The sequence below is a fragment of the Pseudomonas sp. S2_B10 genome (assembly GCF_054668425.1).
In genome coordinates this window covers 2171887-2228471 of sequence record NZ_CP162768.1, presented here as the reverse complement: position 1 = coordinate 2228471, position 56585 = coordinate 2171887, and the positions used below count along the sequence as shown (strand labels likewise).

The 56585-nt window shown below is 61.6% G+C and carries 53 protein-coding genes and 1 pseudogene (1 of these 54 running past the window's edge); 25 read left to right on the top strand and 29 right to left on the bottom strand.

Features of this window, described 5'->3' with window-relative positions; genetic code table 11:
• Positions 1-35: 35 nt before the first annotated feature.
• Positions 36-4322, bottom strand: coding sequence for a DEAD/DEAH box helicase (locus AB4O45_RS09940; RefSeq protein WP_460161360.1), 4287 nt, complete (start codon positions 4320-4322; stop codon positions 36-38).
• Between the two features lie 276 nt (positions 4323-4598).
• On the opposite strand from AB4O45_RS09940, the gene AB4O45_RS09935 reads away from it, so the two are divergent.
• The gene (locus tag AB4O45_RS09935) at positions 4599-5483 is read left to right on the top strand and encodes a sugar nucleotide-binding protein (protein ID WP_041477681.1); all 885 of its coding nucleotides are present in this window, start codon (positions 4599-4601) and stop codon (positions 5481-5483) included.
• The gene (locus AB4O45_RS09930; protein WP_252868365.1) at positions 5476-6408 is read left to right on the top strand and encodes an NAD-dependent epimerase/dehydratase family protein; all 933 of its coding nucleotides are present in this window, start codon (positions 5476-5478) and stop codon (positions 6406-6408) included. Before AB4O45_RS09935 ends, AB4O45_RS09930 begins: the two co-directional genes overlap by 8 nt.
• A 357-nt stretch (positions 6409-6765) precedes the next feature.
• On the opposite strand, the gene AB4O45_RS09925 is transcribed toward AB4O45_RS09930, so the two are convergent.
• The 9 genes and pseudogenes from AB4O45_RS09925 to AB4O45_RS09885 all read right to left on the bottom strand — a co-directional run.
• Positions 6766-7464, bottom strand: coding sequence for an OmpW/AlkL family protein (locus AB4O45_RS09925; protein ID WP_042610632.1), 699 nt, complete (start codon positions 7462-7464; stop codon positions 6766-6768).
• A 220-nt stretch (positions 7465-7684) separates the two neighbouring features.
• The gene (locus AB4O45_RS09920; protein ID WP_024014502.1) at positions 7685-8203 is read right to left on the bottom strand and encodes a DUF3299 domain-containing protein; all 519 of its coding nucleotides are present in this window, start codon (positions 8201-8203) and stop codon (positions 7685-7687) included.
• 11 nt (positions 8204-8214) lie between these two features.
• Positions 8215-9480, bottom strand: a complete 1266-nt coding sequence (locus tag AB4O45_RS09915) for an ABC transporter permease (protein ID WP_071173729.1) — start codon at positions 9478-9480, stop codon at positions 8215-8217.
• A gap of 1 nt (position 9481) precedes the next feature.
• On the bottom strand, positions 9482-10192 hold the full coding sequence (locus AB4O45_RS09910) for an ABC transporter ATP-binding protein (RefSeq protein WP_076567723.1): 711 nt from the start codon (positions 10190-10192) through the stop codon (positions 9482-9484).
• A gap of 139 nt (positions 10193-10331) precedes the next feature.
• Positions 10332-10925 (bottom strand): DUF2796 domain-containing protein, encoded by a 594-nt coding sequence (locus tag AB4O45_RS09905; protein ID WP_150742337.1) that lies wholly within the window; start codon positions 10923-10925, stop codon positions 10332-10334.
• Between the two features lie 155 nt (positions 10926-11080).
• The gene (locus tag AB4O45_RS09900) at positions 11081-11647 is read right to left on the bottom strand and encodes a hypothetical protein (RefSeq protein ID WP_024014498.1); all 567 of its coding nucleotides are present in this window, start codon (positions 11645-11647) and stop codon (positions 11081-11083) included.
• A complete protein-coding gene (locus AB4O45_RS09895; RefSeq protein ID WP_460161359.1) occupies positions 11644-12591 on the bottom strand; it encodes a CHAP domain-containing protein in 948 nt (315 codons plus the stop codon). Before AB4O45_RS09895 ends, AB4O45_RS09900 begins: the two co-directional genes overlap by 4 nt.
• On the bottom strand, positions 12588-12926 hold the full coding sequence (locus tag AB4O45_RS09890; RefSeq protein WP_460161358.1) for a hypothetical protein: 339 nt from the start codon (positions 12924-12926) through the stop codon (positions 12588-12590). The genes AB4O45_RS09895 and AB4O45_RS09890 overlap by 4 nt, the downstream gene beginning before the upstream one ends.
• A 15-nt stretch (positions 12927-12941) precedes the next feature.
• A pseudogene (locus AB4O45_RS09885) lies at positions 12942-13151 on the bottom strand (PAAR domain-containing protein); the annotation flags it as partial.
• 153 nt (positions 13152-13304) lie between these two features.
• Here AB4O45_RS09885 and AB4O45_RS09880 point away from each other — a divergent pair.
• A complete protein-coding gene (locus tag AB4O45_RS09880) occupies positions 13305-13664 on the top strand; it encodes a hypothetical protein (RefSeq protein ID WP_095181932.1) in 360 nt (119 codons plus the stop codon).
• A gap of 4 nt (positions 13665-13668) precedes the next feature.
• Here AB4O45_RS09880 and trxA read toward each other — a convergent pair whose 3' ends face one another.
• The 3 genes from trxA to AB4O45_RS09865 all read right to left on the bottom strand — a co-directional run bounded on the left by trxA (position 13669) and on the right by AB4O45_RS09865 (position 15838).
• Complete coding sequence (gene trxA / locus AB4O45_RS09875) at positions 13669-14541, bottom strand: thioredoxin (protein ID WP_323621173.1); 873 nt, start codon at positions 14539-14541, stop codon at positions 13669-13671.
• Between the two features lie 182 nt (positions 14542-14723).
• Positions 14724-15377 carry a class I SAM-dependent methyltransferase gene (locus AB4O45_RS09870; protein ID WP_056790733.1) on the bottom strand — a complete coding sequence of 218 codons (654 nt, stop codon included), beginning with the start codon at positions 15375-15377 and terminating at the stop codon, positions 14724-14726.
• Positions 15374-15838 (bottom strand): YbaY family lipoprotein, encoded by a 465-nt coding sequence (locus AB4O45_RS09865; RefSeq protein ID WP_024014493.1) that lies wholly within the window; start codon positions 15836-15838, stop codon positions 15374-15376. The genes AB4O45_RS09870 and AB4O45_RS09865 overlap by 4 nt, the downstream gene beginning before the upstream one ends.
• A gap of 128 nt (positions 15839-15966) precedes the next feature.
• On the opposite strand from AB4O45_RS09865, the gene nrdR reads away from it, so the two are divergent.
• The 12 genes from nrdR (at position 15967) to AB4O45_RS09805 (ending at position 24782) form a co-directional block, all read left to right on the top strand.
• A complete protein-coding gene (gene nrdR, locus AB4O45_RS09860; RefSeq protein WP_007910946.1) occupies positions 15967-16431 on the top strand; it encodes a transcriptional regulator NrdR in 465 nt (154 codons plus the stop codon).
• Positions 16428-17561, top strand: a complete 1134-nt coding sequence (gene ribD, locus AB4O45_RS09855; protein ID WP_252886870.1) for a bifunctional diaminohydroxyphosphoribosylaminopyrimidine deaminase/5-amino-6-(5-phosphoribosylamino)uracil reductase RibD — start codon at positions 16428-16430, stop codon at positions 17559-17561. Before nrdR ends, ribD begins: the two co-directional genes overlap by 4 nt.
• A gap of 47 nt (positions 17562-17608) precedes the next feature.
• Complete coding sequence (locus AB4O45_RS09850) at positions 17609-18271, top strand: riboflavin synthase (RefSeq protein ID WP_016772981.1); 663 nt, start codon at positions 17609-17611, stop codon at positions 18269-18271.
• 21 nt (positions 18272-18292) lie between these two features.
• Positions 18293-19384, top strand: coding sequence for a bifunctional 3,4-dihydroxy-2-butanone-4-phosphate synthase/GTP cyclohydrolase II (ribBA, locus tag AB4O45_RS09845; protein ID WP_039761895.1), 1092 nt, complete (start codon positions 18293-18295; stop codon positions 19382-19384).
• Between the two features lie 90 nt (positions 19385-19474).
• Positions 19475-19951 carry a 6,7-dimethyl-8-ribityllumazine synthase gene (ribH, locus tag AB4O45_RS09840; protein WP_003228649.1) on the top strand — a complete coding sequence of 159 codons (477 nt, stop codon included), beginning with the start codon at positions 19475-19477 and terminating at the stop codon, positions 19949-19951.
• On the top strand, positions 19948-20448 hold the full coding sequence (nusB, locus tag AB4O45_RS09835; RefSeq protein ID WP_024014489.1) for a transcription antitermination factor NusB: 501 nt from the start codon (positions 19948-19950) through the stop codon (positions 20446-20448). Before ribH ends, nusB begins: the two co-directional genes overlap by 4 nt.
• 27 nt (positions 20449-20475) lie before the next feature.
• Positions 20476-21441: a thiamine-phosphate kinase gene (thiL, locus tag AB4O45_RS09830; RefSeq protein ID WP_460161357.1), complete on the top strand. Its 966-nt coding sequence runs from the start codon at positions 20476-20478 to the stop codon at positions 21439-21441.
• Positions 21438-21941 carry a phosphatidylglycerophosphatase A family protein gene (locus tag AB4O45_RS09825; RefSeq protein WP_039761886.1) on the top strand — a complete coding sequence of 168 codons (504 nt, stop codon included), beginning with the start codon at positions 21438-21440 and terminating at the stop codon, positions 21939-21941. Before thiL ends, AB4O45_RS09825 begins: the two co-directional genes overlap by 4 nt.
• A 25-nt stretch (positions 21942-21966) precedes the next feature.
• Positions 21967-22704, top strand: a complete 738-nt coding sequence (locus tag AB4O45_RS09820) for a substrate-binding periplasmic protein (protein ID WP_460161356.1) — start codon at positions 21967-21969, stop codon at positions 22702-22704.
• Between the two features lie 244 nt (positions 22705-22948).
• The gene (gene ribA, locus AB4O45_RS09815) at positions 22949-23566 is read left to right on the top strand and encodes a GTP cyclohydrolase II (protein ID WP_041477692.1); all 618 of its coding nucleotides are present in this window, start codon (positions 22949-22951) and stop codon (positions 23564-23566) included.
• A complete protein-coding gene (locus AB4O45_RS09810; protein WP_041477693.1) occupies positions 23563-23982 on the top strand; it encodes a hypothetical protein in 420 nt (139 codons plus the stop codon). Before ribA ends, AB4O45_RS09810 begins: the two co-directional genes overlap by 4 nt.
• The gene (locus AB4O45_RS09805) at positions 23982-24782 is read left to right on the top strand and encodes a cobalamin-binding protein (RefSeq protein ID WP_460161355.1); all 801 of its coding nucleotides are present in this window, start codon (positions 23982-23984) and stop codon (positions 24780-24782) included. The genes AB4O45_RS09810 and AB4O45_RS09805 overlap by 1 nt, the downstream gene beginning before the upstream one ends.
• Before the next feature lie 137 nt (positions 24783-24919).
• Here the strand turns inward: AB4O45_RS09805 and AB4O45_RS09800 are convergent, their stop codons facing one another.
• From AB4O45_RS09800 to AB4O45_RS09785, 4 genes are all read right to left on the bottom strand, one after another.
• Positions 24920-26803, bottom strand: a complete 1884-nt coding sequence (locus AB4O45_RS09800; RefSeq protein ID WP_460161354.1) for a TonB-dependent receptor domain-containing protein — start codon at positions 26801-26803, stop codon at positions 24920-24922.
• Between the two features lie 140 nt (positions 26804-26943).
• Positions 26944-28842 carry a 1-deoxy-D-xylulose-5-phosphate synthase gene (gene dxs, locus AB4O45_RS09795; RefSeq protein ID WP_460161353.1) on the bottom strand — a complete coding sequence of 633 codons (1899 nt, stop codon included), beginning with the start codon at positions 28840-28842 and terminating at the stop codon, positions 26944-26946.
• A 91-nt stretch (positions 28843-28933) separates the two neighbouring features.
• Positions 28934-29821, bottom strand: coding sequence for a (2E,6E)-farnesyl diphosphate synthase (gene ispA / locus AB4O45_RS09790; RefSeq protein ID WP_150742327.1), 888 nt, complete (start codon positions 29819-29821; stop codon positions 28934-28936).
• Positions 29818-30060: an exodeoxyribonuclease VII small subunit gene (locus AB4O45_RS09785; RefSeq protein WP_016772991.1), complete on the bottom strand. Its 243-nt coding sequence runs from the start codon at positions 30058-30060 to the stop codon at positions 29818-29820. The genes ispA and AB4O45_RS09785 overlap by 4 nt, the downstream gene beginning before the upstream one ends.
• A gap of 494 nt (positions 30061-30554) precedes the next feature.
• On the opposite strand from AB4O45_RS09785, the gene AB4O45_RS09780 reads away from it, so the two are divergent.
• The 6 genes from AB4O45_RS09780 to AB4O45_RS09755 are packed head-to-tail and all read left to right on the top strand — an operon-like array spanning position 30555 to position 40737.
• Positions 30555-31346, top strand: a complete 792-nt coding sequence (locus tag AB4O45_RS09780) for a YfaP family protein (RefSeq protein WP_375122744.1) — start codon at positions 30555-30557, stop codon at positions 31344-31346.
• A 35-nt stretch (positions 31347-31381) separates the two neighbouring features.
• Positions 31382-33094 carry a DUF2138 domain-containing protein gene (locus AB4O45_RS09775; protein ID WP_460161352.1) on the top strand — a complete coding sequence of 571 codons (1713 nt, stop codon included), beginning with the start codon at positions 31382-31384 and terminating at the stop codon, positions 33092-33094.
• Complete coding sequence (locus AB4O45_RS09770; RefSeq protein WP_041477701.1) at positions 33079-33729, top strand: DUF1175 domain-containing protein; 651 nt, start codon at positions 33079-33081, stop codon at positions 33727-33729. The genes AB4O45_RS09775 and AB4O45_RS09770 overlap by 16 nt, the downstream gene beginning before the upstream one ends.
• The gene (locus AB4O45_RS09765) at positions 33726-38300 is read left to right on the top strand and encodes an alpha-2-macroglobulin family protein (protein WP_460161351.1); all 4575 of its coding nucleotides are present in this window, start codon (positions 33726-33728) and stop codon (positions 38298-38300) included. The genes AB4O45_RS09770 and AB4O45_RS09765 overlap by 4 nt, the downstream gene beginning before the upstream one ends.
• Position 38301: 1 nt before the next feature.
• Positions 38302-39921 (top strand): DUF2300 domain-containing protein, encoded by a 1620-nt coding sequence (locus AB4O45_RS09760; protein ID WP_460161350.1) that lies wholly within the window; start codon positions 38302-38304, stop codon positions 39919-39921.
• A gap of 3 nt (positions 39922-39924) precedes the next feature.
• The gene (locus AB4O45_RS09755) at positions 39925-40737 is read left to right on the top strand and encodes a YfaP family protein (protein WP_460161349.1); all 813 of its coding nucleotides are present in this window, start codon (positions 39925-39927) and stop codon (positions 40735-40737) included.
• Positions 40738-40799: 62 nt separating this feature from the next.
• On the opposite strand, the gene AB4O45_RS09750 is transcribed toward AB4O45_RS09755, so the two are convergent.
• The 10 genes from AB4O45_RS09750 to exaC all read right to left on the bottom strand — a co-directional run bounded on the left by AB4O45_RS09750 (position 40800) and on the right by exaC (position 50810).
• Entirely contained in the window at positions 40800-40970 is a 171-nt protein-coding gene (locus AB4O45_RS09750) for a hypothetical protein (protein ID WP_016772997.1), read from the bottom strand.
• 418 nt (positions 40971-41388) lie between these two features.
• Positions 41389-42135 (bottom strand): S24 family peptidase, encoded by a 747-nt coding sequence (locus AB4O45_RS09745; RefSeq protein ID WP_041477707.1) that lies wholly within the window; start codon positions 42133-42135, stop codon positions 41389-41391.
• A gap of 320 nt (positions 42136-42455) precedes the next feature.
• A complete protein-coding gene (gene ppa, locus AB4O45_RS09740) occupies positions 42456-42983 on the bottom strand; it encodes an inorganic diphosphatase (RefSeq protein WP_003205933.1) in 528 nt (175 codons plus the stop codon).
• A 112-nt stretch (positions 42984-43095) separates the two neighbouring features.
• Positions 43096-43908: a M90 family metallopeptidase gene (locus tag AB4O45_RS09735; protein ID WP_137215674.1), complete on the bottom strand. Its 813-nt coding sequence runs from the start codon at positions 43906-43908 to the stop codon at positions 43096-43098.
• Between the two features lie 4 nt (positions 43909-43912).
• Positions 43913-44563, bottom strand: coding sequence for a DedA family protein (locus tag AB4O45_RS09730; RefSeq protein WP_016773001.1), 651 nt, complete (start codon positions 44561-44563; stop codon positions 43913-43915).
• A 228-nt stretch (positions 44564-44791) separates the two neighbouring features.
• A complete protein-coding gene (locus AB4O45_RS09725; protein ID WP_016773002.1) occupies positions 44792-45253 on the bottom strand; it encodes a GNAT family N-acetyltransferase in 462 nt (153 codons plus the stop codon).
• 115 nt (positions 45254-45368) lie between these two features.
• Positions 45369-46193, bottom strand: a complete 825-nt coding sequence (gene eutC / locus AB4O45_RS09720; RefSeq protein ID WP_130929126.1) for an ethanolamine ammonia-lyase subunit EutC — start codon at positions 46191-46193, stop codon at positions 45369-45371.
• A 5-nt stretch (positions 46194-46198) separates the two neighbouring features.
• Positions 46199-47593 (bottom strand): ethanolamine ammonia-lyase subunit EutB, encoded by a 1395-nt coding sequence (locus AB4O45_RS09715; RefSeq protein ID WP_236168745.1) that lies wholly within the window; start codon positions 47591-47593, stop codon positions 46199-46201.
• A gap of 52 nt (positions 47594-47645) precedes the next feature.
• The gene (gene eat / locus AB4O45_RS09710) at positions 47646-49097 is read right to left on the bottom strand and encodes an ethanolamine permease (RefSeq protein WP_460161348.1); all 1452 of its coding nucleotides are present in this window, start codon (positions 49095-49097) and stop codon (positions 47646-47648) included.
• A 192-nt stretch (positions 49098-49289) separates the two neighbouring features.
• Complete coding sequence (gene exaC / locus AB4O45_RS09705) at positions 49290-50810, bottom strand: acetaldehyde dehydrogenase ExaC (protein WP_024014465.1); 1521 nt, start codon at positions 50808-50810, stop codon at positions 49290-49292.
• 389 nt (positions 50811-51199) lie between these two features.
• Here exaC and AB4O45_RS09700 point away from each other — a divergent pair, with 389 nt between their 5' ends.
• The 4 genes from AB4O45_RS09700 (at position 51200) to AB4O45_RS09685 (ending at position 55652) form a co-directional block, all read left to right on the top strand.
• Positions 51200-53113: a sigma-54-dependent Fis family transcriptional regulator gene (locus tag AB4O45_RS09700; protein WP_460161347.1), complete on the top strand. Its 1914-nt coding sequence runs from the start codon at positions 51200-51202 to the stop codon at positions 53111-53113.
• A 268-nt stretch (positions 53114-53381) separates the two neighbouring features.
• Entirely contained in the window at positions 53382-54731 is a 1350-nt protein-coding gene (gene mpl, locus AB4O45_RS09695; RefSeq protein ID WP_095181910.1) for a UDP-N-acetylmuramate:L-alanyl-gamma-D-glutamyl-meso-diaminopimelate ligase, read from the top strand.
• Positions 54728-55375 carry a flavin prenyltransferase UbiX gene (gene ubiX / locus AB4O45_RS09690; RefSeq protein ID WP_041477713.1) on the top strand — a complete coding sequence of 216 codons (648 nt, stop codon included), beginning with the start codon at positions 54728-54730 and terminating at the stop codon, positions 55373-55375. Before mpl ends, ubiX begins: the two co-directional genes overlap by 4 nt.
• Positions 55368-55652 carry a YceK/YidQ family lipoprotein gene (locus AB4O45_RS09685; RefSeq protein WP_095181909.1) on the top strand — a complete coding sequence of 95 codons (285 nt, stop codon included), beginning with the start codon at positions 55368-55370 and terminating at the stop codon, positions 55650-55652. Before ubiX ends, AB4O45_RS09685 begins: the two co-directional genes overlap by 8 nt.
• A 100-nt stretch (positions 55653-55752) precedes the next feature.
• On the opposite strand, the gene AB4O45_RS09680 is transcribed toward AB4O45_RS09685, so the two are convergent.
• A complete protein-coding gene (locus AB4O45_RS09680; RefSeq protein WP_016773010.1) occupies positions 55753-56394 on the bottom strand; it encodes an oxidoreductase in 642 nt (213 codons plus the stop codon).
• 27 nt (positions 56395-56421) lie between these two features.
• Positions 56422-56585, bottom strand: partial view of a C13 family peptidase gene (locus tag AB4O45_RS09675; RefSeq protein WP_056790669.1) — the end only. It continues 1564 nt past the right edge of the window; the window shows 164 of its 1728 coding nt (coding positions 1565-1728); the start codon falls outside the window, past its right edge; its stop codon occupies positions 56422-56424.

The following is a 56585-nucleotide window of genomic DNA, read 5'->3' as shown; positions in this document are numbered from 1 at the left end:
CGAGCCTGCTCGCGAAGACGCCGGTGCGAACACTCTCAATGCCGGATCAGCTTGGCATGCAGTTGTCCCATGGCTATCGGATCCAGCTCTACCCAAACCTGCTGCTTGCCGGCAATCACCGCGGCCACCGGCACCCCATCGCGATACACCAGCCGATTGCTCACCAGCGCCGGCACTTTCACCCCGGGCAATAACGTTCCGGCCAGATTCAATGGATCAACCCCACACACCGCCACCAGGCTGCCGTCCTGCGGGCGGCGGCGTACTTCGCGCAGCAAGGGAATGGCTTCGGGCAAGGCAAACTGCTCGCCAGCCAGACCACTGACAAACCGCCCGCCACGAATCTCGCCCCGCGCCTCCAGACGATGAAAGGTGCGCAGCAATTCCCGCCAGCTCGGCAGCCAGTCCGCTTCGCGTTCGAGCAAGCGCCAGAACACCACGCCGTAGCGGCGCAGCAGGGTCATGGCGACGTGTTCGAGTGTCTCGGCGGCATCGGCTGACGAACCCCGGCGCAGCAATGCCCAGCGCCCGGCATCGTCCATGCCGCCGATAAACGCGCCGCGCCCGCGTCGGCTACTGCGCTGCTGGCGCTTGCTTGCCGGCGTGATCAGCGCGCGCAGGCCGGCGAAGCTGTCGGCGTTCACCAAACCTGCGGCGACCAGTTCCTGCAAGGCGATTTCCAGTTCGCTGCGCAGCAGGCGCGCTTCATGAATCAACTCATCGAAAAACAGCGCGCCATGCTGACTCAGCGCCTCAAAGACTTTCTGTGTTTTCGGCGATAACTCGCTCACTGGCGTCTGCTCAGCCAACGCACTCCACAAACCCACCTGACTGCGCGGCAGCAGCACAATCGGTGTACTGCGCAATGCCGAGCCGCTGACTTTCTGCCGCGCGCTGATGCGCGTCCACACCAGTTTGCCGTTGCGGCACAGTTCATCCAGCCAGCTCGGCGAATAGTCCTTGAGGCGTGCCGGCAGGATGTCGCTGTCCCACGCCGAAGCTGCCGCCGGGTAGCCTTCGAACTGGCCGACAATCGCCGGCAGCACCGCACTGCCCTGACCTTGGGTGGCCGGCGTCAGATGCTGCCAGTCGAACAGAAAACGCATGAAGTCCTGCAATGCCACCGGTTCGATTTCCCGGCGCAGGCGCTTGACCGTGTAGCGATGGATGCGCGCCAGCAGATGGCGTTCGCACCATTCTTCAATCGCGCTGTTCGGCGTGAACTGGCCGCGCAAGACGTAGCCTTCACGCTCCAGTCGGGCGAGGGCCTGACTCACTTGCGCGGCGGGCAGGGCCAGCGGCTCGGCGATGGCCGGCAACGGGATCGGCCCAAAGGCACCGAGGCGGGCGCGGATCACTTCGACCAGCGCCTCATCGAATGTCCATGCTTCGTCGAACCCGGGCAGCGCGACTGCTTCAGTCAGCAGCGTGGCTTGTGGATAAAGTGCCTGCAGGCAACTCAAGCGTTCGCGAGCCAGCCACAACTGATGCTCGGCGTCGATCTGCAACCGGCAGGCGCGGCCGCTGGCCATCAGCGTTTGCAGCCAGTCCGGCCAACCCGCGTTGGCGCGCGCTTCGGCGTCACTGATGCAGGCAAGGCTCATCAGCGCTTCGTGCATTTCATCCATGGAATTGGGCGACGGCCAGGCTTCTTCGCGCACTGCGGTGATCGCATCGGCATCGAGCGCGCCGAGATCATCGGTCGATTGCGGATCGCTCCAGCGTCGATTAATCACCGCTTGCGTGCGGCGTTCCTCCAGCGGCGCGTCGTCGAGAAACGTGTAGGGTCGGGCGCTGAGAATTTCTGCCGCCAGCGGCGACGGCGCAGGTAAATCCCGGGCGATCAGGCGCACCTCGCCACGCTCCATGCGCCGCAGCAGGGTCAGCCAGCCTTCGCTGTCCATCGCTTCGTGCAGGCAATCGTCGAGGGTCTGTTCCACCAGCGGATGTTCGGGGACTTCACGCTCGCCGGCGAGGTTTTCCAGGCAGGCGATCTGGTCGGGAAACACACTGGCGATCAGGTCTTCGCTTTTCATCCGTTGCAGTTGCGGAGCGACTTTGCGCCCGCCGGTGAAGCGCGGCAACGCCAGCGCCACCCCGGCATTCCAGCGCCAGCGCACGCCAAACAAGGGCGCATCGAGCACGGCTTGAATAAGGGTGTGTTCGGCGCTGTTGCTGTGCAGGTAACGCCAGACTTCGTCGAGCTCGAAGCTGTGACTGGTGGACAGCGACAGCACGATCGCGTCTTCGCTGGCGGCGGCCTGCAACTCGAAGTTGAAGGTGCGGCAGAAACGCTTGCGCAGGGCCAGGCCCCAGGCGCGGTTGATGCGGCTGCCGAACGGCGTGTGAATGATCAGTTGGGTGCCGCCGGACTCGTCGAAAAACCGTTCCATCAACAGCGTGTCCTGCGAGGGCAGGGCGCCGAGGGTTTGCCGTGCGCGCGCCAGATATTCGACCAGTTGCTCGGCGCTGGCGAGGTTGAGGCCGAGTGTGGCGGTCAGCCAATCGAGCGCCGGTTGCAGAATCCCGGGGCTGGCGCTGAGCAATTCGTCCAACTGCGCTTGCAGGCGCGCGACGGCCGCCGACAGTTCATCACTGCGCCCCGGCGCTTCGCCGAGCCAGAACGGAATGGTCGGCGGCATGCCCTGCGCATCCTCGACCCGCACCTTGCCGCTTTCTACCCGCAGGATGCGGTACGAGGTATTGCCGAGCTGGAACACGTCGCCGGCGATACTTTCCACGGCGAAATCTTCGTTGACGCTGCCGATGTTCAAGCCCTGGGGTTCTAGCAATACGCTGTAGTCGGCGTTGTCCGGGATGGTGCCGCCACTGGTCACGGCGGTCAGTTGCGCGCCCCGCCGGCCACGCAAGGTGCGACTGACGGCGTCGCGGTGCAGGTAGGCGCTGCGGATGCCCTGGCGACCGTTGTAGCCCTCGGCGAGCATGCTCAGCAGGGCCTGATAGTGTTTTTCGTCGAGATCGCGATAGGGCCAGGCTCGGCGGAACATCGCAAGCAACGCGTCCTCCGACCATTCCTGGCAACTGACCTCGGCAATGATCTGCTGCGCCAGCACATCCAGCGGTTTTTCCGGAATGTGCAGCGTATCGAGCTCGCCCCGGCGCACGCAGTCGAGCAGGGCGGCGCACTCGATCAGGTCGTCGCGGGTGGTGGCGAACAAACGGCCCTTGGGCGTGCCGCCGACCTGGTGTCCGGAGCGACCGACTCGTTGCAGAAACGCAGCAATCGAACGCGGTGAACTGATCTGGCAGACCAGGTCGACTTCACCGATATCGATGCCCAGCTCCAGTGATGCAGTGGCGATCAGCACTTGCAGCTCGCCGCGTTTGAGGCGCTGTTCCGCATCGAGGCGAAACTCTTTGGCCAGGCTGCCGTGGTGCGCCGCCACGGCCTGCTTGCCGAGGCGGTCGCTCAGATGCCGGCTAAGGCGTTCGGCAAGGCGTCGGGTGTTGACGAAAATCAGCGTGGTGCGGTGCTCGCGAGCGAGTTCGGCGAGGCGCTCGTACACCAGTTCCCAGACATCGTTGGCCATCACTGCCGACAACGGCACCGGCGGCACTTCGATACCCAGGTCTCGTGGGCGGGCGTGGCCAATGTCGACGATTTCGCAGGGGCAATCGTGACCGACCAGAAACCGCGCCACGGCTTCTACCGGCTTCTGCGTGGCGGACAGGCCGATGCGGGTCAGCGGTTCGGCGCACAACGCTTGCAGCCGTTCAAGGCTCAAGGACAGATGACTGCCGCGCTTGCCGGCGGCCATGGCGTGGATTTCGTCAATGATCACCGTGCGCGTGGTGCCGAGCATCCTGCGCCCGGATTCCGAGCCAAGCAGCACGTACAGCGATTCCGGGGTGGTGACCAGAATATGCGGCGCGCTCTTGCGCATCGCGGCGCGGTCTTTTTGCGGCGTGTCGCCAGTGCGTACGGCGGTAGTGATGGTCAGCTCCGGCAGGCCCATCTCGCGCAATTGCGCGGTAATGCCGGCGAGCGGATTCTGCAGGTTGATCTGGATGTCGTTGGACAGTGCCTTCAACGGCGAGACATAGACCACCAGGGTTTCGGCGGGCAGACCGTCGGGGTGTTCCAGACCGCGATGGACAAGCTCATCGAGCACGGCGAGGAACGCGGTCAGGGTTTTCCCCGAGCCAGTGGGCGCGGCGATCAGCGTCGACCGACGCTGGCGAATCAACGGCCACGCACGGGCCTGAGCGGCGGTGACCGCCGGAAAAGTCTTGTTGAACCAGGCGCTGACGGCGGGGTGAAAGCCTGCCAGCGCGCTGTTGGCGGGGAGGGGCAGATTCATGACTGGAGTTATGCGGGCGGGGGCGGGAAGATGCAAGTACCGTTCGGACGCCTTCGCGAGCAGGCTCGCTCCCACCTTGGAATGCGGTCCCCTGTGGGAGCGAGCCTGCTCGCGAAGGGGCCGGCCAGGACGGCGCAAATTCGCGGATCTACACTTTACGGATGACGGTTGCGCACTAAACCCGCAAAATGCAACGATTCCGGCAATTATCGACGACGGTTCCACGAGAACCGTCGCTAAAGCCATCGTTCCAATCAGACTGGGCCTGCTGACTCTATGCGAATGCGCCTTATGTTACTGGGCGGCGGAAATGCCCTTGGGCAGGCGCTGATTCGCCTCGGTGCGGAAGAAGACATCGGTTTCCTCGCCCCCCGCCCGCCCGAAAACGGCTGGGATGCCGCGAGCCTCACCCAATTGCTCGACGACACCCGTCCCGATGCGTTGATCAACCTCGCCTACTATTTCGACTGGTTCCAGGCCGAGAGCGTCAGCGAAAGCCGCATGACCGGTCAGGAACGCGCCATCGAGCGTCTGGCCGAACTGTGCCAGCACCACAACATTGTCCTCGTGCAGCCGTCGAGCTATCGCGTGTTCGACGGCTCACGTGCTACCGCTTACAGCGAAAAAGACGAACCGGTGCCGCTGGGCCTGCGCGGTCAGGCCTTGTGGCGCATCGAGCAAAGTGTGCGCGCGACCTGCCCGCAACATGTACTGCTGCGTTTCGGCTGGCTGCTCGACGACAGCCCGGACGGCACCCTCGGACGCTTCCTCGCTCGCGCGGAAAAACCCGAAGAGTTGCTGCTGGCCGATGATCGGCGCGGCAATCCGACTCCGGTCGATGACGCCGCTCGAGTGATCATCTCCGTGCTCAAGCAACTCGACTGCGCCGCGCCGCTGTGGGGCACTTACCATTACGCCGGCCACGAAGCGACCACCCCGCTGGCGCTGGGCCAGGCGATTCTCACCGAAGCACGCAGCCTGCATCCGCTGGCGATCGAAGCACCGACCGCGCAGGCCCACGCCGCGCGCCCGGACGCCGCCGAAGAACCGCAACACGCGGTGCTGGCCTGCAAGAAAATTCTCCACACTTTCGGGATCAAGCCGCGCGCCTGGCGTGCCGCGCTCCCGGGTCTACTGGACAGGTTTTACCGACATGGCTGAAGCAACGGTTTTAATCACTGGCGGAGCCGGCTTCATCGGCTCGCACCTGACCGATGCCTTGCTCGCCAAGGGCTATGCGGTACGCGTGCTTGACGATCTGTCGACCGGCAAGCGCAGCAACCTGCCGCTGGACAATCCCAAGGTTGAACTGGTAGTGGGCGATGTCGCCGATGCCGCCCTGGTCGCCCGCGCCATGCAAGGTTGCAGCGCCGTCGCGCATCTGGCGGCCGTGGCCTCGGTGCAAGCCTCGGTGGACGATCCGGTGAAAACCCACCAGAGCAATTTCATCGGCACCCTGAATGTCTGCGAAGCCATGCGTCTGGCCGGGGTCAAGCGCGTGGTGTATGCCTCCAGCGCGGCGGTGTACGGCAACAATGGCGAGGGCGAGTCGATTGATGAAGACACCCCGAAAGCGCCGCTGACACCCTATGCCTCGGACAAACTGGCCGGTGAGCAGTACTTCGATTTCTACCGTCGCCAGCATGGCCTGGAACCGGCGATTTTCCGCTTCTTCAACATCTTCGGCCCCCGCCAGGATCCGTCCTCGCCGTATTCCGGGGTGATCAGCATCTTCAGCGAACGTGCGTCGAAAGGTTTGCCGATCACCGTATTTGGCGATGGCGAGCAGACCCGCGATTTTCTTTATGTCGGTGATCTGGTCGATTTGCTGGTGCAGGCGCTGGAAAAGCCTGAAGTGCAGGAGGGCGCGGTCAATGTTGGCTGGAATCAGGCGATGAGCCTGAAGCAGATGCTCGAAGCGTTGAAATCAGTGGTCGGTGAACTGCCGCCCGTGAGTTACGGGCCGGCGCGTTCGGGTGATATCCGCCATTCGCGAGCGGATAACCGACGCTTGCTGCAGCGCTTCGAAATGCCGCCGCAGACGCCGATGAGTGTGGGCTTGGCGCGCTTGCTCGGGCGCTCCTGAGAAGCCCCTCACCCTAGCCCTCTCCCAGGGGGAGAGGGAACTGACTGAGGTGTTTGTGAGAAGTACGCCGACTTGCGATACCCAGTCGAACTCAGGTTTTGAACAACACACAAATCGGCTCCCTCTCCCCCGGGAGAGGGCTGGGGTGAGGGGCCCGGGCCTCCAACGCCCCACATGACTCAGCACCAAATGAAAAAGGCGCCCTGCAACAGGCGCCTTTTTCACGGCCGGAATATCGCTATTCCTGTGGCGAGGGAATGTTATTTCCCGATCGACTGCGTACGGTCGTCGTCAGGTCTGTGCCTGCCCGCCACCAAGCCTCATTCACCACCACGTGAACGTTCGGTCAAAGTCAGCTTAGAACTTATAGCCCAAACCGACCATGTAGATGAACGGATCGACATCCACATTTACTCGTGCGCGGGTGCCCGGCGCGACGGCGTTGTTCTCGACGGTCGCGCGGGTATCGATATCGATGTAGCGCACCTGGGCGTTGAGCATGATGTTGTCGGTGATCATGTAGTCGGCGCCGACTTGCCAGGCCAGACCCCAGGAGTTTTTCGCCTTGAAGTTGCTGAAGCCGTTGGCGCTGGCTTCGCTGCCGACGTGTTCGTCGTAAATCCAGGTGTAGTTGATGCCACCGCCGACATACGGCTGGAAAGGCGATTTCGAATCAAGCGGGTAGTAGACGACGCTGAGGGTCGGCGGCAGGTGTTTCAGGGTGCCGAGCTTGCCGTTGGCGGCGGGCAGGGCGGTGCCCTTGAGCTTGACGTCATGCTCGAACGGCGTGGCTGCCAGCAGCTCGATACCGATGTTGTTGGTGAGCATATAGGCGAAGTTCAGACCCAGTTGGGTGTCGCTGCTCATGGTCGCCTTGCCGCCCAGATTGGTGCCGCTCAGCGGACCCTGATCGACCTTGACGCTGGAGCTGTCGGCCTTCGGGTTGACGGTGATCGCGCCGGCGCGCACGAGAATGTCACCGGCTTCGTGGGCGTGGGCGAGCGGGGCTGCGAGCGCGAGGGCAAACAGCGAGGCGCTGAGCAAGGACTTGTTCATGGGGGCTCCGAAAGGACATAAAAATTCGATGTCCTAGGGTACGAAGCCGTCTGATACGGTGTTTTGACTCAGCTCAATGAAACAGTGAAGGGGCGGGGTTTTGTGGAACCTTTGAGGGCCTATTCGCGAGCAGGCTCGCTCCCACCTTGGAATGTGATCACCTGTGGGAGCGAGCCTGCTCGCGAAGACGATAGACCAGCCAATACAAAATTACCGGGAATTACTCCGGCAGTTCATACGCATAAATCTTCTCCGCCTCCATCTGATACCCGGCATCGGCCAGCTCACTGCTTGAGGCTTTCACCTGCAACGGTCCTTCGACCCAGTACGGCTGATACAGCTCATCAAGCTTCACGCCCAGTTCGCTTTTCACGTGGACGATCTGGTTCGACGGCGGTGGCGGGACGTGGATGCAGGCGCCGAAATATGGCACCAGCAAGAAGTCCGTGGTGCGCCCCTCTTCGCTGACTTCCAGCGGCACGATGTAACCCGGCAGGCGAATGTTCTGCCCGTCGAGGCTTTTCACTACCGGAGCGTTGGGCATGTCCTGCTTGGCCGCCGGCGCGGACTCGGCAGAGAGTGCGTCGCCCATCTTCGACAGGTCGTGCAGCGGGGTCATGTTCGGCACTTCCGGCGCGGCGTCCGGCGGGATCATTTCCGACCAGGTCAGGTCTTTCGGCGCCGCCGCCCACACGGGCAGGGCGACCAGCATCAGCAGCGCAAGCAGGGCGCGGGGCATGGTGAACATCCTCATAAACGGATCGACAGGCCATCGGCCAATGATTGGCGATACGCGCGCCAGGCCGGCACGCTGCCCATCAGCAGCGCGGCCGCCAGAATGCCACCGAGCAGCGTCCATTCATACTCGCTCGGCCATGCCAGCGGCAGGTATAAACCGTAATTGGCCTGCACGTAACCTTGCGCAGCGGCGATGCCGATGTATAGCAATGCCAGTCCGGCGATGACTCCAGTCAGCGCCAACGCAAAGGCTTCCAGCACCAGCAGGCTTGCGATGTGCCACGGCCGCGCGCCCACCGAACGCAGAATCGCCATCTCGCGGCGACGTTCGTTGAGGCTGGTGAGAATCGCCGTGAGCATGCCGATCAACCCGGTCAGCACAACGAACAGCGAGACCACGAACAAGGCTTTCTCGGCCGTACTCATCAGGCTCCACAATTCCTGCAAGGCCACGCCCGGCAGGATCGCCAGCATCGGTTCGCCACGGTATTCGTTGATCTCGCGCTGCAAGGCAAAGGTGGAAATCTTGCTGTTGAGGCCGAGCATGAACGCGGTGATCGCTTGTGGCGTCAGGTCCATATTGCGCGCCTGATCAGCGCTGATCCTGCCGTTGCCGCGCGCCGGCACGCCGTTGTGCCAGTCGATGTGGATCGCCTCCATGCCGCCGAGGCTGATGTGCAGCGTGCGGTCCACCGGGGTGCCGGTGCGCTGGAGGATGCCGACCACGGTGAAGGGTTTGTCGTCGTGTTTGACCAGGCTGATCGCCGCCACGCCGTGGGCCAGTACCAGTTTGTCGCCGAGCTTGTAGTGCAGCGCTTCGGCGACTTCGGCACCGAGCACCACTTCGAAAGGATCGGTGGCAAACGCGCGACCGTCGGCCAGCGCCAGGTGTTGCTGGCGCCCGTACTGGTAGTGCTCGAAATAGGCTTCGGTGGTGCCCATCACGCGATAGCCGCGATGGGAATCGCCCAGGGACATGGGGATTGCCCACTTCACTTTCGGGTTGTTGGCGAAGTGTTCAAAGCTGTCCCAACGGATGTTGTTAGTAGCGTTGCCGATGCGGAACACCGAATACAGCAGCAGGTTTACCGACCCCGAACGAGCGCCGACGATCAGGTCAGTACCGCTGATGGTGCTGGCGAAACTGGCCTTGGCTTCGGTGCGCACGCGCTCGACGGCGAGCAGCAGGCACACCGAAAGAGCAATGGCAAAGGCGGTGAGCAATGCGGTGAAACGGCGGTTGGCCAGGCTGGCCATGGCCAGACGAAACAGATACATCTCAGACCTCGGCGGACGTGGCGGCGCGATTGAGTTCGGCCAGGGACAGATGACGGTCGAACAGCGGCGCCAGGCTCTGGTCATGGCTGACGAACAACAGACTCGATCCGGCCTCGCGGCACTCGGCAAACAGCAGGCGAATGAAGTTTTCGCGGGCGTCGTAATCCAGCGCCGAGGTCGGTTCGTCGGCGATCACCAGCTCCGGTTGGCCGATCAACGCGCGTGCGGCGGCGACCCGTTGTTGCTGGCCGATCGACAGCGAGTCGGCGCGGCGGCTGAGGATGCTTTCGTCTTTCAGACCCAAGTGCGCGAGCAACGTGGCGGCGGCTTGATCGACGCTGCCGTGGCGCTGTTTCGCCCGTTGCGCACGCAGTTTTGAAAAATGACACGGCAACTCAACGTTCTCGCGCACCGAGAGAAACGGCAGCAGGTTGAATTGCTGGAAAATGTAGCCAGTGTGATCGACACGAAACGTATCGCGCTTGCCGGCAGAAAGCTCGGTCAGCTCCTGGCCGAGCAGGCGAATGCTGCCGCGATTGGGCTTCTGCACCCCGCCAAGCAGGCCGAGCAGGGTGGTCTTGCCGCTGCCGCTGGGGCCTTTGAGAAACAGGGTTTCGCCGGCTTCCAGACGAAACGCCGGGATGTCCAGCAGCGGCGGGTGACCGGGCCAGTTGAAGCCAAGGTCGGAAAGTTCGATGAGTGCTTGGGTCATGGCACCGATTTTCATGAAGTGAACACATAACCCTGTGGGAGCGAGCCTGCTCGCGAAAGCGCTGGGTCAGACACCCACCTGTCAACTGACACGCCGCCTTCGCGAGCAGGCTCGCTCCCACAGGGGATTTCGGTGGATCCTAGAATTTCAGCGCAGCTGACTTGGCCGTCACTTCGGTACCTTGCTGGCCGGTCGCGCTGATCAGTTGTACCTGAATCTTCTGCGTTGCCGGGAAGGTCTTGAAGACGTTCGTCAGGTTCAGCGTGCTCAGCGCGCCCGGTGTGGCGCAGCTGAATTGGTAATGCGCGTGGATTTCGCTGTGGTCGTGGTGATGCTCGTGACCGTCCTTGTCCGCTTCATCTTCGTCGTGATCGTCGGCGTCCGGCTTGTCGCCGAACAGCGGGCTTTCCAGTTCCTGGCTGACCACCTTGCAGCCGGCCGCAGCGGGCAGGCTGAACAGGGCCAATGGTTTTTCCAGCTGCGCCCGAGCGGCAGCGACTTTGGCCTTGTCGGCATCCGACGTCGCGGCGTGTTCAAAACCCACCAGATTCATCGCCGGGCTTTCCAGCTCCAGCTCCAGGGTCTGACCATCGAGCGCGGCATTCAGGCGACCCACACCATGCTCATGGGCGCCGAGGCTGCCGTGCTCATGATCGTGATCGTGCTCATCCACCGCATGAGCAGCGGCCAGCGGCAACAGGGCAAACGGCAAAGCGAGCAGCAAACGACGCATGACGGACTCCGAGAAAAATGAAAAGTTTGTTATGTAATCTTATAACGAAAGTGCGCAGAGTGTGCCCGTGCGCTTGAGATTGCGCAAGACATGGCTAAGCACCGCCCGGGATGAGGTCGCGGGCGGTGCTGGGATTGAATGTCATGCTTGCAGAATCAGAAGCCTGCGCCGGGATAGTCGAACCAATAGTGTCCCGAAAGGACATCGTTGATCAGATTTGCGTCGAGCACGCTCGGGGCATCGCGACTGAAACGCTGTCGCCAAGCCGGAAGCCACCAGTAGTTGATGGCTGTTCCGCGCGGAAATACCACCAGAGTCAGCACCTCCTTATCCATTTTGCCCTGCGTGTAGAGTTGATGACTGCGATCCATCAGGGCCATGTACTGGTCGATTGGCAGTCTGAACATAAGTGCCATGGTGAAGATTTTTTCACTCTGACTGAACGCCGGACTCTGCAGTACCCGCAATGCTTCGCAAGTGTGTGAATTCGGTTGACTCGCTATGCTCTGGCCTTCGGGGGTTGAAAGTATGTCGAAACGATCATCCATGTCTCGCCAGTCGGTCCGGCTATTGCGCTCAAAGTAATCACGAATAACAAGGGTCAGTGGACCTGCAGTTTCCCCGTCAGCGGGACAAGCCGAAAGATCGGCAGGCAACCAGATGCGCCATGCCACGATGAGCAAAAACGGAATTATGAGGAGGAGCGAATAAGGGCGTTTCATTGTGGCGTGCTGTGTTTGTAGCGTCGGAAAATAGTGAAGTCATGGTCGCTGGGATTTGCATTGCCGGTCGCATGGCGAAAACCTGCGTCGTTAACTTCAACTTTTTCCCACCCTGCAGAAATGCATACGCCCTTCGTTAGAACGAAGCCGACATGGCCGCTGGCGTCGGAATAATTCATTGCGTAAGCGCCGACGTCCCCGGGCAACGGCGTGCGCTCGACTTTCCAGCTATTGAGCAATCGTTGTCCATTCGCCCATTCACCCGCAAGCGGAGGACTAACCTTGGAGAAATATGGCAGGTATTTCGATTTGCCATGTTCAATCAACGCCACGTTGACCCCAATTGCGGTCAGCACGTCGTAGACGAACAGATTGCATTTATTTGTGTTTGGTGGAAATTCCACGCTCTGCCTGAGAGTAGGGTGTGGCAGCGACTTTTTGCTTTTATTCCCTGCCCACTGTGTTGATCCCCGGTGTGACAGCGCCTCCATCAGTATCCTGCGCGGCATGTCCTGAATGACGACTTTCACCGTTCGGGTTTCATTTGTACGTTTCACACCATATTCGACTTCGTAGAACGCGTCCTTCGAGACAGCGCCGCTGGTCGTTAGCGGGACTTTTACCCACGGTGATATCGCTACGATCGAAAGAGACTTCCCTGGATTCAACGTAGCAGTGTGCATACCTTTTTTTGTACCGGAGTTCCCCACAATCTGAACCGTCACTTCGTGGGTGTCTCGGGTTTTGATCGACGGTAGTTCCTTGCCCGCGAGCGTTATAGCGATCTGGCCGTTTTTGGATATCAATGAATAAATGCGAGGCCTGTCATCGTTTTGAACGATGTTGTCATCTACGACCTGACCGTCGATAAGCAGCTGAAATTTTACGCCTGGCGGTGGCTGCATCAGAAAGTCTTTAAAGATGAGTTTGATTTCCGATTTCATGACAAATCCTGTGTCAGGGGCTCTTCATAGGCATAGAAAGTCCATTCGGAATCTTCCCCTACCAACAGGGTGTCGTAATCCGAAGCGTTTTTTACCGGGTGTTCGCAGCCTTCGCCTGTGAGGTTGCAAGTGCTGTCTTGTAAAACGGCAACCTTCGCCTTGTCCTTGATTTTGTAAGCCCAACCTGGCTTTTCCGTGTCATCAAGGCGTTCGATGATGACCTGCAAGTAGCGATAAGAGGTCAGGGCAGCAATCGGTGGCCCCAAGTCAATTGGAGCGGGCCGGCCAATTCCTGCGAAACCACTGTGTTGCTGAGTGAGCAGCTTATTGGTCATAGGCGGACAACCGCAGGCGACGTAGTCACCCTCTAGCGCAGCTGGTCCGGCAGGTAAAATCAGCGTTCTTTCACCCACTGCTACGATGGGGCCTTTGCCAGGCCCACAGACCGGACAACTGGCGAGTTGTCCAATGGAAGCGATTATTCTTCCTTCGATATTGAGGTTCTCATTTCCTTCAAGTATCACGCCACCTGTAGAGGTCGGGCCTCCTTTAGAGGCCAGTTTTCATCCTGAAGACATTGGGAATCCTTCCCGCAAAAAGAGATTAATTTAGCCGATTAACCGGGAATTACCAGATGTGTTTGGCGCCCTTTACTTGGCGTTGCACAAGTCCCATGGGAGCATGCAGGTCAGAAAAGTGCAGGAGCGAACTTGATGTTGCGGATACGCGGAACGGTCGGCGAGTTGCCGGTGGATTTGACGGTGGAGCTGGATGACAGCGATTGGGCCAGGCTGGGTTCGGCGCTGAGCGGGCAGGCGCCGATTGCGCAGTCTGAGGCGGTTGCGCCCGCTCCGGCGGCGAAGCCGGTGAATCAGGACGATGCGCTGTGGCAGGTGGCCAAAGACTTGCTGCGTAAGGCCGGGCAACTCAGTGGACCGGATCTGCTCGATCAACTGGAAGCGCTCACCGGCAGTGCGGCAGCGGGCAAGCGTTTGCTCGTGCGCTTGCGCCACAGTTCCGATGTGAAAGTGGCGAGCGGCGGGGATACGCCGCTCTATAGCTGGATCGGGTAAGGCCTTAATACAGCGCCGCAAACACTTTGCGACGGTAAGCCGTCACCAACGGATGATCATTGCCCAGCAGTTCGAACACCTGCAGCAAGGTCTTGTGCGGCAAGCCTTCGCCGTAGCTGCGGTTGCGGATGAACAGTTTGAGCAAGGCGTCCAGCGCCGCTTCGTATTGCTGGCGCGCCAGTTGCTGGATCGCCAGTTGGTACACCGCTTCATCATCCTGCGGATTTTGCGCCAGGCGGCTCTTAAGGTCGGCGGCGTCCGGCAGGTCGCGGGCGAGGCCGAGGAACTGGATCTGCGCCTTGGCCCCAGCGAGTGCGGCTTTGTGCTCATCGCTCTTGACCGCGTCGAGCACGGTTTGCGCTTCGCCCAGCTCGCCGCGTTCGGTCAGGCAGCGTGCGTAAAGGATCAGCGCCCTGGCGTTGGTATTGTCTTCATTGAGCAGGGTCACCAGCGCCGCTTCCGCCTCGGCGAAGTGACCGTCGTCGAACATCGCCTGAGCCTGTTCGAACGGGTCGGCAGCGGCCGGTGGCGGCATCTGCACATGCGGTTCGAGCAGGGCGCGCACGGCGGATTCCGGTTGTGCCCCGGCAAAGCCGTCGACCGGCTGACCATCCTTGAACAGGACCACGGTCGGCAGGCTGCGAATGCCGAAGCGGGCGACGATGTCCTGCTCGATGTCGCAGTTGACCTTGGCCAGCAGTAACTCGCCCTGATAGCTCTCGGCAATGCCCTGCAACATCGGCATCAACGCCTTGCACGGCGCACACCATTCGGCCCAGAAATCCACCAGCACCGGTTTGTTAAAGGAGGCTTCGATCACCGACTGGTCGAAATCGGCAGTCGTGGCGTCGAAGATGTACGGCGTTTGCTCACTCATGGGGGATCTCGTCAAAGCGTGGATGGGGCAACTATAAGGCTTGGTGGGGGGTGGCCGGAAGCGGGGCGGGTCGAGAGGTGTGTTGCATGGGCGGACGCCTTCGCGAGCAGGCTCGCTCCCACAGGGGATTTATGAACGGCACAGATCCAGTGTGGGAGCGAGCCTGCTCGCGAAGCTTTTAGCTAGCGCCGTGCATGGTAGAGGCTGACATGTCTGAATTCTTCGGGCTCGGCCAGATCGGGGAGGGTCATCGCCTCCAGCATCTCGATCCGTTCATACAACGGATGCCGAAAATCCCGCACCCGTGAATCCGCCACCAGCGCCTCGCGTCCGCGACTGAGAAACGCGTCGAGCAGCGGCAAGTTCGCCCGGTCATACAACACGTCGGCAACCAGAATCAGATCGAAGCGATCGGCCTCGGCAAAGAAATCCGTCGAGTAGCTCATCTGCACAGCATTGAGCTCGGCATTTGCCCGGCAAGCGGCGATCGCCAACGGATCGAGATCGCAGGCCACCACTTCCAGCGCCCCGGCCTTCACCGCCGCGATACCGGCAATCCCGGAGCCGGCGCCGAAATCCAGCACGCGCTTGCCGCGCACCCACTCTGGAAACTGTGCCAGATAACGCGCCACGGCCAAGCCGCTGGCCCAGCAAAAGCTCCAATAGGGCGGTTCATGCAGGATGCGCTGGGTTTCTTCCTGGCTGAATTCGCGGGCCATGTTGTCGCCGTCGATCAACCACAGCTGCAAATCGGTGCCCGGCAACGCGCAGGCTTTCAGTCTGGCGTCGCCGAGCAATTCCCCCAAGGCCTGTTGCAGGTCGAGCGGTGCTGTCATGGCGCTTTGACGAATTGCAGCTGGCCCAACGCCTGAGTGGTCGGTTGAGTGATGGTCTGCGATGGCAGGTGCAGAATCAGTTGTCCGGACTGGCTCGCGCGACCGCGCAGCTCAACCCGTGCGCCGGCCGGAAACGCCTCGGGGTTGAAGCGCAGGTGAAACGGCAGGATCTGGTTGTTGCCGATCAGGCTGGAACTGGCGAGCAATTGTTGCGGGCGATCCTTTTCATCGATCACCAGCAGCGCCAGTTCGACTTCGGCGCCGGCCGGCACCCCTTGCAGGCTGCCGCTCAATTCGCGCTGATGCGCCGGCAGCGGGCCGAGTTCGGCAGCCTCTTTGGCTTTTTTCTGCGCCTGCTGCGGCGCGGGGCCTGGGGTCGGCGGTTGCGGCTTGGGTGCGTCGCTGCCACAGGCCACCAGCAGGCTGAAAAGACTGAGCAGAACGAGCGGACGTAACGGCATTGGAGGCTCCGGCAGAATGAATTCCATGGATCAGACGATCATGCCGTTCTGTATACCGCAAAGCCTATGGCTTGTCTTGCCACGGGGATGCGCTACCATGGCCCTCCCATTTTTTGTTGCCAGCCACCATGCACTGTCCCTTCTGCGGTGCCAACGACACCAAGGTCATCGACTCGCGTCTGGTCGCCGAGGGCGAACAGGTGCGCCGCCGGCGTGAATGCCTGGCCTGCGGCGAACGATTCACGACGTTCGAGACGGCCGAACTGGTGTTGCCGCGCCTGATCAAAACCGACGGCAGCCGCCAACCGTTCGACGAAGAAAAACTCCGCGCCGGCATGCAACGCGCGCTGGAGAAACGTCCGGTCAGCGTCGAGCGCCTCGAATCCTCTCTGGTCCACATCAAGCACAAGCTGCGCGCCACCGGCGAGCGCGAGGTCAAGTCCCTCGTGGTCGGCGAACTGGTCATGGCCGAGCTGCAAAAGCTTGATGAAGTCGCCTACATCCGCTTCGCTTCGGTGTACAAGCGCTTCCAGGACCTCAATGAATTCCGCGAAGAGATCGACCGCCTCGCCCGCGAACCGGTGAAAGAATGACCACCGCCGCCGAGCAGGCGATCCTCGACGCGCATTTCATGGCGCGCGCGCTGGAACTGGCGCGCAAGGGCCACTACACCACCCATCCCAATCCACGGGTCGGTTGTGTGGTGGTGCGTGACGGCCAGATTGTCGGGGAAGGCTGGCATGAGCGCGCCGGCGAACCCCATGCCGAAGTCCATGCCCTGCGCGCCGCCGGCGAGCAGGCCCGGGGCGCGACGGCGTATGTGACCCTCGAACCTTGCAGCCATCACGGACGCACGCCGCCGTGCGCCGACGCCTTGGTGACCGCTGGCGTTGCCCGGGTCGTGGCGGCGATGCGTGATCCCAATCCACAAGTTGCCGGACGCGGTTTGCAGCGCCTGGCCGAGGCCGGTATCGCCACTGAAAGTGGGGTGCTGGAAGCGGAAGCACGCAAGCTCAATCAAGGTTTTCTGAAACGCATGGAGTTCGGCTTGCCATTCGTGCGGGTCAAGTTGGCCATGAGCCTCGACGGGCGCACGGCGATGGAAAGCGGCGAGAGCCAATGGATCACCGGCCCGGCGGCGCGTTCGGCGGTGCAGCGTTTGCGCGCTGAGGCGGCGGTGGTGCTGACCGGCGCTGACACGGTGTTGGCCGATGGCGCACGCTTGACCGTGCGCGCGGACGAACTCGGTCTCGACAGCGAGCAAACAGCGCTGGCCATGAGTCGCCCACCATTGCGGGTGTTGATCGATGGCCGCCTGCGAGTGCCGCTGGATGCGCCGTTCTTCAAGGCCGGGCCGGCACTGGTCGCCACTTGTGTCGCGGTGGAAGAGCAATATGCCAATGGCCCGGAATGCCTGATCGTGCCGGGTGCCGACGGCCAGGTCGATCTGCATCAATTGCTTATCGAACTGGCCAATCGAGGCACCAACGAGGTGCTGGTCGAGGCCGGGCCGCGTCTGGCCGGTGCCTTTGCGCAATTGGGTCTGGTCGACGAATTCGTGATCTTCATTGCCGGCAAATTCCTCGGCTCCACGGCGCGTCCGCTGCTCGACTGGCCGCTGGCGCAGATGAAAGAAGCGCCGGAACTGAAAATCACTGAAATCCGCGCGGTGGGCGATGACTGGCGAGTCACTGCGATCCCTGTCCCTGCAGCCCGCGTATAATTCCCGGCCATTGCGTTAGCGCTGGCCTCGTTCTCAAGGAGAACCCCATGTTCACCGGCATCATCGAATCCATCGGCAGTATCCGCGCACTGACCCCAAAGGGCGGTGATGTGCGGGTGCACGTCGCAACCGGCAAGCTCGATCTGAGCGACGTCAAACTCGGCGACAGCATCGCGGTCAACGGCGTTTGCCTGACCGCCGTCGAGTTGCCGGGCGACGGCTTTGCCGCCGACGTCAGCCGCGAAACCCTTGATTGCACCGCCATGAATGACCTGAAAAGCGGCAGCCCGGTCAATCTGGAAAAAGCCCTGACCCCGACCACCCGCCTCGGCGGGCACTTGGTCAGCGGTCACGTCGATGGTGTCGGCGAAGTGGTATCGCGCAGCGACAATGCCCGCGCCGTGGAATTTCGCATCCGCGCGCCGAAAGAGCTGGCCAAGTACATCGCCCATAAAGGCTCGATCACCGTCGACGGCACCAGCCTGACCGTGAACGAAGTCGATGGCGCCGAATTCATGCTGACGATCATTCCGCACACCCTCAGCGAAACCATCATGGCTTCATACAAGCCGGGCCGCCGGGTGAATCTGGAAGTCGACCTGCTGGCGCGTTATCTGGAGCGTCTGCTGCTGGGTGACAAGGCTGCGGAAAAGACCGCCGGCAGCACCATCACCGAAAGCTTTCTGGCCCAAAACGGCTACCTCAAATAATTCAAAAGAAGGGGGTGCCTTGTGGCGCTCAATAGCATCGAAGAACTGGTTGAAGACATCCGCCAAGGCAAGATGGTCATCCTCATGGATGACGAAGACCGCGAGAACGAAGGCGACCTGATCATGGCCGCCGAATGCTGCCAGGCCGAACACATCAACTTCATGGCCAAGCACGCCCGTGGCCTGATCTGCATGCCGATGAGCCGCGAGCGCTGCGAACTGTTGAAGCTGCCGCTGATGGCGCCGCGCAACGGTTCCGGTTTCGGCACCAAGTTCACCGTTTCGATCGAAGCCGCCGAAGGCGTGACCACCGGCATCTCCGCCGCCGATCGCGCGCGCACCGTGCAAGCGGCAGCCGCCAAAGACGCCAAGGCTGAAGACATCGTCAGCCCGGGTCACATTTTCCCGCTGATGGCCCAGGCCGGCGGCACCCTCGCTCGCGCCGGCCACACCGAAGCCGCTTGCGACCTGGCGCGCATGGCCGGTTTCGAGCCGAGCGGAGTGATCTGCGAAGTGATGAACGACGACGGCACCATGTCCCGTCGCGCTGAACTCGAAGCATTCGCCGCCGAACACAACATCAAGATCGGCACCATCGCCGACCTGATTCACTACCGGATGATCCACGAACGTACCGTTCAGCGGATTGCCGAGCAGCCGCTGGACAGCGAACTGGGCCAATTCAACCTGGTGACCTATCGTGATTCGGTGGAAGGCGACGTGCACATGGCCCTGACGCTGGGCACTGTCTGCGCTGAGGAGCCGACGCTGGTTCGCGTGCACAACATGGATCCGCTGCGCGATCTGCTGATGGTCAAGCAACCGGGCCGCTGGAGCCTGCGCGCCGCCATGGCTGCGGTCGCCGAGGCCGGCAGCGGTGTGGTGCTGCTGCTCGGTCACCCGCTTGATGGTGACGTGCTGCTGGCGCATATCCGTGAAACCGGTGAGCAGGCAGCGCCGAAAAAACCGACCACTTACAGCATTGTCGGTGCCGGTTCGCAGATCCTGCGTGACCTCGGCGTGCGCAAAATGCGCTTGATGTCGGCACCAATGAAGTTCAACGCGATATCCGGTTTCGATCTGGAAGTTGTAGAATACGTGCCCTCCGAATAATGACCGGCTGTTTCCGGACTCCGATTCGCGGCAAATAATCACTGAGGGGCGCGTAGCAGACGCGTCCCGGCTCTTTAAGAGAACTGACGAATGACCCTGAAGACCATCGAAGGTACCTTCATCGCCCCCAAAGGCCGCTATGCTCTGGTAGTGGGCCGCTTCAACAGCTTCGTGGTTGAAAGCCTGGTCAGCGGTGCCGTTGATGCCCTGGTTCGCCACGGCGTGAGCGAAAGCGACATCACCATCATCCGCGCGCCGGGCGCCTTCGAAATCCCGCTGGTTGCGCAGAAAGTCGCCCAGAAAGGCGAGTTCGCAGCGATCATCGCCCTTGGCGCGGTCATTCGTGGCGGTACTCCGCACTTCGAATACGTGGCTGGCGAGTGCACCAAAGGCCTGGCCCAGGTTTCCATGGAATTCGGCGTACCGGTTGCGTTCGGTGTGCTGACCGTTGATTCCATCGAACAAGCCATCGAACGTTCCGGCACCAAGGCCGGTAACAAAGGTGCCGAAGCTGCCCTGTCCGCTCTGGAAATGGTCAGCCTGCTGGCACAGTTGGAGGCCAAGTGATTAGCGACGAAAGCGATCGTTTCAACCCGCGCGATCCGAAACCTGCGGATGCCGGCAAGCCGTCGAAGAGCGCCAAGCGTCGCGAAGCCCGTCAGCTCGCGACCCAGGCGCTGTACCAGTGGCACATGGCCCGGCAATCGCTGAACGAGATCGAAGCGCAGTTTCGCGTTGATAACGATTTCACCGATGTTGACGGTGCCTACTTCCGTGAAATCCTTCACGGGGTTCCGCAGTTCAAGACCGAAATCGACACCGCCCTGACGCCGTGCCTGGATCTGGCGATCGAAGAGCTGGACCCGGTTGAACTGGCGGTTCTGCGCCTGTCGACCTGGGAACTGCTCAAGCGCGTCGACGTGCCGTACCGCGTTGTGATCAACGAAGGTATCGAACTGGCCAAGGTGTTCGGTTCGACCGACGGCCACAAGTTCGTCAACGGTGTGCTCGACAAGCTGGCCCCGCGCCTGCGTGAAGCTGAAGTGAAGGCGTTCAAGCGCTGATCGGCGCTTGAATACTTTTTCTCGGCCATGGGCGAGTTTGAGCTGATCCGCAATTTCTTCGCCGCCGCGCCTTGTGCGCAGGGCGGCGAAGGCGTTGCTCTGGGGATCGGCGACGACTGCGCCTTGCTGGCGGTTCCCGCTGGGGAACAGCTGGCGGTTTCCACCGATACGCTGGTGGCCGGTGTGCATTTCGCCGACCCCTGCGATCCGTTTCTGCTCGGTCAGCGCTCGCTGGCCGTCGCGGTCAGTGACCTGGCCGCCATGGGCGCCGCGCCCGTTGCCTTTACCCTTGCCCTGACCTTACCGACGGTAACTGCCGATTGGCTGCAAGCCTATGCCCGGGGTTTGAACCGCATGGCGCAAAGCTGCGGCGTTGCCCTGGTCGGCGGCGATACCACGCGCGGGCCGTTGAGCCTGACGGTCACCGTGTTCGGCCGCGTACCCGCTGGCCAGGCCTTGACCCGCAGCGGTGCGCAGGCCGGTGATCTGCTCTGCGTCGGCGGCGAACTGGGCAATGCGGCCGGCGCCTTGCCGCTGGTATTGGCTCAACGTGATGCCGAAGCGCATATCGCCCAGCCGCTGCTCGATCATTACTGGTCGCCACAACCGCAACTGGCGCTCGGTCAGGCCCTGCGCGGCAAGGCCACGGCGGCACTGGACATCTCCGACGGCCTGCTCGCCGATTGCGGGCATATCGCGCTGGCGTCGAAGGTGCGACTTGAGATTGAACGCGAGCGTGTACCGTTGTCGGATGCTTTAGTCGCGTTTCTCGGCCAGCGCAGTGCCGAGCGCGCGGCATTGAGCGGTGGTGATGATTACGTACTGGCCTTCACCTTGCCGTCCGCCGAGTTGCCGGCACTGCTGGCCGACGGCTGGCCGATCCATGTGATCGGGCGAGTGCTGCCGGGCCAGGGCGTGGTGCTGCTGGACCGCGACCGACACGACATCACTCCGCAGATTCGCGGCTACCAACATTTTCAGGAGACACCGTGACAGATCACCCGAAACAGGTTCCTGCCGAATTCGTGCCTCCTTCGGTCTGGCGCAATCCGTGGCATTTCCTCGCGTTCGGCTTCGGCTCCGGCACGTTGCCAAAAGCCCCGGGCACGTGGGGCTCGCTGGTGGCGCTGCCGTTCATTCCGCTGTGGCAGATGCTGCCCGACTGGGGCTACTGGCTGATGCTTGGCATCACCATGCTGTTCGGCTTCTGGCTGTGCGGCAAAGTCGCTGACGATTTGCGCGTTCACGACCACGAAGGCATCGTCTGGGACGAAATGGTCGGCATGTGGATCACCCTGTGGCTGGTGCCGGAAGGCTGGTACTGGTTGCTCGCGGGTTTTCTGGTGTTCCGCTTCTTCGATATTCTCAAGCCGTGGCCGATCCGCTGGATCGACAAGCATGTGCATGGCGGCGTCGGCATCATGCTCGACGACGTGCTGGCCGGTGTGTTCGCCTGGCTGGCGATGCAAGGGCTGGTATGGGTATTCGCCTGATTCGACTCACGTGAGGAACCACGCAATGCTGCGACGCGGGTTGGCGCTGCTGCTTCTGGCTCTGCTGGGCACGTTCGCCCACGCGCAGGCCGCCGCGCCTGTGCCTGCGGTCATCCACCTGGCCAGCGAAGACTGGGAGGATTACACCGCCGCCGATGGTCACGGTCTGGCCTGGGACGTGTTGCGCAAAGTGTTCGAGCCGGCCGGGGTCAAGCTGGATATCCGCACGGTGCCGTACACCCGTTCGATCGGGCTGGTGCAGTTGAAGGAAGTCGACGCACTGGTTGGCTCCTACCGTGACGAAGCCGAGCACGTGCTGTACCCGCAATCGAAGTTCGATTCTGATCACATCTACGCGCTGGGCCTGGCCAGCAGCCCGCCGCCGACCCAGGCGACCCTGGGCAAATATCGTCTGGCCTGGGTGCGCGGCTATCGCTACGAGAACTACTTGCCGAACATCCAGCGTTTCAACCAGATCGAACGACGTACCGGCATTCTGCTGATGCTCAAGCAGGGCCGGGCGGATTACTACATCGATGCGCTGACCGAGATTGAAGCGGTCGTGCGCGATGCCGCGGATCCAGCGCAGTATCGCTATTCGCATCTGGCTGAGTTGCCGCTGTTTCTCGGTTTCGCCGATACCCCACAGGCTCGCGCGTTGATGGCACTGTATGACCGGCGCATGGCGGAACTGGTCAAGAGCGGAGAGTTGAAGCCGGTCTTCGAGAAGTGGCAGCAGCCGTATCCGTTCAACCCGAACTGAAGCCGACTCAAATCTCTGTAGGAGCTGCGGCACGCTGCGATCTTTTGATCTTGATATCAAGCCAGATCAAAAGATCGCAGCCTCGTTGCACTCGACAGCTCCTACAGGGAGCGGCGGTGCTGGCGGCAGCTGTCATCAAACTTTTTGATGTTTATGCCCGATAATTCAGCCTAAGCGTCTACAGGAACCTGCTGTTACAATGCCGGCCTGCGAATTTTCAGTCTTCTAGATCAGGAGCACATCGGTGCCTGTCGTCTTCGTCGCCGCTTCCAAGCTGCCAACGCCTTTTGCGCAATTCACCATGCACGGCTTTCTCGATGAGAGCACCGGGCGTGAGCACGTCGTGCTGAGCCTCGGTGAAATTGCCGATGGCGCCCCGGTGCTTGGTCGCCTGCATTCCGAATGCCTGACCGGCGATGCCTTGTTCAGCCAGCGTTGTGACTGCGGCTCGCAACTGGAAGCCGCGCTGCAGGCGATCGCCCGCGAAGGCCGTGGCGTGCTGCTGTATCTGCGTCAGGAAGGGCGCGGCATCGGGCTGCTGAACAAGATCCGTGCCTACGAGTTGCAGGACGGCGGCGCTGACACCGTGGAAGCCAACGAGCGTCTGGGCTTTGCCGCCGATCAGCGCGACTACGCCATGTGCCTGCCGATGCTCGAACACCTGGGCGTGAAATCCCTGCGCTTGATGACCAACAACCCGCGCAAGGTCAAAGCGCTGACCGACATGGGCATCGTCGTCGCCGAACGCGTGCCGCTGCACACCGGGCACAATCCGCACAACAAACTCTACCTGGCGACCAAGGCCAGCAAGCTCGACCACATGATGGGCAACGAGCATCAGGGCGAGGCCGACCGCGCGTGACCCGCGGCCAGGTGCGGCGGCGGTTGGCGGTGGCCTGGTGGCAATACCTGGCGCTGGCGCTGTTGCCGCTGTTCGTGCTCAACGCGCTGTTCGGTGAAGGCCAGGGCCTGCTGCCGGTGCTGGCGATGCCCTTGTTCATCGCCGGCGTCGCCTCGATGTTTGTCAGCCTGAAGTATTTCGCCCGCTACAAACACGCCCTGATCGCCACGCAAAAAGCCCTCGATACCGCCGAAGAACCCGCCGCCTGGATTGCCCTTGCGGCGCGTCGGCGTACGGCGTTGCTGGTGGCGTCTTTGCCGGCGTGGATTGGCGCGCTGGCGGTGTTCGTCGGCCTCGAAGCCGTGCCGTTGATGCTGCTGGCGCTGTCCACCGCCGTGCTGTTCTACCTCTACCGTATTCCGCGTCAACTCGGTTGATGCCTCGCCTGTGGCTGGCGGTTGTGCTGCTCGCCCTGAGCAGTCAGGTTCCGGCCGCATTGCGGGTGGTCAGCCTCGCGCCGTCGCTTTCCGAAATCGTCGTTGAACTGGACTCTGCCGACCTGTTGGTCGGCGTGCTGGATGCGGGCGAGCGGCCGCCGGCAATTGCCGATGTTGCGTCTGTGGGGCGCTACGGTCAGCTCGACATGGAGCGCTTGCTCAGCCTGAAACCGGATTTGCTGTTGCTCTGGCCCGGCAGCGTCGGCGCCGGGCAGCGTGATCAGCTCAAACGTCTGAACATTCCGACCTTCGTCGCCGAGCCGCACACACTGGCGCAACTGGCAATACAGATTGAGGCCATTGCCGGACAGCTCGGGCGTCCTGAACGTGGGATGAAACGGGCGGCCGAATTGCGCAAGCAGCTGAATGATCTGCGCCAGCGTTATCGCCGTGATGTGCCGCTGCGGGTGTTTTATCAGGTCTGGGACAAGCCGCTGTACACCGTCGGTGGCGGGCAGATCATCAGCGATGCGCTTGAAGTGTGCGGCGCGCGCAATGTGTTCGCCGATCTGAATCTGCCGGCACCACAAGTGAGTATCGAGGCGGTATTGCAGCGTGATCCCGAAGTGATTGTCGCAGGTGATCAGGCGCAGCTAGGGGCGTGGAAGGCCTGGCCGCAGGTGGCGGCGGTCAGGCAGGGGAGACTGCTATTGGTCACTGACAAAGGCCTTGAGCGACCGAGCGGGCAGATGATCAGCGCGACTGCCAAGCTTTGCCAATTGATCGCGCCGGATCGGTAGATCGTATCGCCTGTATTCGCGAGCAGGCTCGCTCCCACACTGGACTTGCGGTGAAAACAAAAGGTGTGGCCGCACTCCGTCAACTGTGGGAGCGAGCCTGCTCGCGAAGAGGCCTGCCAACCAACACAAATGTCAGTTCAGAGTTCAGGAGTCCAGGTGACCCCGAACATCCACGCCCGACCTTCCTCGCGATAGCCATACTGCGCGCCGTCATAGCTGTAATTCGCCCGGCTGTAGCCCTTGTCCAGCAAGTTATCCACCTTCAGATCCAGCTTGATCTCACGGTTCAGCGCCCAACTGCTGCGCAGCCCGAGCGTGCCGTAGCCTCCCAGCGACTGGGTGTTTTTCAAATCATCGTAACTGCCACTGACCAATTGCCAACTGGCGCCCACACCCAAGCGATCAAACTGCCGATCCAGATCCCAACTGGCCGTGCGCCGCGCCCGTCGGGCCAGCGTATGCCCGGTATCGCGATCTCGCGGGTCAATGATCGCCACGCCGAGATTGCTCTGCCAGCCAAACAGCTCCTGCTTCAGCGCTGCTTCAAAACCGTTGATGCGCGCTGACGCAACGTTCTGCGGGCGTGAGTTGCTACCGAAGATGATCGCGTCTTGCAGATCGGTGCGGTAAATCGAGGCCTCGAGCCGCGCGCTGTCGCTCAATTGGCTGCGCCATTGCAGTTCGTAGCTTTTTGAGGTTTCCGGTTTCAGGTCGGGATTGCTGAAATCCGGGTAGTACAGGTCGTTGAAGGTCGGCGCGCGGAAACCTTCGCTGTAGCTCAGCAGCACGTCGTTATCCGGATTGAGCGGCAGGGTGAAAGTGCCGCTCCAAGTGTTCTGGCGGCCGAACTGTTGGTTGTCGTCGTGGCGCAGGCCGATCTCGGTGGAGAAGCTGTCGGCCTGATAACGATGCTGGATGAACGCTGCGCGATTCCAGCGGCTGTCCTCGTCGAACGCAGTGCTGCTGTTGATCCGGTCTTCGTACCAGTCACCACCGAGGATCAGGCTGTTGCGCGGGTCGAGCGTCAGGTCGTTCTGCCAGTTCACTGAGTCGCGATAGGTGTTGAACACCGTGCGCTCGTCACTGAGCTTGTCGAAAGTCTTCTCGCGGTTTTCGCTGTGGCCGAATTCGACGCGGGTTTTCCAGGTTTCGTTGACCCGCGCATCGACGTAACTGCTCACGCTACTGATATTGAAGTCGCTGTACGGCTGCTGTTGCACCGACTCAAACGTGTCCATGTCGAAGCGGCCGAACGGATTGTCGAATTCGCTCCTGCCACGGTTATCCAGCAGATTGGCGCCGACTTCGATGTCCTCGTTCAGCGCGTGGCTGAGGCTCAGACTCAGGGATTTGTTGCGGTAGGCGTCATGGTCGCTGTCGCTTGGATACGACTCGTGGGTACGGTCGATCCCGGCCGTTTCGTCGAGGCTGGCGCCGAGGTTGAAGCGGGTCTTCTCGTCGCCGCCGGACAAGCCGAGGCTGCGCTCCCATGTCTGCTGACTGCCGAAGCCCAGATGCAGGCGTGGCTGCAAGCCTTGCCCAGTGCCGCGTCGGGTGAAGATCTGGATCACCCCGCCAATCGCGTCGCTGCCATAAATCACCGAGCGCGAGCCGCGCAGCACTTCGACTCGCTCGATCTGCTCGATGTTCAGATGTTGCAGATTACTGTCGCCGGAAGTCGAATTGCCGATGCGCTGGCCATCGACCAGCACCAGGCTCTGCGCCGATTGCGTGCCGCGAATGTAGATCCCCGGCAGACTGCCGCGCCCGCCAGTCTGCGCCACTTGCACGCCGGGCACGCGACGCAGCAGATCGGGCACGTCGCTTGGTTGCAGGCGATCAATGTCTTCGCGGGTGAACACGGTGTTGGCGGCGCTGCTGTCGTTGCGCGCCTCGACCTGACGATTGGCGCTGATCAGCGTGTCCGGCAGCTTCAGCGCCTGATCGCGCTCGAAGGTGTCGGCGACGGCGCTTGCGGTTGGCAGCAGGAGGAAGGGCAGGGCGAGGCGGGAGAGGTTCATGGCAATCTATGGTCTTTGCAAAACCATGTAGGAGCTGCCGAAGGCTGCGATCTTTTGATTTTGCTTTTTAAAGGTTCCGGAGCTGCCGAAGAGCAAGATCAAAAGATCGCAGCCTTCGGCAGCTCCTACAAGGGATTGCGTCAGCTGTTGAGCAATGCCAGGCGCTGGCGAACCGACGCTTCGATCCCGGCCTCATCCAGCCCGCACTCGGCAAGCATCTGCGCCGGTTTCGCATGCTCGACGTAAATGTCCGGCAAGCCCAGATGCAGCATCGACTTGAGGATGTTCTCGCGGGCGAGGAATTCGCTGACCGCGCCACCGGCGCCGCCCATGATTGCGTTCTCTTCGATGGTCACCAGCAACTCGTGGTTGCCGGCGATCTCGCGCACCAGCGCTTCATCCAGCGGTTTGACGAAACGCATGTCGACCACGGTGGCGTCGAGCTTCTCGGCGACTTTCAAGGCTTCGCTCAGTTGCACGCCGAACACCAGCATGGCGACCTTGCTGCCCTGACGACGGACGATGCCCTTGCCGATTTCGATCGCTTCGAGATCTTTTTCGATGACTGCATTCGGCCCGCTGCCACGCGGGTAACGCACTGCCGCCGGGCCGTTGTAGAGGTGGCCGGTGGTGAGCATTTTGCGCAATTCGTTTTCATCGCTCGGGGTCATGATGAGCATGCCCGGGATGCAGCGCAGGTAGGACAGGTCATAGCTGCCAGCGTGGGTCGGGCCGTCTTCGCCGACCAGACCGGCGCGGTCGATGGCGAACAGCACGTCGAGGTTCTGCACCGCGACGTCGTGTACCAACTGGTCGTAACCGCGTTGCAGGAATGTCGAATAGATCGCCACCACCGGTTTCGCGCCTTCGCAGGCCATGCCAGCGGCGAACGTTACCGCGTGCTGCTCGGCAATCGCCACGTCGAAATAACGCTCCGGGAAACGCTCGCTGAACGCCACCAGATCCGAGCCTTCCTTCATCGCCGGGGTAATTCCGACCAGACGCGCGTCAGCCGCCGCCATGTCACACAGCCACTCGCCAAACACAGCCGAATACTTCGGCCCGCTGGCGGCTTTAGGCGCGGCGGCCGGGGCGTCCAGTGGTTCGAGTTTGGTGATGGCGTGGTAGCCGATCGGGTCGACTTCCGCCGGGGCGAAGCCTTTGCCTTTCTTGGTGACGATGTGCAGGAACTGCGGGCCTTTGAGATCGCGCATGTTGCGCAGGGTGGCGATCAAGGTTGGCAGATCGTGGCCGTCGATCGGGCCGATGTAATTCCAGCCCAGCTCTTCGAACAGGGTGCCAGGGACCAGCATGCCCTTGGCATATTCTTCGGTGCGACGGGCGATTTCCCAGGCGCCGGGCAGGCGCGAAAGGACTTTCTTGCTGCCCTCGCGCATGCTCGCGTAGGTGCGGCTGGAAAGGATCTTCGCCAGATAATTCGACAGCCCGCCGACGTTGCGCGAGATCGACATATCGTTGTCGTTGAGAATCACCAGCATGTTGGCGTTGACTTCAGGCGCATGGTTGAGCGCCTCGAAAGCCATGCCGGCGGTCAGCGCGCCGTCACCGATCACGGCGATGGCCTTGCGATCGCTGTCCTGCAGGCGGGCAGCAATGGCCATGCCCAGCGCAGCGCTGATCGAGGTGCTGGAGTGGCCGACGCCGAAGGTGTCGTACTCGCTCTCGGAGCGGCGCGGGAATGCGGCAATGCCGTCCTTCTGACGCAGGCTGGCCATGCGCTCGCGGCGACCGGTGAGGATCTTGTGCGGATACGCCTGATGCCCGACGTCCCACAGCAGACGGTCGTCCGGGGTGTCGAAGACGTAATGCAGCGCGATGGTCAGCTCGATCACGCCCAGGCCGGCACCGAAATGCCCACCGGTCTGGCCGACCGTGTAGAGCAATTCCAGGCGCAACTCATCGGCCAGGGTTTCCAGCTCGGCTTCGCCTAACCGGCGCAGGCCGTCCGGCGTGTTCGCGCGGTCGAGCAGGGGCGTGGTCGGGCGCTTGCGGGGAATCTCATGAAACGTCGTGGGCATCAGGCGAATCGTTATAGGTATAAAAGATGCGGCAGTTTACCTGATGCATCGGCCCCTGCCCACGCGTTGGTCTTTTTTGGCCGATACGCCGTCAGTTGCGCCGCTCGACGATATACCGCGCCAGCTCGCGCAACGGCTCGGCAGCCGCGTCAAACGGTCGCAGCGCCTGCAAGGCCTGATCGCGCAGTTCCAGAGCATAGGCCTTGGCGGCGTCGAGGCCGAGCAGGGCCGGGTAGGTCGGCTTGTCGCGGGCAATGTCGGCGCCCTGGCGTTTGCCGAGGGTCGCGGTATCGCTTTCCACGTCGAGGATGTCGTCCTGCACCTGAAAGGCCAGGCCGATGGCCTGTGCATAAGTCTGCAATGCCTGCAGCTGATCAGGCTGGGCGCGGCCGCTGGCCAGGGCACCAAGCTTGACGCTGACCTCAATCAGCGCGCCGGTCTTGTGTCGGTGCATCTGTTCCAGGGCTGTTTGATCGAGCTTGAGACCGACCGAACCGAGATCAATGGCCTGGCCACCGACCATGCCCGCCGGACCGGCTGCATGGGCCAGCGCTGTGACCATCTGCAGACGGATTTCGCTGCTGCAATCGCTCAGGCGCGGGTCGAGCAGGGCGCTGAAGGCCAGGCTCTGCAAGCCGTCACCGGCGAGGATCGCGCAGGCTTCGTCGAATTTCTTGTGGGTCGTCGGCTGGCCGCGACGCAGATCGTCATCGTCCATCGCCGGCAAATCGTCATGCACCAGCGAGTAGGCGTGGATCAGCTCGACCGCACAGGCCGCGCCGCTGGCCTGTTCAGCCTTTGCGCCGAGGGCTTCGCACGCCGCGTAAGCCAGCAACGGGCGCACGCGCTTGCCGCCGTTCATCACGCTGTAGCGCATCGCTTCGTAGAGCCGCGCCAGTTCCGGCAGCGGCGCGTTGAACAGCGTTTCCAGCGCCGCGTTGACCCGGGCCTGACTGCTCGCCGAATACGCCGCGATCATTCTGGCTCATCCGCGTCGAAGGGTTCCTCGGCGAGCTCGCCATCGCGCTCCAGCAGCACCTGCACTTTCTGCTCGGCCTGGGCCAGCGCCGCCTGGCAGTCACGGGTCAGCCCGATGCCCTGCTCGAAAGCGGTCAGCGAGTCTTCCAGCGACAATTCACCGTTTTCCAGACGCTCAACCAGTGTTTGCAGGTCGGCGAGGGATTGTTCGAAATCCAGTGCAGCTTTTTTGCGGGCCATGGCGGCAATTTCCGGTAGACGTTAAACCGGCGCGACACTAGCAGATAGGGGGGGTATGGGCAAATGAGACGCCCCACCCAAAGCCGCGCACATGACCCCGTGGCGAGGGGATTTATCCCCGCTGGGTTGCGTAGCAACCCTAAAACCAGACGACCGATACTCTCAGGAAAATCGAAGTCGCCGGTTTTACGACTGCTGCGCAGCCGAGCGGGTTAAATCCCCTCGTCACAAAGTTAATGTGTTTCGGGGCTGAGGCTTATTCGGCTCATTTTATGAGCCGAATAACTTCGCTATTCGGCTCACGCCCTCTCGAAAGCGAGATTCCTACAGCAATCACACATGTATCCGATTGTTAAAAAACTGCCGAATCGCTAATCTTCGCGGCTTCTACGGCCCCGACAGTTGCGGGGCGTTCAGACGAAACGCAGTTCACCGCTGTGAAGTACCGAGGATCGGGTGCAAGGTTTCGTTCAAGGCATGGCAGGAGGCGTCACATGCGTTCATTTCTTTTGCTGCTGATCGGCTTCGCCTGCGCGCCTGTGCTGTGGGCCGCGCCGGCTGCGCAATTGTCCGAGCCGGTCGGCGGCTGGCGTTATCACGGCCTGCTCGATCGTTCGGAAAATTCGCAGGTCGCCTACCCGACGCCGCCGATCGATCGCGGCATTCAGCGCAATCGCACGATGATCCAGGGCCAGCTCAAAGCCCTCGGCCACATGCGTCCGCCGCACACCCTCGCCGTCAACGGCAATCCATTGAATCTGTACACCGATGATCAGGGACGTTTTGCCCGGCCCTACGCATTTGGCGCCGGTTCCAACAGCGTCGAAGTGATCAGCGCCGAGGGCCAGTCGCTCAAGCGCGTGCAATTTTATGAAGCAAATAATCTGCGCACGCCGGCGCAGATTCGTCTTGTCTTGGGATGGGACGACCCGAAAGCCGAGCTGGATCTGCATATTGTCACCCCCGACGGTCAGCATGCCTTTTGGGCACGGCCGGCGCTGAGCAATGGCGGCGGCCTCGACCCGGATGGCGTCGACGGCCCCGGCCCGGAAATGTTCACCATGACCGCGCCGCTGCACGGCACGTATCTGGTCTACGTCAACTATTGGGGCAACTACGGCGATGGTGGCTATAACTTCGAGGAGACCAGCAATCAGAACGAGGTGATCACTTCGCAGATCACCCTGGTGCTCAACGAAAACACCGTCGACGAAAAACGCGAAACCTTCATCGTGCCCCTGCGGGCGATCGGTGATCTGTTGCTGGTCAAGACTTTCAACTATTAAGCATCCCGCCACGGATGAACTCGGATGTTGTGAACATGAGCGATAACACTGTGACTCCAGCTGCCGCGACACCGGCGGCCAAACCTTCGCGGCGCTGGCCGCTGGTCTTGCTCGGCCTGTGCCTGGTGGCCGGTGTGGCGGGCGGTTTCGGCTGGCTGCTGCTCAAGCCCAAAGCGCCGCCAGCGGCACTGGCCAGTGACAGGCTCGGCCTCGGCCGTCCGGATGCCTTGCTCGAAACCCGTTCACTGAGCCAGTTGCCCAAGGACCTCCTGACGGTGCCGTTTCTCAAGGCCACGCTCACCGAGGATTTCGTCTTCTATTACGAAACTCACGCCGATCGCCTCGGCCTGATCGGCAGCCTGCGCCGGATTATCTACGAGCATGACCTGAAGTTGCAGGACAGCCTGATCGAGCAGCTTTTCGATCAACCGGCCGATGTTGCGCTGTGGCGTGGCGCCGATGGTCGTTTGAAGGATTTCCTGCTGGTGATGGATCGCGGCGGGTTGGCCAAGCTGCTCGAGCCATTGGCGAAAGTGGCGCTGGATGACACCCAGCTCAGCATCTTCGGCACTCTCAAAGTCGGCAGCGACGAAGTGCCGCTGTATCAACTCAGCTACAACGCCAGCAAATCGCTGCTGTTTGCGTCGCGCGGCGACAAACTGGTGGTGCTGTCCAATCCAGCCAAGTACTACGACCCGGAAAGCGGCGTCTCGGAAGAATCGGGTCGCGTCTCCGCGCAAGCGCTGGCGGCGTTGCTCAACGGTGAAAAACTTTTCCCCGAAGCGTTCGGCTTGCCGGCGAAAAGCCCGGAAACCAAGCAGCGTCTGTCGGTCAATTCCAGCGTGCTCGCCATGGGCTATCAGCGCTTCATCCCGAATTTCGCCGGACTGCGTTTCGACATGGACGACAAGGGCTGGCACAGCTATCTGGCCATGGATGAACTGGAAAACCAGCCGGACTTCGATTTCAAACCGGTCTGGCAAGCGATGCCGCTGGGGGCGAGCGCTTGCGTGACCCTGCCAGTGGCGGCCGAACCGCAGAAGCCGATATTGATCAAACTCGGCGCCGAAGAAGCGGTGGCGCAGACCCTCACCGAACATGTCGCCGGCGCGGCCGGCCTGTGCTGGTACGCCGATTCGCGGTTGTACACACCGTTGCTGGTCGCCAGCCTCAAAGACAAGGACAGCAGCAAGCTTGATGATGATCTGGGCAAGTTGTTCGGCTCGATGGTCGGCGCGTTCGAAGCCAATGTCGCCGAAAGCGTATTCCCGGTGATCGACAAGCAGGAAGGCCAGAGCCACGTCTGGCAGCGTCAGGTCAGTTCCAGTTTCGGGCCGTACGCGGCGAAGACCGCTGAAAACCCAGAGGCGATTTCCGGCAAGGCGTTCATGAAAGTCAGCCTTGCCCGTCACGGCTCGACGCTGCTGTTTTCCCTCGACGACAAACTCGTCGACAAAGCCCTCGGCACCCTCGACAAGCGCTTCCCGCCGATGGCCGACGTGCTGCCAAAAGACGTATTGATGCCGATCTACTTCGGCCCGGACGCGATGGCGCAACTGATGCAGCGCGAAACCCTCGACAGCCTGCCGCAGGACATGGAGCCGGTGTTCTACAACGCCGCACAAACCTACCTGATACCAAAACTGCGCACCCTTGGCGGCTACGGCAAATATGCCCTGACCTTGCCCGAAGGCAGCGAGCCTGACGGCCACTGGCAATGGCTGCCGCTGGAATGGAAGGCGCTGTGAGCGCACTGATCCGCAGCCTCGGCTTGCTTGCTTTGCTGCTGAGCGCCGGCGCCCGTGCGGTTGAAGCGCCGGCACTCGATCCGGCGCAATCACAAGTGTTTCGCGCCTGGTTTGTGCGTATTGCTCAAGAGCAACTGAGCCAAGGCCCAAGCCCGCGCTGGTATCAGCAGGACTGCGCCGGCCTGGTGCGCTTTGCCGCCAACGAAGCGCTGAAAGTCCACGACGACAAATGGCTGCGCAGCAATGGTCTGTCCAATCGCTATCTGCCGCCAGAACTGACCCTGAGCAACGAGCAACGCAAGCTCGCGCAACAGTGGCAGCAGGGCGGCGGCAAGGTCGGGCCGTACGTCAACGCGATCAAACTGATTCAGTTCAACAGCCACCTGGTCGGCCGCGATGTGGCGCAGGCGCGGCCCGGTGACCTGATGTTTTTCGATCAGGGCGACGACCAGCACCTGATGATCTGGATGGGCCGCTACATCGCCTATCACACCGGCACCACCACCCCCACTGACAACGGCATGCGTTCGGCAAGCCTGCAGCAACTCATGACATGGAAGGACACCCGATGGATACCCGACGCAGCCAACCCCAACTTCATCGGCGTCTATCGACTGAACTTTCTCTCCCAATGACCGGTGCCCGCATGTTGCGTATCTGTTCGCGAATTTCCTTGCTGTTGGCGTTGTTGCTGCCGTTTTCCTGCGTCAATGCCGAAGACTCGGTGGAGCCGAGCAATTACACGCCGGTGGCCGGTGAGAGTTTTTTCCTGCTCGCCGACAGCAGTTTTGCCAGCGACGAGCCGGCGATGGTCCGCCTCGAAGCCCCGGGTCGTGACTACCGGCGCTTTCGCATGGAACCGTACGGCGGCGCCGACATTCGCGTATATCGCATCGACAAGCCGCTGGATTTCCTCAAGCGCCAGAAGAACCTGCACCGCGTCGTCAGTGACGGCCAGTTCAAGGGCGAAGGTTTGTCCAACACTCTCGCGTATCTGTGGGACAACTGGTATCGCAAATCCCGGCGGGTGATGCAGCGTGCGTTCTCTTACGAATCGCGCAAGCAGGTCACCGAAGAAGTGCCGGAACTGAAAATGGGCGAGGCCATGGCCGCGCCGACGCCGTACGACGCGCAGCCGCAATTTGCGCTGATCCCGGGTCTGCCGGTGGTCAGCCAGTTCCGTTATCCACTGTGGCAGGCCAAGCCGATCCAGCCACCGACCGGGGTCAATCTGGCCGGCTCGTCCAGTGACTTCGTCAGCGTCGCGCCGGGCAACGTTTACATCCCGTTGGGTAACCTGAAACCGGGGCTGTATCTGGTTGAAGCGCTGATCGGCAAGTACCGCGCGACCACCATGGTGTTCGTCTCCAACACCGTCGCGGTGAGCAAGATTGCCGGTGATGAACTGCTGGTCTGGGCCGCGCGCAAGCACGAAGGCAGTTCGGTGCCGAAGGTCAATGTGCTGTGGACCGATGGCCTCGGCGTGATGAGCAGCGGTGCTACCGATGCCGACGGTCTGCTGCGCCTGAAACACGTCAGCCCGGAGCGTTCGTTCGTCATCGGCGAGGACGAAGAGGGCGGCGTGTTCGTCTCGGAAAACTTCTACTACGACAGCGAAATCTACGACACCAAACTGTATGCCTTCACCGATCGGCCGCTGTATCGCCCGGGCGATTGGGTGTCGCTGAAAATCGTCGGTCGCGAGTTCAAGAATGCCCGGGATTCGGTTCTGCCGGGCGCGGCGGATGTCAGTGTCAGCGTGCTTGATGCCACGGGGACCGAACTGCAGACCCTCGATCTGAAGCTTGATTCGAAAGCAGGTACCCAGGGCCGTTTCCAGTTGCCGGATAACGCCGTGGCCGGTGGTTACGAGATCCGTTTCAACTACAAGAATCAGGCCTACAGCAGTGCTTTCCGCGTTGCCGAATACATCAAGCCGCACTTCGAAATCTCGCTGAATCTGGCCAAGCAGGATTACCGCACCGGTGAGCCGGTGAAAGGCAATCTGGTGCTGCTCTATCCGGACGGCAAACCGGTGGCCAACGCCAAATTGAGCCTGAGCCTGCGCGCCCAGCAACTGTCCATGGTCGACAACGAGCTGCAATACCTCGGGCAATTTCCGGTGGAGCTGACCAGCACCGAACTGACTACCGACAGCAAAGGCAACGCGACCCTCGATTTGCCGGCAGCCGATAAACCGAGCCGCTACATGCTCACCGTGTTCGCCAGCGACGGCGCGGCTTATCGGGTCAAGACCACCAAGGAAATCCTCATCGACCGTGGCGCGGCGAGTTTCCGCTTGAGTGCGCCGCAGCGTTTCAGCGCGGTCGGTGACAAGGTTGCCTTCAGCTACGCGAATGAGGGTGGCACCGAGCAGAGCAAAGCCGTGACGCCGAGCAGCTACGCCTGGGTGCGCCTGGAAGATCAGAGCACCGGCGAAGGCAAACTCGCGGCGAATGACAAAGGCTTCAGCATGGCCTTCGAACGCCCGGGCACTTACAACCTGACCTTGAAAGATCAACACGGTCGCGTCCTCGGCGCCACCGGCCATTCGGTCACCGGCGACGGTGTGAAAGCGGTGCCGGGCACGGTGGAAATCGTCCTCGACAAGCCCGAGTACAAGGCGGGCGAAGAAGCGCTGGCGCTGATCACCTTCCCTGAGCCGGTCAGCGACGCACTGCTGTCGCTGGAGCGCGACAAGGTCGAGGCCACTGCGCTGCTGGCCAAGGGCGGCGACTGGCTGAAACTGGAAAAACTCAGCGACACCCAATACCGCGCGCGCATTGCGGTGAAAGACAGCTTCGCGCCGAACCTGACCTTCTCCGTGCTCTACACCAAGGGCGGTCAGTACAGCTTTCAGAACGCCGGGATCAAAGTGGTCGCGCCGCAAATCGACGTGGCGATCAGCACCGACAAAGCGGTGTACCTGCCGGGCGATACGGTCACGGTCGACCTGACCACGCAGTTCGCCGGCAAAGCGGTTCCGGCACACTTGACGGTCAGCGTGGTCGACGAAATGGTCTACGCGCTGCAACCGGAAGTCGCGCCGAGCATCGACCAGTTCTTCTATCACCCTCGGCGCAACAACGTGCGCACCAGTGCCAGCCTGTCATTCATCAGCTACGACGTGGCATTGCCGGGTAGCCCCGGCGCCCCGGGTAAAGCCAATCGCAGCGAACGCGGCGTGAAGGTGCTTGAGCGTCCGCGCCGTGAAGACGTCGACACCGCTGCGTGGCAGCCGGAGCTGTTGACCGGCGCCGACGGCAAAACCCGCTTCACCTTCAAGATGCCGGACTCGCTGACCCGCTGGCGCATCACCGCTCGAGCGATTGCCGATGACGGTCAGGTCGGGCAGAAGAAGCAGTTTGTCCGTTCGGAAAAACCGCTTTACCTGAAGTGGAGCGGGCCGAGCAAATTCCGCAAGGGCGATCAGCCGCAGCTGGGTGTGTTCGCTTTCAGTCAGGCAGAGAAACCGGTCAAGGCGGAACTGGTGACTCACTATGCCGGTACCGAACAACGTCTGCCGGTGACCCTGAACAGCGGCATCAATTACCTGCCACTGCCGGCGTTCGCTTTGGCCTCTGGCGAGTGGACGGCGGAGTTGGTGCAGGACGGCAAAGTCGCCGATGCCCTGGCTGTGCGCTTGAGTGCCACCGGTGAAGGCTGGCAAGTCACGCAAACGCAAAGTCTCGATGTGGTCAGCGGCGACACACCCTTGAGTTTGCCGGCGGATGCCACGGATATCCGCCTGCGTCTGGATGACAGTCCGCAAGCGCTGTTCCGTTCCGCCCTCGATGATCTGCTCGGCTACCCGTACGGCGGCGTCGAGCAGACGGCCAGTCGCTTGCTGCCGCTGAGCATCGCTTATCCATCGCTGGCGTCGAACCCGCAGATTCGCGATCGCTTGCGCCTGATCATGCAGAACAGCCGCCTGCGTCTGGTGCAAATGGCCGGGCCGTCGGCGAGTTTCACCTGGTGGGGCTACGACGGCGAGCCGGATGCATTTCTCACCGCCTATGCCTATTACGCCGACTGGAATGCCAGCCGCGTACTCGAGCTGACCCTGCCGCCGGAGCACTGGCAGCGAGTGCTGGAGGTTTATGCCAAGCAAGCGCCGAATACGCCATTGCTGCAGCGGGCGCTGATTCTGTCGTTCGCTAAACAGATGCAGTTGCCAGTGAACACGCTGCTCAGCGGTTTGATCGACGACCTGGTCAAGGCCGGTGAAGGCGGTGCCGAAACCTTGCTCGACGACGGCCAGGACAGTCTGGTGATGAACGACCCGGATTCGGCACTTGGTCTGGCGACGGCGCGGGTACTCACTGCATCGTTGGCCACGCAGGCGAAAGTTGCTTTGCCGGAGGCGTTCAATCGGCAACTGGGCGCAGCGCAACAACGTCTGGCGGTCAGCTCGCAGCCCTTCGTCGAAGCACTGAACCTGTCGCTGCAACCGTTTGATCAGGCCCGTGCGACGGCGTTGTTGCAACGCCTGTTGCCGCAGCAATCGACGCTGGAACGTGCACTGGCGCTGACCTGGCTGCAACGCAGCATCGCTCAGGCCTCACCGACCATCGCGCTGATGCCGGGTGAGGGCTGGAAGAAAAACTACGGCGCCAGCGGCGAGATGTACTGGACATGGCAAGGCGCGACGCCTTTGCCGAACGTACTGAGCGTGTCCGGCACGCAAGAGCGGCCGTTGCGTGCAGCGCTGAGCTTCCAGACTCAACAGCCGCAGGTCGATCCGATGGCCGTGAGCGTCACTCGGCGTCTGTCGCGGCTGGTGCCGGGCGACGAGGCGTTTACCTTCAAACTCGAGCCGGTCGGTACTAAACCGTTGTCCAGCGACAGCCTGTACCTGGACGAGGTGATCCTCACCAGCAAAGCGCCGAAACCGCTGCGCTACGGCATGCTTGAAGTGCCGCTGCCACCGGGCGCGGATGTCGAGCGCACGACGTGGGGCATCAAATTGCAGGGCAAGGACGGCACCGAACCGACCGCGCTGGAGAAGGCGCGCTTCGAACCGGGTCAGTTGGCTTACGCGGTGCCGGTTGATGCGCTGAGTGGCGAATTGCGCCTGCGCCATCTGGTGCGCTTCTCGCAGAAGGGCCAGTTCAACCTGCCGCCGGTACGCTTCAAGCAGGTGTATGCGCCGCAGCATCAGGCCCAGGAGGCGAAAGCTGCCCTCGGTCAGGTCACGGTCAACTGACATGCGCCGGCCGCTGTTGTGGCTGCTGATGTGGATGATGCCTGCGCTGGCGACAGCGCAGGACGAGCCGTTGCGCGTGGCCTATCAGGGCGAGTTGTTGTCGTTGAATCAGACGCAACTGATCAAGCGGGAACCGTTGCCAGCGTCGCTGGATGCGCCGCTGGGCAGTCTGTGGAAGTTGTTCGTCTACGCCTGGCTGGTGGATACCGGTGCGCGGGAGCCGGCTTATGAATGTCGCGGGCAGTCCAAAGAAGAAGTTTATTGCTGCTCGGCGGGCGGCAAGATCGCGCGGGATCAGGCACTGGTGAAATCCTGCGGTCTGTATTTCGACCCCGCGCGGTTGGGCATTGCAGCGAAGGATTGGCGAGCGTATTGGCAGGCGCGGCAGGCGCCGTCGTGGTTGCTGGATTTGCCAGCCGTGCAACCGGCAACAAGGGTTTCGGTTGCCGAGTTATTGAGCGTTCTGGCATTGCTGCCAGCGCAGGATCAGACGCGCCGCGTGCTGCTCGATGTCGTGCTGAACGCGGCGGACGGCAATGTCGTCGGCGAGTTGGGCGGGCGCCTGCGGGTGAAAACCTGGAGCTGGCTCGGCGACCAGGATGCACTATCGCGGCAAGGTGGATTCGCCGGTTGGACCGCCGACGGCGCACCGATCTGGGTGGGTGGACGCGGTACCAGTCAAATGGTTCTGCGCCATTACGCTCAGGCGCTGGCCAGCGTGTTGCCGACGGCGTGGCCAGCGGACGCAGGGCGTTGTGTGGAAGTCGGGCTGTTTTCGAAATATCCGGTGTCGAAAGTTCTGGCCGGCGATCGTGTTGCCACGTCCGGGCCATTGCGCGGCGACTACCACGTCGAATTCGCCAACGGCAACGCGCTGGACATCCACAGCGATGGCGAATTGTTTCTGCTCAACGACAAACTCGTTGCAAGGCTTGATCGCGAAGAATATGTCGCCCGTGTCCTTGAGCGCGAAGCCAAACCTGAACCTGCCGAAGCCGCCAAGGCGCTGGCCGTAGCGATCCGCACTTATCTGCTGCAAAACGCCACGCGCAACGGCGACTGCCTGAGCATCGACGACAGCAGCAATCGCCAGCGCGTCGCCCCGCGTCCAGCCTCTGCCGAGTCACGCAACATCGCGGCGTGGACGGCGGATCTGGTACTGGCCGGCAGCACCGTCACCTATCACTCCGACCAGCCCGGCCCGGACAAACTCGCCTGGCAGCAAGCCGTCGAGCAAGCGAACGCCGGCCAGCGCTACGACGCGATTCTGCTGCACTCCTATCCACGCGCCAGCCTCAGCCGCTGGGACAACCCGGTCGCCTCCTGCGAAGCATTACCCGCCGCGCAAGACTGGCTGCAAAAGCAGCGACGCGGCTGGCGTCCGAGGCTCGAAAGCGAAACCGGCTACAACGAAGTCAGCACTTTCGCCGTATGCAAACTCGCCTTCGGCCGGCCCTTCGTCGACCGCGAACGCCAGCGCATATACGTGCGCGGCGTGCTGAGCCTGCAGGATCGCCTCGATCTGACCCACGAATATCTGCACCTGGCCTTCGAAGCACACCCCAACGGCCAGGATGAAACCTACATCGAAGGGCTCGCCCGTCACCTTTTGCTGGAATAGACAATGACACTCCGTTATCCACAGGTCTTGCTGCTGCTCTGTGCCCTCAACGTACTGCCGCAGGCTCACGCCGCCGATGGCGTCAAACTCGACACCCCGGTCGGCGGCTGGCGCAGCGGCGCACCGCAAGGCGAGGGCGAGAGCTTTCGCCAGACCGTCAACTACCCGGCCTCGTCGGTCAACACACCGCTTGGCCAGGCCAATACCGCGAGAATCAGCGGCCAGATCAAAGCCGTGCCGAAAAACAATGAACCCGGGCGCCTGATCGTCAACGGCGTCAGCATGCCGCTGAAAATCGACCCCGCCGGCGGCTTCGATCGCCCGTTCTCCTTCCCCAATGGCAGCAACAGCGTCGAAGTCCGCAGCGCCGACGGCCAGCAACGCCACCGCACGCAATTCCTCAACGCCCGCGGCGGCGCCACCCCGGCCAAACTGCGCGTGTTGCTGGCCTGGGACAGCGACGGCACCGACCTCGATCTCCATCTGATAACCCCCGACGGCGCCCACATCTGGTACGGCAACCGCAGCGCCGCCAACGGCGCCGCCCTCGACGTCGACGTCACCACCGGCTACGGCCCGGAAATCGCCGCCATGCCCGCGCCGATCAAGGGGCAGTATCTGGTGTATGTGAATTATTACGGCGGCGGGTATCGCGCGGATGACGAAGGTGGAGATGCAGCGGTGCAGACGCTGACGACCGCGCAGGTGACGGTGATTACTGAAGAAGGCACGCCGAGCGAGAAGATGGAGACGTTTGTAGTGCCGATGCGGACGGCGGGGGAATTGACGCTGGTGAAGTCGTTCAGTTATCCGTGAGGGGAATTTGTCCAACGGGTTGTTGGACAAATTCAGCAACTGTAGCTGGGCGCTCGAACAGCTTACAGATCAGCCAGACTGACCTGCATTCGCTGAGGAGCGGCGAGGCGCTCGTGAACGATGGCGGCAAGTTCGTCATCTTCTTCACTGGCCAACTTATCTTCGGCAGGCGGCTCGCCTCGTTCGGCGGCGCGCTTCAGCGCGTCCTCAATGGGGAATGAGGTTTTGGGCATTTGGTGTTTCCTGCGATATTTGGCGGGACGGTAACCAGTGCATTGGGCGCTATACAAGCTGGAATGCAATTTCAGCAATGGATATGGTTTGTTGCAGGCATTAAAAAGCCGGCTTGTGGCCGGCTTCTCGGGGACTGGCTTGGTTTATTTTTGGTAAACCGCGCCAGCCTTCAAAACGTACATCCGGATCTGCGTCCGGCTGTGGGACTTGGTCAGACGTTGGTCTGCCTCGTCGGGCGTCATCCGAGCCGCAGGGCGGGTCGATGCGCGAATGTGGGGCGCAGGATACTGAGTTTTGCTTTGGATTCCCAGTCTCAAGTGCGGTTTAGAGCGACTGAAGCGCTACAAACTCCGGATTTGTACCGGTTGTCAGGGCCTTTTCGCGGGCAAGCCCGCTCCCACAGGTTCTGGCAAACAATCACAGAAACGGCACCACCGGCCGGCGCTTGCCCAGTGTCGACCACCAGAACACCCAGCCAAGAATATGAATCCGCTGCTCTTCGATCTGCGCTGGCCGGAAGACCTCGTCGGGGTATTCGGCGCTGTTGTGGCTGCGCATGCGCAGGCCGTTGCCGGGCATGCGGTGCAGGTATTTGATGCGCAGCATGCCGTCGTGCTCTACGGCGTAGATTTCGCCGTCGACGACCTGGGTCAGGCCGCGGTCGATGGCGACGATGGAGCCGTCTTCGATGCGATCGGCCATGCTGTTGCCGATCATGTGCGCGCAGATGGCGTTGGCGTGCTGGATGTCGAGTTGATCGAGGTGGGCGCGGGGCAGGCGCAGGGATTGGTCGGGGTCGAGGATGACGTGGGTTTTACCGTCGCCGTTGGCGATCGGGGTTTCCTTGAAAAATGCCAGGTCGATGTCGCTGGGGTTGATGACGGTGTAGACGCCGCAGATGGCCTGGGCATCGAACGTGTCGCCATTGCTGGCGGGTGGGTGCAGGCGCGCGACCTCCTTGACGCCTTCCCCGGTTTTCAGCCATTCACTATTGACCGACAACAGGCGTGAGACTTCTTCCATGCGATACGCCGGGACGCCCCGGGTGTACCAGTTATGAACGTTTTGGGCTTCCGTGCCCCAGAACCTTGCGAAATCCGTCGTGCTGATGTTCGCTGCTTCCAGGAGTGCCTTGAATCGTGGACCGCTAGTGTTCTTTCTCATAAACACGGAGTCTAAGGCCGGACTAGAGCGGTTTGAATAAACCGGGCGTTCAAAAAAAGCCTGTATTTTGCGACGGGATGTAAGACGTACTTGTGGGAAATTAAACAGATTAAAACTGCATGTAGGAATTTAAACGGTTTGTTTAGTCGGGCTTTTTCAAGAGCCCCTCACCCCAACCCTCTCCCGGAGGGAGAGGGGGCCGACCAAGGTGTATTTCGAGTTACATCGACCTGAACAACCGAGTCGATTATGCAGACGCCAATAACAAAAAACCCCGGAAATCCGGGGTTTTTTTCAAGCGTCACGCAAGGCGCAATTGCTTAGCCCTTGTAGGCGGCAACCGACTTGGTGATCGCTTCGCGGGCGGCGTCTGCACCGGCCCAGCCTTCGATCTTGACCCACTTGCCCTTCTCGAGATCCTTGTAGTTCGCGAAGAAGTGCTCGATCTGCTGGATCAGCAGGGGTGGCAGGTCGGTGTATTCCTTCACGTCGACGTACAGCTGCGACAGCTTGTCATGTGGCACGGCGATGACTTTGGCATCGCCGCCGCCGTCGTCGGTCATGTTCAGGATGCCGACCGGACGGGCGCGGATTACCGAGCCTGGAGCAACCGGGTAAGGGGTTACGACCAGCACGTCGAGGGGATCACCGTCGTCAGCCAGGGTGTTCGGGATGTAACCGTAGTTGGCCGGGTAGAACATTGGGGTGGCCATGAAACGGTCAACGAACAGGCAATCGCTGTCTTTGTCGATTTCGTATTTGATCGGCGCGTGGTTGGCCGGGATCTCGATCGCGACGTAGATGTCGTTCGGCAGGTCTTTGCCAGCCGGAATCTTGCTGTAGCTCATTGGGCGTTGCCCCCGTAGTTGACCAAAAACACTTGGCCGGATTGACCAAAAAGTGGCGGCGATTATAGGCACATTCCTACGCCGACGCCACGTACCAGAAGTCGTGCAGAGCTTAGTCGTGCGCCTGATAGACCGGGTCTGTGGCCTGAAGTTGCCGCAGTCTGCCCAACGGATCCTGCCGGTAGAAAAGCTGCAGTTGCAAGTAGACCTGTGGATAAGCCTCGTGCAGCAGATCCGGGGCGCTGAAGAAGTATTCGCTAGTGACGGCGAAGAACTCCGCCGGGTTCTCGGCGGCGTAGGGATCGATGGCGGTTTCGGCGTCGGGATCGTGGTCGAGCTGGCGGTTGAGGTCGTCGTAGGCGGCCTGCATCACTTCGGCCCAGTCGCTGACGCGCATGTCGGCGTGCAGTGGCGGCAGGCCGTTGGCGTCGCCGTTGAGCATATCGAGCTTGTGCGCCAGTTCGTGGATCACCAGGTTGTAGCCTTCCCAGCCACCGCTGGCCTGTACGCCGGGCCAGGCGAGAATCACCGGCCCCTGCTGCCAGGCTTCACCGCTGTGTTCGCCGTCCCACTCATGCTCGACGCCGCTGGCATCGCGATGGCGTTGCGGGCTGAGGAAGTCGTCCGGGTACAGCACGATCTCGTGGAAACCCTGGTACCAGTTCAGATCGCCGAGGTGCAGCAACGGCAACTGCGCCTGGGCGGCGAGCAGCAGGCGTTGCTCCTGATGCAGCTCGACACCGGGCAGGGCGGTCAGGTGTTTGTCGTCGAGAAACAGCACACAGGCTTCGCGCAACCACTGGTCTTCAGCAGCGCTGATGCCATCGAGGAAGGAGAGTTGATGGCGCACCCGTTGCCACAGGTCGTCGGCAATCGGGTGCCTGGCCAGGAGGCGCCGGCGTCGCCAGGCGCTCAGTGACCACATCGAATCAGTGCGATTGCACTTTGGTGCCGCCGAACCGGCTGCGCACCACGCCGATGATCATCGGCACCAGCGACAGCAGGATGATTGCCACCACCAGCAGCGAGAGGTTTTTCTTGATGAACGGCACGTTGCCGAAGAAGTAACCCAGAGTGACCAGACCGCCGACCCAGAGGATGGTGCCGAGCACGCTGAAGCCGAAGAAACGCGGGTACGGCATCCGCGCCACGCCCGCGACGAACGGCGCGAAGGTGCGGATGATCGGCAGGAAGCGTGCCATGGTCACGGTCTTGCCGCCGTGCTTGTCGTAGAAGTCGTGGGTTTTTTGCAGGTAATCGCGACGGAAGATTTTCGAGTTCGGGTTGCTGAACAGCTTCTCCCCGGCCGTGCGTCCGATCACGTAGTTGGTACTGTCGCCCATGATCGCCGCCAGCATCAGCAGGCCACCGAGCAGCACCGGATCCATGCCACCGCCGGCCGCCACCGCGCCAGCGATGAACAGCAGCGAGTCACCCGGCAGGAACGGCATCACCACCAGACCGGTTTCACAGAAGATCACCAGAAACAGGATGGCGTAGATCCATGGCCCATAGTTGTTCACCAGCAAATCGAGATACACATCGAGATGCAGGATAAGGTCGAGCGGGTTGAAATCCATGGGGGCACCTGTATGACGGCCCGACTCGGCAGGCCTGTGCGGATGACTTCGTGTAAGCCTACAGCGGGGTGTAGTTTTTCTTACAAGCCGGAAAGATCGGGATTATACGGTCTGAGCGATGAAAAGCGCGTCGGTTTTGTAGCGGGGAGTGTCGCGAAGTGAGCAATTGTCAGGGAAAAGGTGGCCGTGGCGAGGGAGCGGACTCCCTCATCACCGAAGCCGTTGGAGTCAGAGCTCGTCGCTGATCGGCAGTACGTAGTTCTTGAACTCGGTGTCTTCCTTGAAACCGATCGATTCGTAGGTTTTCTGCGCCACTTCGTTGTTTGCGCTGGTCGAGACGCGCATGCGCACGGCCTGGGTTTCCTTGGCCATTTTCTTCGCGGTACGGATCAGATTGTCGGCGACCAGTTGCCGGCGAGCATCTTCGGCAACGTAGATATCGTTGAGAATCCACACGCGTTTGAGCGACAACGAAGAGAAGCTCGGATAGAGCTGGCAGAAACCCATGAGTTTCTTGTCGTCATCGTCGGCCAGGGCCAGATAGATCACCGACTCTTTGCGGCGCAGGCGCTTTTCGAGGAACGCGCGGGAGGAATCCGGGTAAGGCAGGGAGCCGTAGAACTCGCGATATTTGACGAACAAAGGAGTCAGCAAATCCAGATGTTCGAGGGTCGCTTGAATAATCCGCATGATAGGTCTCGTCTTCAAGTGGCTGTCTTCAACTGCTCTGACGGCGATGGGAAACCCGGGCGGCCGTGCGTCGATCCTGCCTGAAAGCAGCGCAGAAAGGCAATGCGGAAACGGTTCAGGCTGGCGGTGGATCGAGCAGGAAATTGCCTTTCATGTCGACAGCGTCGTCCGCCTCCAATGTGTGCAACTGAGCTTCATCCTTCAGGTTGACCCCCGACAGCTGCCGCCGACAGGCCTCGCGCATCAGATACAGCAAGCGATGCGCCGCCATGCCGTAGCTCAAACCTTCAAGCCGAACATTGGAAATGCAGTTGCGATACGCGTCGGTGAGGCCGACCTTCGGCGCGTAGGTGAAATACAGCCCGAGGCTGTCCGGCGAACTCAGGCCCGGACGCTCGCCGATCAGCATCACAACCATTTTCGCCCCGAGCAGCTGGCCGATTTCGTCACCGATGGCGACGCGGCCCTGCTCGACCAGCACCACCGGTGCCACGGACCAGCCGTCGCCGCTCATCTGTTCTTCCAGGCGCGTCAGGAACGGCAGGGTGTGGCGATGCACCGCCAGTGCCGACAGGCCATCCGCGACGACCATCACCAGATCGACGCCGCCCGGGTGTTCGCTGGCGTAATCGCGTAAGACCTGCGCCGATGCATCGCTGAGCTTGCGCCCCAGATCCGGGCGTTGCAGATAGGTGTGTCGGTCCGACGCGGCGCTTTGCAGCGCCAGGGTTTCCCGCCCGCGGTCGCTCAGTTGTGCGCTGATTTCGCTGTGATCGAAGGCCAGATGCACGGCATCACGGGCTTGGGCGTGGGCAAACTGAAAATCCAGCTGCGCCCGCGTCGGCAGACTGGTGCCGGTTCGGCCCAGGGCAATCCGCGCCGGGGTCAGGCGGCGCAGTTCCAGCCAGGGGTTTTGCGGATCGACCGGTGGTTTTTCCATAAGACTTATCCCAAGTGCGCCAAGGCCTGGCGGAAGGCCGGCGGCAGGTTGTTGCCGAAGCGAACCTTGCCGTCCGCCTGGGTGAAGATGCCCATGTTGGCCAGCCATTGCTCGAACTCCGGCGCCGGTTTCAGGCCCAGGGTCTGGCGGGCGTACAAGGCGTCGTGAAACGAAGTGGTCTGGTAATTGAGCATGATGTCGTCGGAGCCGGGGATGCCCATGATGAAGTTGATCCCGGCGACGCCGAGCAACGTCAGCAGGGTATCCATGTCGTCCTGGTCGGCTTCGGCGTGGTTGGTGTAGCAGATGTCGCAGCCCATCGGCACGCCGAGCAGCTTGCCGCAGAAGTGATCTTCAAGGCCGGCGCGGATGATCTGCTTGCCGTTGTAGAGGTACTCCGGGCCGATAAATCCTACGACGGTGTTCACCAGGAACGGCTTGAAATGTCGCGCCACGGCGTAGGCCCGTGTCTCGCAAGTCTGTTGATCGACGCCGTGGTGGGCGTTGGCCGACAGCGCGCTGCCCTGACCGGTTTCGAAATACATCAGGTTCTGCCCGAGGGTGCCGCGCTTGAGACTGAGCCCGGCGTCGTAGCCTTCTTGCAACACGTTGAGGTTGATGCCGAAACTGGCGTTGGCCGCTTCAGTGCCGGCAATCGACTGGAAGACCAGATCCAGCGGCACGCCACGGTTGATCGCCTCGATCGAGGTGGTGACGTGGGTCAGCACGCAGGCTTGGGTCGGGATGTCATAGCGCTGGATGATCGCGTCGAGCATTTCCAGCATCGCGCAGATCGAAGCGATGCTGTCGGTGGCCGGGTTGACCCCGATCATTGCATCGCCGTTGCCGTAGAGCAGGCCGTCGAGAATGCTCGCGGCGATGCCGGACGGCTCGTCGGTAGGGTGGTTGGGTTGCAGGCGGGTCGACAGGCGCCCGCGTAAACCGAGGGTGCCGCGAAATTGGGTGACCACGCGGATTTTCTGCGCGACCAGCACCAGATCCTGTACACGCATGATCTTCGACACGGCGGCGACCATTTCCGGGGTCAAACCGGGGGCGAGGGCGCGCAGGCTGGTTTCGTCCGCCGCGTCACTCAGCAGCCAGTCGCGAAAGCCGCCAACGGTGAGGTGACTGACCACGGCGAAGGCTTGTTTGTCGTGGGTGTCGATGATCAGCCGGGTGACTTCGTCGACTTCGTAGGGGATCAGCGCTTCCTGCAGGAAGTGCGTGAGCGGGATGTCCGCCAGGGCCATTTGCGCGGCCACCCGTTCGCCGTCGTTGAGCGCGGCGATCTCGGCGAGAAAATCCCCCGAGCGGGCGGGGCTGGCCTTGGCCATGACGTCTTTGAGGCTGTCGAAGCGGTAAGTCTGCGCGCCGACCGTGTGAGCAAAACTGGCCATTCAGCGTTCTCCGTGACGGCGCAGAACAGCTCTGCGCCGTGGTTTTCGACAATCAGTGCAAGGCTTGTTCAGCTTTTTGAATCGCCGCGAATTCTTCTTCCGGCGTGCCCGCTACCAAGTGATGCCGACTGTAGAAAGCAAAGTAAGCAATTAACACTCCATAGATGATCGCGGCGCCGATCACCACCCGTGGATCGACGAGGAAACCCGCCACCACGGCGATGCACGCCAATACCAGCGCCACACCCGAGGTGAAAATGCCGCCCGGCGTGCGATACGGCCGGTCCATTTTGGGGCGCCGGATACGCAGGGTGATGTGCGCGGCCATCATCAGCACATAGGAAATGGTCGCGCCGAACACCGCGACCAGAATCAGCAAATCGCCCTGGCCGGTCAGCGACAGACCAAAGCCGATGATGCCGGGAATCACCAGAGCCAGCACCGGTGCCTTGCTCTTGTTGGTCTGCGACAGTTTGCGCGGCAGATAACCGGCCCGCGACAGCGCGAAGATCTGCCGCGAGTAGGCGTAGATGATCGAGAAGAAACTGGCAATCAGCCCAGCCAGACCGACAAGGTTGACGAAGCTGCCCATCCAGGTCGAGCCACCGTAGGCTTTGCTCAGTGCTTCGACCAGTGGATTACCGGAGGTCAGCAGCGAATTCGCACCAGCGCCGCCGGGACCGACGATCAGAATCAGCAGGGCAAACATCAGCAGCACCAGCATTGCCCCGATCAGCCCGCGCGGCAGGTCGCGCTTGGGGTTTTTGGTTTCTTCAGCGGCCAGCGGCACGCCTTCGACGGCGAGGAAAAACCAGATCGCATAGGGAATCGCCGCCCACACGCCGACATAGCCGAACGGCAGAAACGGGCTGGCACCGACCGCAGTGGTCACCGGGATGTCGAGCAGGTTGGCAACGTCGAAGTGCGGCACCATCGCCACCAGAAACACCCCCAGCGCCAGCGCGGCGACGGCGGTAATGATGAACATCAGCTTGAGCGCTTCGCCGACCCCGAAAATATGGATGGCGATGAAGATGATGTAGAACGCCAGATAAATCATCCAGCCGCCAATACCGAACAGCGACTCGCAATACGCACCGATGAACACCGCGATGGCAGCGGGGGCGATGGCGTATTCGATGAGGATCGCGGTGCCGGTGAGAAAACCGCCCCACGGCCCGAACGCACTGCGGGCGAAACCGTAGCCGCCGCCAGCGGTGGGAATCATCGACGACAATTCGGCCAGGGAAAAACACATGCACAGGTACATGGTCGCCATCAGCAGCGTGGCGAGAAACATCCCGCCCCAGCCAGCCTGGGCGAGGCCGAAGTTCCAGCCGGCGTAATCGCCGGAAATCACATAAGCGACGCCGAGGCCCACCAGCAGGACCCAGCCGGCGGCGCCTTTTTTCAGTTCGCGTTGTTGGAAGTAATCGGTGCCGACTTTTTCGAAGTCGACGGAGGAGCCGGTCGCCGGAGCGCCGGCCGGGGATTCGCTTGGCATAGGGTTCACCATTTTTATTGTTTTATTGGCCCGGCTACAGCCAAGCCATTGGGTTGAATGGCACAACGCTTTCGCGAGCAGGCTCGCTCCCACAGGGGATTGCGTACGACCATAAATCACCTGTGGGAGCGAGCCTGCTCGCGAAGACAATCCAGAGGGCGAAGCAGGAACAACTGCCTCACCCCGTCTGATTCAGAAGAACCCCAACGGATTGATGTCGTAGCTCACCAGCAGGTTCTTGGTCTGCTGATAATGGTCGAGCATCATTTTGTGGGTTTCACGCCCGACGCCGGACTTCTTGTAACCGCCGAACGCGGCATGCGCCGGGTACAGGTGGTAGCAGTTGGTCCACACGCGACCGGCCTTGATCGCCCGGCCCATCCGGTAGGCGCGGTTGATGTCGCGGGTCCACAGGCCGGCGCCGAGGCCGAACTCGGTGTCGTTGGCAATCGCCAGGGCTTCGGCTTCGTCCTTGAAAGTGGTGATGCTCACCACCGGGCCGAAGATTTCTTCCTGGAACACGCGCATCTTGTTGGTACCCTTGAGCAGGGTCGGCTGGATGTAATAACCGGTGGCCAGGCTGCCCTCGAGTTTTTCCACCTTGCCGCCGGTCAGCAGTTCCGCGCCTTCGCCCTTGGCGATTTCCAGGTACGAGAGGATCTTGTCGAATTGCTGCTCGGACGCCTGGGCGCCGACCATGGTGTCGGTGTCCAGCGGGTCGCCACGTTTGATCTGGCTGACTTTCTTCATCACTGCCTGCATGAATTCGTCGTAGATCGATTCCTGCACCAGCGCGCGGGAAGGGCAGGTGCACACTTCGCCCTGGTTGAAGAACGCCAGCACCAGGCCTTCGGCGGCTTTTTCGATGAAGCTCGGCTCGGCCTGCATGATGTCTTCGAAGAATATGTTCGGCGACTTGCCGCCCAGTTCCACGGTCGACGGAATGATGTTTTCCGCTGCGCATTTCATGATGTGCGAGCCGACCGGGGTCGAGCCGGTGAAAGCGATCTTGGCGATGCGCTTGCTGGTTGCCAGTGCTTCGCCTGCCTCTTTACCGAAGCCTTGCACGACGTTGAGCACGCCCGGCGGCAGCAGGTCGCCGATCAGTTCCATCAGCACGCAGATGCCCAGCGGGGTTTGCTCGGCAGGTTTGAGCACCACGCAGTTACCGGCGGCCAGCGCTGGCGCAAGTTTCCACGCGGCCATCAGCAGCGGGAAGTTCCACGGGATGATCTGGCCGACCACGCCCAGCGGTTCATGGATGTGATAGGCCACAGTGTTGCCGTCGATTTCCGCAGCGCTGCCTTCCTGGGCGCGCAGGCAACCGGCGAAATAACGGAAATGGTCAGCGGCCAGGGGGATGTCGGCGTTGAGGGTTTCGCGGATGGCTTTACCGTTGTCCCAGGTTTCGGTGATCGCCAGCAGTTCGAGGTTTTCTTCGATGCGGTCGGCGATTTTCAGCAGGATCAGCGAGCGCGCCTGCACGGAAGTAGCGCCCCACGCATCGGCGGCGGCGTGGGCAGCGTCCAGCGCCTTGTCGATGTCTTCGGCGGTGGAGCGGGGGAATTCGGCGATTGGCTGGCCATTGACTGGCGAGGTATTGGTGAAGTACTGACCTTTGACCGGCGCGACGAATTCGCCGCCGATGTAGTTACCGTACTTGCTCTTGAACGAGACTTTGGCGCCGTCGGTACCGGGATGGGCGTAACGCATGATGATGTTCTCCTTGGCTTTGTACTTATTAGAGAAACGCGCAAGTGCGCTTGCTATAAGCGTAGAGCAAGGCTCGGGCCACTGCCGTGCAGGTCAGGCAAATCAAGGGCTTGGCCGGTTTGTCTCGGACGAATGGAGAGCCGCTGTGACGGTTTCGGTACAGCGCGCGTGACAATTTGTACCGCTTGCGACACAGCCCGTGACCGGGCGGTCTTGCCGGCATTGCAATGCGTTGGTGGCTGAGGGATCCTCAGCCAACAGCAATCCGGTAGGAGCTGCCGAAGGCTGCGATCTTTTGCTTTTGTTTTTCAAGATCAAGATCAAAAGATCGCAGCCTGCGGCAGCTCCTACACAGGATTGCGTCGACCTCTCGGGGAGAACAATAAGAAATGCACGACAACCATTTGAGTCGCCATGCCCGCCAGGTTCTCACCGTCACCCAGGGCAAACCGCACCTGCACGGCCCCGGCGCCGATCCGTCGATCGCCCGTTCGTGGCTGCGTTGCCTTGAGGACTATCACCTCGATCCTTCCGTGACCATGGCGCCGACCGTGCTTGAGCATGGCCGAGTACTGGAAAGTCGCGAACGTCTGCAACAAGTGCTGCAAATTGCCGGCACCGAGATGAGCAGCCTGCATCAGCAACTCTCCGGCGCCGGCCATGCGGTGCTGCTGACTGACGCGCGCGGTGTGATCCTCAATTGCGTCACCGCGCCGGCCGAACGGAAGATTTTCGAGCGCGCCGGTCTCTGGCTCGGCGCTGACTGGAGCGAAGCCTGCGAAGGCACCAACGGCATCGGCACCTGCCTGGTCGAGCGTCAGGCGCTGACCATTCACCAGGACGAGCATTTTCGCGGCCGCCACACCGGGCTGACCTGCTCGGCGAGTCCGGTGTTCGATCCGCACGGTGAATTGCTGGCGGTACTTGATGTGTCTTCGGCGCGGCCGGACGTTTCACGGCAAAGTCAGTTCCACACCATGGCGCTGGTCAATCTGTCGGCGAAGATGATCGAGAGCTGCTATTTCCTGCGCTGTTTCGATAATCAATGGTTGCTGCGTTTTCATCTGCAGGCCGAGTCCGTCGGCCTGTTCAGTGAAGGGCTGCTGGCGTTTGACGGCGAAGGGCGGATCAGCGCAGTCAACCAGAGTGCGCTGAACCTGCTCGGGCATATTCGCGGTGGTTTGCTCGGGCAACCGGTGGAAGCGTTTTTCGATTGTTCGCTGGATGACCTGCTCGGTCGCGCGAGTGCCAACGCCAGCGCCAGTTGGCCGCTGCGCACCCGTGATGGCCGGCATCTGTTTGCCGTGTTGCGCGGTGAATCGCGCAAACCTTCTGCCATTGTTCCAACGCCAATCACTGCTCCAGCGCCACGCCTGTCCGGCATTTGCCTCGGCGACGAAGCGTTGCAGGCGGAATTTCGCAAAGCCCTGCGCGTGTTCGAGCGCGACGTGCCGCTGTTGATCAACGGCGAAACCGGCTCGGGCAAGGAGGCGTTTGCCAAGACAGTGCATCAGGCCAGCCAGCGCTGCGGCAACGCTTTTGTCGCACTCAATTGCGCGGCCATTCCGGAAAGCCTGATCGAGAGCGAACTGTTCGGCTATCGCGGCGGCAGCTTCACCGGCGCACGCAAGGACGGCATGCGCGGCAAGCTGCAACAGGCAGATGGCGGCACCTTGTTCCTCGACGAAATCGGCGACATGCCACTGGCGTTGCAGACGCGTTTGCTGCGGGTGCTGGAAGATCGGCAAGTGGTGCCGATTGGCGGCGAGCCGCAAGCGGTAGACGTGCGCATCATCAGTGCGACGCACCGCAACTTGCTCGAACGAGTCGAGGACGGCAGTTTCCGTGAAGACCTGTATTACCGCTTGAACGGGCTGGAAGTGGCGTTGCCGGCATTGCGTGAGCGCAGTGATAAATCGCAGTTGCTGGACTTTCTCCTGGCCGAGGAGGCCGGAGGCGAAACGATTCTGATCGACGAAGCGGCGCGGCAGGCGTTGCTGGCGTTCGATTGGCCGGGCAATGTGCGGCAGTTGCGCAATGTCCTGCGTACGCTGGCGGCGTTGTGTGATGACGGGCGGGTCGGCGTTGAGGATTTGCCGGTGATGATTCGGCAGGCGCGGCCGGCGGCTGCGCCTGTGCATATTGCCGCCCAGCCATTGGACGACGCCGAGCGTGTCGCATTGCTCAATGCGCTTGAGCAGACGCGCTGGCATATGACCCGTACCGCTGAACAGTTGGGCGTCAGCCGCAATACGCTGTACAGAAAGCTTCGCAAGCATGGAATTGAACGGCGTGTCAGCTAGAAGGCCCTCACCCTAGCCCTCTCCCAGAGGGAGAGGGGACCGACCGCGTTGAATGAGCGTAAGTCGCCAGTCTGAAATATTGAGGCGAACTCACAATTTGAACGCAGCGCAGATCGGCTCCCTCTCCCTTGGGAGAGGGCTGGGGTGAGGGGCTGCGGTCGAAAAACGAACCCGAGATGTAGCGGCCTACCCGTGCGCAGACTTCAGCTAAAGAGTGCCATTTCCCCCTCCCTACGCTAACCTGCGGCCATGTTTTACGAGGTCGACTATGCACATTCATATTCTGGGTATCTGCGGGACTTTCATGGGCTCGATGGCAGTGTTGGCCAAAGAGCTGGGTCATCACGTCACCGGCTCCGACGCCAACGTCTATCCGCCGATGAGCACGCAGCTCGAGGCCCAGGGCATTCAGCTGACGCAGGGTTATGACCCGGCGCAGCTCGATCCGGCGCCGGATCTGGTGGTAATCGGCAATGCCATGTCCCGTGGCAACCCGGCGGTGGAATATGTGCTGAACAAAGGCCTGCCGTACGTCTCCGGCCCGCAGTGGCTGGCTGACCACGTGCTGCAAGGTCGCTGGGTATTGGCCGTGGCCGGTACGCATGGCAAAACCACCACCAGCAGCATGCTTGCCTGGGTGCTGGAACATGCCGGGATGAGCCCGGGTTTCCTCATCGGCGGCGTGCCGCAGAATTTCTCGGTGTCGGCGCGCCTGGGCGGTACGCCGTTCTTTGTGATCGAGGCTGACGAATACGACAGCGCCTTTTTCGACAAGCGTTCGAAATTCGTTCACTACCGTCCGCGCACTGCGATCCTCAACAATCTTGAGTTCGATCACGCCGACATCTTCCCTGATCTACCAGCAATCGAGCGTCAGTTTCATCACTTGGTGCGCACCATTCCGAGCGAAGGGCTGGTCATCCACCCGACCACCGAGCCAGCGTTGCAGCGCGTGATCGAGATGGGTTGCTGGACCCCGGTGCAAACCACCGGCGCCGGCGGTCAGTGGCAGGTAAAACTACTGAGCGAGGACGGCTCGGCGTTCGAAGTGATGTTCGAAGGCGTGTCCCAGGGCACCGTCGAGTGGGAATTGACCGGTCAACACAACGTCGCCAATGCCTTGGCCGCGCTGGCTGCGGCGCGTCACGTTGGCGTGGTGCCATCGATGGGCATCGCCGGTTTGAGCGCGTTCAAGAACGTCAAACGACGCATGGAGAAAGTCGCCGAGGTGCGCGGCATCACCATTTACGACGACTTCGCTCACCACCCGACCGCTATCGCCACCACGCTTGATGGCCTGCGCAAACGCATCGGCGACGCGTCACTGATTGCGATCATCGAGCCGCGCTCCAATTCGATGAAGCTCGGCGCCCACCGTGACGGTCTGCCGGACAGCGTGGTCGATGCCGATCAGGTGATCTGGTATGCCCCGGCCAACCTCGGTTGGGACCTCGGCGCCACCGCAGCGTTATGCACCGTGCCGTCCATCGTCAGCGATTCGCTGGAAGGCATCATCGAGCGCGTGAAGAGCCAGGCGCAGCCCGGCACCCACGTGGTGATCATGAGCAACGGCGGCTTCGGCGGCCTGCACGGCAAGCTCGCCGAGGCACTGCAATGAACACTTTTTCCCAGGCCGGCGGCCCGGAACGCATCACCCTGGCGATGACCGGCGCATCGGGCGCGCAGTACGGCTTGCGCCTGCTCGATTGCCTGGTGCGCGAAGATCGCGAAGTGCACTTCCTGATCTCCAAGGCGGCGCAACTGGTAATGGCCACCGAGACCGATGTGTCCCTGCCGAACAAGCCGCAGATGATGCAGGCCTTTCTGACCGAATACACCGGCGCCGCTGCCGGGCAGATTCGCGTGTATGGCAAGGAAGACTGGATGTCGCCGGTGGCTTCGGGCTCCGGCTCGCCGGCAGCCATGGTGGTGGTGCCGTGTTCGACCGGCACGCTGTCGGCGATTGCCACCGGCGCCTGCAACAACCTGATCGAACGCGCGGCGGACGTTACGCTGAAAGAGCGCCGCCAGTTGATTCTGGTGCCGCGCGAGGCGCCGTACTCGAGCATTCATCTGGAGCACATGCTCAAGCTGTCGAATCTGGGCGTGACGATTCTGCCGGCCTCGCCGGGCTTCTATCACCAGCCGCAGACCATCGATGATCTGATCGACTTCGTTGTGGCGCGGATTCTCAATCTGCTCGGCATCCCGCAGGACATGCTGCCGCGTTGGGGCGAGCATCACTTGAGCAGCGATGAATAAGCTGCTGGTGCTTGTGCTGGCGCTGCAATTGGGTGGATGCGCTACCGTGCGCACGCTGGATGCGGCCAAACCCGGCGCACCGGTGGTGTATGCCGGGACGCGGCTGGATTTGTATGCGTTGAACGGCGGGTGTTGTGCGATGGACCGGTTCGGTGCCGAGGCGCCGAGCTATCCGGGAGTGGACCTGCCGGCCAGCGCGTTGCTCGATACGCTGTTGTTGCCGTTGTCATTGCTCACCGTGATTGGCGTGGGCTTTCAGGCGACTGGTGGATTGTAAAGGTCAAAAGATCGCAGCCTTCGGCAGCTCCTACAGGGGAATGGGGGCTTCTGTAGGAGCTGCCGAAGGCTGCGATCTTTTGGTTCTGAAAGTCCCGGAGTTATTTGCCTAACTTGCGCAGTTCATCCGATTCGATCACCCGCACCCCATCCTGTTCTTCCAGCGCCAGGCGCCACATCGCTCGCGCCAACTGGCACGCTTCGATGCCGTGGTATTTCCCCGGAATCAGCTTCGATAACGGCCCGGCCAGTTGCTCGACCAGGCGTGGTTCGGTGCGTTCGCCAAGCAACAGCGAAGGTCGGCAAATGGTCAGCTGCGGCCAGTTCTGCGCGCGCAGGGCCTGTTCCATTTCACCTTTGACCCGGTTGTAGAACACCGAGGAATTCGGATCGGCGCCAATCGCACTGATCACGATCAGGTGTCGTGCGCCCATCTCCCGCGCGCGCTTGGCGAACGCCACGACCATGTCCAGATCCACCGCGCGAAAGGCTTCTTCGGAGCCGGCCTGTTTGATCGTCGTGCCGAGGCAGCAGTAGGCGATATCGACCCGGCCACTGAGCTGCGGCAGAAACGCCTGCGGGTCGCCGACCGGGTTTTCCAGATGGGGATGCTCGGCCAGCGGCCGGCGCGAAGGGGCGAGGACACGGGTAATGGTTGGTTCGTTGAGCAAACGGTCGAGCAGATGTTCACCGGTCAGTCCGGTGGCTCCGGCAAGCAATACGTGCTGAGGCGTCAAGTACATAGTGTCTCTCCCTTGATACTGTTCAGCTTAGTTGCCTTTTTTCGCCGCGTCGTTCAATGCGCTGCTTTGCAACGCTTTGCGCGCCTGCTGTTTTCGCAGCAGCTGCCAATGCGACAGCACGGTTTTCGGCGCCCAGATCTGCGGCTCCGAGGCTTCGAAGCCGTCGGCCAGCTCACGTTCGGCGACGGTGG

Bases quoted from the DNA above. Each gene is read 5' to 3' on its own strand.
- AB4O45_RS09940 (WP_460161360.1), bottom strand. From the start codon at position 4,322: ATGAATCTGCCCCTCCCCGCCAACAGCGCGCTGGCAGGCTTTCACCCC.
- AB4O45_RS09935 (WP_041477681.1), top strand. From the start codon at position 4,599: ATGCGAATGCGCCTTATGTTACTGGGCGGCGGAAATGCCCTTGGGCAG.
- AB4O45_RS09930 (WP_252868365.1), top strand. From the start codon at position 5,476: ATGGCTGAAGCAACGGTTTTAATCACTGGCGGAGCCGGCTTCATCGGC.
- AB4O45_RS09925 (WP_042610632.1), bottom strand. From the start codon at position 7,464: ATGAACAAGTCCTTGCTCAGCGCCTCGCTGTTTGCCCTCGCGCTCGCA.
- AB4O45_RS09920 (WP_024014502.1), bottom strand. From the start codon at position 8,203: ATGCCCCGCGCCCTGCTTGCGCTGCTGATGCTGGTCGCCCTGCCCGTG.
- AB4O45_RS09915 (WP_071173729.1), bottom strand. From the start codon at position 9,480: ATGTATCTGTTTCGTCTGGCCATGGCCAGCCTGGCCAACCGCCGTTTC.
- AB4O45_RS09910 (WP_076567723.1), bottom strand. From the start codon at position 10,192: ATGACCCAAGCACTCATCGAACTTTCCGACCTTGGCTTCAACTGGCCC.
- AB4O45_RS09905 (WP_150742337.1), bottom strand. From the start codon at position 10,925: ATGCGTCGTTTGCTGCTCGCTTTGCCGTTTGCCCTGTTGCCGCTGGCC.
- AB4O45_RS09900 (WP_024014498.1), bottom strand. From the start codon at position 11,647: ATGAAACGCCCTTATTCGCTCCTCCTCATAATTCCGTTTTTGCTCATC.
- AB4O45_RS09895 (WP_460161359.1), bottom strand. From the start codon at position 12,591: ATGAAATCGGAAATCAAACTCATCTTTAAAGACTTTCTGATGCAGCCA.
- AB4O45_RS09890 (WP_460161358.1), bottom strand. From the start codon at position 12,926: ATGACCAATAAGCTGCTCACTCAGCAACACAGTGGTTTCGCAGGAATT.
- AB4O45_RS09880 (WP_095181932.1), top strand. From the start codon at position 13,305: ATGTTGCGGATACGCGGAACGGTCGGCGAGTTGCCGGTGGATTTGACG.
- trxA (WP_323621173.1), bottom strand. From the start codon at position 14,541: ATGAGTGAGCAAACGCCGTACATCTTCGACGCCACGACTGCCGATTTC.
- AB4O45_RS09870 (WP_056790733.1), bottom strand. From the start codon at position 15,377: ATGACAGCACCGCTCGACCTGCAACAGGCCTTGGGGGAATTGCTCGGC.
- AB4O45_RS09865 (WP_024014493.1), bottom strand. From the start codon at position 15,838: ATGCCGTTACGTCCGCTCGTTCTGCTCAGTCTTTTCAGCCTGCTGGTG.
- nrdR (WP_007910946.1), top strand. From the start codon at position 15,967: ATGCACTGTCCCTTCTGCGGTGCCAACGACACCAAGGTCATCGACTCG.
- ribD (WP_252886870.1), top strand. From the start codon at position 16,428: ATGACCACCGCCGCCGAGCAGGCGATCCTCGACGCGCATTTCATGGCG.
- AB4O45_RS09850 (WP_016772981.1), top strand. From the start codon at position 17,609: ATGTTCACCGGCATCATCGAATCCATCGGCAGTATCCGCGCACTGACC.
- ribH (WP_003228649.1), top strand. From the start codon at position 19,475: ATGACCCTGAAGACCATCGAAGGTACCTTCATCGCCCCCAAAGGCCGC.
- thiL (WP_460161357.1), top strand. From the start codon at position 20,476: ATGGGCGAGTTTGAGCTGATCCGCAATTTCTTCGCCGCCGCGCCTTGT.
- AB4O45_RS09820 (WP_460161356.1), top strand. From the start codon at position 21,967: ATGCTGCGACGCGGGTTGGCGCTGCTGCTTCTGGCTCTGCTGGGCACG.
- AB4O45_RS09805 (WP_460161355.1), top strand. From the start codon at position 23,982: ATGCCTCGCCTGTGGCTGGCGGTTGTGCTGCTCGCCCTGAGCAGTCAG.
- AB4O45_RS09800 (WP_460161354.1), bottom strand. From the start codon at position 26,803: ATGAACCTCTCCCGCCTCGCCCTGCCCTTCCTCCTGCTGCCAACCGCA.
- dxs (WP_460161353.1), bottom strand. From the start codon at position 28,842: ATGCCCACGACGTTTCATGAGATTCCCCGCAAGCGCCCGACCACGCCC.
- ispA (WP_150742327.1), bottom strand. From the start codon at position 29,821: ATGATCGCGGCGTATTCGGCGAGCAGTCAGGCCCGGGTCAACGCGGCG.
- AB4O45_RS09785 (WP_016772991.1), bottom strand. From the start codon at position 30,060: ATGGCCCGCAAAAAAGCTGCACTGGATTTCGAACAATCCCTCGCCGAC.
- AB4O45_RS09780 (WP_375122744.1), top strand. From the start codon at position 30,555: ATGCGTTCATTTCTTTTGCTGCTGATCGGCTTCGCCTGCGCGCCTGTG.
- AB4O45_RS09775 (WP_460161352.1), top strand. From the start codon at position 31,382: ATGAGCGATAACACTGTGACTCCAGCTGCCGCGACACCGGCGGCCAAA.
- AB4O45_RS09770 (WP_041477701.1), top strand. From the start codon at position 33,079: ATGGAAGGCGCTGTGAGCGCACTGATCCGCAGCCTCGGCTTGCTTGCT.
- AB4O45_RS09765 (WP_460161351.1), top strand. From the start codon at position 33,726: ATGACCGGTGCCCGCATGTTGCGTATCTGTTCGCGAATTTCCTTGCTG.
- AB4O45_RS09760 (WP_460161350.1), top strand. From the start codon at position 38,302: ATGCGCCGGCCGCTGTTGTGGCTGCTGATGTGGATGATGCCTGCGCTG.
- AB4O45_RS09755 (WP_460161349.1), top strand. From the start codon at position 39,925: ATGACACTCCGTTATCCACAGGTCTTGCTGCTGCTCTGTGCCCTCAAC.
- AB4O45_RS09750 (WP_016772997.1), bottom strand. From the start codon at position 40,970: ATGCCCAAAACCTCATTCCCCATTGAGGACGCGCTGAAGCGCGCCGCC.
- AB4O45_RS09745 (WP_041477707.1), bottom strand. From the start codon at position 42,135: ATGAGAAAGAACACTAGCGGTCCACGATTCAAGGCACTCCTGGAAGCA.
- ppa (WP_003205933.1), bottom strand. From the start codon at position 42,983: ATGAGCTACAGCAAGATTCCGGCTGGCAAAGACCTGCCGAACGACATC.
- AB4O45_RS09735 (WP_137215674.1), bottom strand. From the start codon at position 43,908: ATGTGGTCACTGAGCGCCTGGCGACGCCGGCGCCTCCTGGCCAGGCAC.
- AB4O45_RS09730 (WP_016773001.1), bottom strand. From the start codon at position 44,563: ATGGATTTCAACCCGCTCGACCTTATCCTGCATCTCGATGTGTATCTC.
- AB4O45_RS09725 (WP_016773002.1), bottom strand. From the start codon at position 45,253: ATGCGGATTATTCAAGCGACCCTCGAACATCTGGATTTGCTGACTCCT.
- eutC (WP_130929126.1), bottom strand. From the start codon at position 46,193: ATGGAAAAACCACCGGTCGATCCGCAAAACCCCTGGCTGGAACTGCGC.
- AB4O45_RS09715 (WP_236168745.1), bottom strand. From the start codon at position 47,593: ATGGCCAGTTTTGCTCACACGGTCGGCGCGCAGACTTACCGCTTCGAC.
- eat (WP_460161348.1), bottom strand. From the start codon at position 49,097: ATGCCAAGCGAATCCCCGGCCGGCGCTCCGGCGACCGGCTCCTCCGTC.
- exaC (WP_024014465.1), bottom strand. From the start codon at position 50,810: ATGCGTTACGCCCATCCCGGTACCGACGGCGCCAAAGTCTCGTTCAAG.
- AB4O45_RS09700 (WP_460161347.1), top strand. From the start codon at position 51,200: ATGCACGACAACCATTTGAGTCGCCATGCCCGCCAGGTTCTCACCGTC.
- mpl (WP_095181910.1), top strand. From the start codon at position 53,382: ATGCACATTCATATTCTGGGTATCTGCGGGACTTTCATGGGCTCGATG.
- ubiX (WP_041477713.1), top strand. From the start codon at position 54,728: ATGAACACTTTTTCCCAGGCCGGCGGCCCGGAACGCATCACCCTGGCG.
- AB4O45_RS09685 (WP_095181909.1), top strand. From the start codon at position 55,368: ATGAATAAGCTGCTGGTGCTTGTGCTGGCGCTGCAATTGGGTGGATGC.
- AB4O45_RS09680 (WP_016773010.1), bottom strand. From the start codon at position 56,394: ATGTACTTGACGCCTCAGCACGTATTGCTTGCCGGAGCCACCGGACTG.